At 69.9% G+C, this 57671-nt stretch carries 38 protein-coding genes (2 of these 38 running past the window's edge); 27 read left to right on the top strand and 11 right to left on the bottom strand.

Going from position 1 to position 57671, the window contains the following annotated elements; genetic code table 11:
- The 6 genes from ACFXK0_RS05665 to ACFXK0_RS05640 all read left to right on the top strand — a co-directional run.
- Nucleotides 1-3296, top strand: the 3' portion of a protein-coding gene (locus tag ACFXK0_RS05665) for an amino acid adenylation domain-containing protein (RefSeq protein WP_379408794.1). The gene continues 2908 nt to the left of window position 1, outside the view; only the last 3296 of its 6204 coding nucleotides appear in the window; its start codon lies off the left edge, out of view; its stop codon occupies nucleotides 3294-3296.
- A gap of 160 nt (nucleotides 3297-3456) precedes the next feature.
- The gene (locus ACFXK0_RS05660) at nucleotides 3457-10785 is read left to right on the top strand and encodes an amino acid adenylation domain-containing protein (protein ID WP_379408626.1); all 7329 of its coding nucleotides are present in this window, start codon (nucleotides 3457-3459) and stop codon (nucleotides 10783-10785) included.
- A 58-nt stretch (nucleotides 10786-10843) separates the two neighbouring features.
- Nucleotides 10844-27961, top strand: coding sequence for an amino acid adenylation domain-containing protein (locus tag ACFXK0_RS05655; RefSeq protein ID WP_379408624.1), 17118 nt, complete (start codon nucleotides 10844-10846; stop codon nucleotides 27959-27961).
- 169 nt (nucleotides 27962-28130) lie between these two features.
- A complete protein-coding gene (locus ACFXK0_RS05650) occupies nucleotides 28131-29153 on the top strand; it encodes an alpha/beta hydrolase (RefSeq protein ID WP_379408793.1) in 1023 nt (340 codons plus the stop codon).
- 168 nt (nucleotides 29154-29321) lie between these two features.
- Nucleotides 29322-30554 carry a TetR/AcrR family transcriptional regulator gene (locus ACFXK0_RS05645; RefSeq protein WP_379408623.1) on the top strand — a complete coding sequence of 411 codons (1233 nt, stop codon included), beginning with the start codon at nucleotides 29322-29324 and terminating at the stop codon, nucleotides 30552-30554.
- Between the two features lie 47 nt (nucleotides 30555-30601).
- Entirely contained in the window at nucleotides 30602-31051 is a 450-nt protein-coding gene (locus tag ACFXK0_RS05640) for a MarR family winged helix-turn-helix transcriptional regulator (RefSeq protein WP_379408622.1), read from the top strand.
- On the opposite strand, the gene ACFXK0_RS05635 is transcribed toward ACFXK0_RS05640, so the two are convergent.
- Nucleotides 31048-32556, bottom strand: a complete 1509-nt coding sequence (locus ACFXK0_RS05635; RefSeq protein ID WP_379408621.1) for an aldehyde dehydrogenase family protein — start codon at nucleotides 32554-32556, stop codon at nucleotides 31048-31050. The genes ACFXK0_RS05640 and ACFXK0_RS05635 overlap by 4 nt on opposite strands.
- A gap of 305 nt (nucleotides 32557-32861) precedes the next feature.
- Here ACFXK0_RS05635 and ACFXK0_RS05630 point away from each other — a divergent pair, with 305 nt between their 5' ends.
- From ACFXK0_RS05630 to ACFXK0_RS05620, 3 genes are read left to right on the top strand one after another with little or no spacing between them, the layout of a single operon-like run.
- Nucleotides 32862-33863: an ATP-binding cassette domain-containing protein gene (locus tag ACFXK0_RS05630; protein ID WP_379408619.1), complete on the top strand. Its 1002-nt coding sequence runs from the start codon at nucleotides 32862-32864 to the stop codon at nucleotides 33861-33863.
- Entirely contained in the window at nucleotides 33863-34672 is an 810-nt protein-coding gene (locus ACFXK0_RS05625) for an ABC transporter permease (protein ID WP_379408618.1), read from the top strand. The genes ACFXK0_RS05630 and ACFXK0_RS05625 overlap by 1 nt, the downstream gene beginning before the upstream one ends.
- Nucleotides 34669-35496 carry an ABC transporter permease gene (locus tag ACFXK0_RS05620; RefSeq protein ID WP_379408617.1) on the top strand — a complete coding sequence of 276 codons (828 nt, stop codon included), beginning with the start codon at nucleotides 34669-34671 and terminating at the stop codon, nucleotides 35494-35496. The genes ACFXK0_RS05625 and ACFXK0_RS05620 overlap by 4 nt, the downstream gene beginning before the upstream one ends.
- Nucleotides 35497-35567: 71 nt before the next feature.
- Here the strand turns inward: ACFXK0_RS05620 and ACFXK0_RS05615 are convergent, their stop codons facing one another.
- The 4 genes from ACFXK0_RS05615 to ACFXK0_RS05600 all read right to left on the bottom strand — a co-directional run bounded on the left by ACFXK0_RS05615 (nucleotide 35568) and on the right by ACFXK0_RS05600 (nucleotide 39439).
- On the bottom strand, nucleotides 35568-36734 hold the full coding sequence (locus ACFXK0_RS05615) for a lycopene cyclase family protein (protein ID WP_379408616.1): 1167 nt from the start codon (nucleotides 36732-36734) through the stop codon (nucleotides 35568-35570).
- Nucleotides 36735-36798: 64 nt separating this feature from the next.
- Nucleotides 36799-37965: an ABC transporter permease gene (locus tag ACFXK0_RS05610; RefSeq protein ID WP_379408615.1), complete on the bottom strand. Its 1167-nt coding sequence runs from the start codon at nucleotides 37963-37965 to the stop codon at nucleotides 36799-36801.
- A 52-nt stretch (nucleotides 37966-38017) separates the two neighbouring features.
- A complete protein-coding gene (locus ACFXK0_RS05605) occupies nucleotides 38018-38896 on the bottom strand; it encodes an ABC transporter ATP-binding protein (protein WP_379408613.1) in 879 nt (292 codons plus the stop codon).
- A 66-nt stretch (nucleotides 38897-38962) separates the two neighbouring features.
- Entirely contained in the window at nucleotides 38963-39439 is a 477-nt protein-coding gene (locus ACFXK0_RS05600; RefSeq protein WP_379408612.1) for a hotdog fold domain-containing protein, read from the bottom strand.
- Nucleotides 39440-39985: 546 nt separating this feature from the next.
- On the opposite strand from ACFXK0_RS05600, the gene rpsJ reads away from it, so the two are divergent.
- The 13 genes from rpsJ to ACFXK0_RS05535 all read left to right on the top strand — a co-directional run bounded on the left by rpsJ (nucleotide 39986) and on the right by ACFXK0_RS05535 (nucleotide 45915).
- Complete coding sequence (rpsJ, locus tag ACFXK0_RS05595; protein WP_003938093.1) at nucleotides 39986-40291, top strand: 30S ribosomal protein S10; 306 nt, start codon at nucleotides 39986-39988, stop codon at nucleotides 40289-40291.
- A gap of 14 nt (nucleotides 40292-40305) precedes the next feature.
- Complete coding sequence (gene rplC, locus ACFXK0_RS05590) at nucleotides 40306-40971, top strand: 50S ribosomal protein L3 (protein WP_019045016.1); 666 nt, start codon at nucleotides 40306-40308, stop codon at nucleotides 40969-40971.
- Complete coding sequence (gene rplD, locus ACFXK0_RS05585; RefSeq protein ID WP_379408611.1) at nucleotides 40968-41642, top strand: 50S ribosomal protein L4; 675 nt, start codon at nucleotides 40968-40970, stop codon at nucleotides 41640-41642. The genes rplC and rplD overlap by 4 nt, the downstream gene beginning before the upstream one ends.
- Nucleotides 41639-41944, top strand: a complete 306-nt coding sequence (gene rplW, locus ACFXK0_RS05580; RefSeq protein ID WP_019045018.1) for a 50S ribosomal protein L23 — start codon at nucleotides 41639-41641, stop codon at nucleotides 41942-41944. Before rplD ends, rplW begins: the two co-directional genes overlap by 4 nt.
- Before the next feature lie 33 nt (nucleotides 41945-41977).
- Nucleotides 41978-42814 carry a 50S ribosomal protein L2 gene (gene rplB, locus ACFXK0_RS05575; protein ID WP_019045019.1) on the top strand — a complete coding sequence of 279 codons (837 nt, stop codon included), beginning with the start codon at nucleotides 41978-41980 and terminating at the stop codon, nucleotides 42812-42814.
- Nucleotides 42815-42828: 14 nt separating this feature from the next.
- The gene (gene rpsS / locus ACFXK0_RS05570; RefSeq protein ID WP_056818481.1) at nucleotides 42829-43110 is read left to right on the top strand and encodes a 30S ribosomal protein S19; all 282 of its coding nucleotides are present in this window, start codon (nucleotides 42829-42831) and stop codon (nucleotides 43108-43110) included.
- Nucleotides 43107-43520, top strand: coding sequence for a 50S ribosomal protein L22 (gene rplV, locus ACFXK0_RS05565; RefSeq protein WP_379408609.1), 414 nt, complete (start codon nucleotides 43107-43109; stop codon nucleotides 43518-43520). Before rpsS ends, rplV begins: the two co-directional genes overlap by 4 nt.
- Nucleotides 43521-44315 carry a 30S ribosomal protein S3 gene (gene rpsC, locus ACFXK0_RS05560; protein ID WP_302871706.1) on the top strand — a complete coding sequence of 265 codons (795 nt, stop codon included), beginning with the start codon at nucleotides 43521-43523 and terminating at the stop codon, nucleotides 44313-44315.
- 3 nt (nucleotides 44316-44318) lie between these two features.
- Nucleotides 44319-44735: a 50S ribosomal protein L16 gene (gene rplP / locus ACFXK0_RS05555; protein ID WP_266296839.1), complete on the top strand. Its 417-nt coding sequence runs from the start codon at nucleotides 44319-44321 to the stop codon at nucleotides 44733-44735.
- Nucleotides 44735-44974, top strand: coding sequence for a 50S ribosomal protein L29 (rpmC, locus tag ACFXK0_RS05550; protein WP_040686552.1), 240 nt, complete (start codon nucleotides 44735-44737; stop codon nucleotides 44972-44974). The genes rplP and rpmC overlap by 1 nt, the downstream gene beginning before the upstream one ends.
- Complete coding sequence (rpsQ, locus tag ACFXK0_RS05545) at nucleotides 44971-45240, top strand: 30S ribosomal protein S17 (RefSeq protein ID WP_379408608.1); 270 nt, start codon at nucleotides 44971-44973, stop codon at nucleotides 45238-45240. Before rpmC ends, rpsQ begins: the two co-directional genes overlap by 4 nt.
- Before the next feature lie 109 nt (nucleotides 45241-45349).
- On the top strand, nucleotides 45350-45544 hold the full coding sequence (locus ACFXK0_RS05540; protein ID WP_232996604.1) for a ribbon-helix-helix protein, CopG family: 195 nt from the start codon (nucleotides 45350-45352) through the stop codon (nucleotides 45542-45544).
- Entirely contained in the window at nucleotides 45541-45915 is a 375-nt protein-coding gene (locus ACFXK0_RS05535) for a type II toxin-antitoxin system death-on-curing family toxin (protein WP_379408607.1), read from the top strand. Before ACFXK0_RS05540 ends, ACFXK0_RS05535 begins: the two co-directional genes overlap by 4 nt.
- 4 nt (nucleotides 45916-45919) lie before the next feature.
- Here ACFXK0_RS05535 and ACFXK0_RS05530 read toward each other — a convergent pair whose 3' ends face one another.
- On the bottom strand, nucleotides 45920-47491 hold the full coding sequence (locus tag ACFXK0_RS05530) for a hypothetical protein (protein ID WP_379408605.1): 1572 nt from the start codon (nucleotides 47489-47491) through the stop codon (nucleotides 45920-45922).
- Nucleotides 47492-47727: 236 nt separating this feature from the next.
- Nucleotides 47728-48564 carry an SDR family oxidoreductase gene (locus ACFXK0_RS05525; RefSeq protein ID WP_379408604.1) on the bottom strand — a complete coding sequence of 279 codons (837 nt, stop codon included), beginning with the start codon at nucleotides 48562-48564 and terminating at the stop codon, nucleotides 47728-47730.
- A 105-nt stretch (nucleotides 48565-48669) separates the two neighbouring features.
- Between ACFXK0_RS05525 and ACFXK0_RS05520 the strand changes: the two genes are divergently transcribed.
- The 3 genes from ACFXK0_RS05520 (at nucleotide 48670) to ACFXK0_RS05510 (ending at nucleotide 51300) form a co-directional block, all read left to right on the top strand.
- A complete protein-coding gene (locus ACFXK0_RS05520) occupies nucleotides 48670-49338 on the top strand; it encodes a TetR/AcrR family transcriptional regulator (protein ID WP_379408603.1) in 669 nt (222 codons plus the stop codon).
- Between the two features lie 71 nt (nucleotides 49339-49409).
- Nucleotides 49410-50486, top strand: coding sequence for a hypothetical protein (locus tag ACFXK0_RS05515; RefSeq protein ID WP_379408602.1), 1077 nt, complete (start codon nucleotides 49410-49412; stop codon nucleotides 50484-50486).
- On the top strand, nucleotides 50446-51300 hold the full coding sequence (locus ACFXK0_RS05510) for a GSU2403 family nucleotidyltransferase fold protein (RefSeq protein WP_379408601.1): 855 nt from the start codon (nucleotides 50446-50448) through the stop codon (nucleotides 51298-51300). Before ACFXK0_RS05515 ends, ACFXK0_RS05510 begins: the two co-directional genes overlap by 41 nt.
- Nucleotides 51301-51302: 2 nt before the next feature.
- Here the strand turns inward: ACFXK0_RS05510 and ACFXK0_RS05505 are convergent, their stop codons facing one another.
- The 4 genes from ACFXK0_RS05505 to ACFXK0_RS05490 form a co-directional block, all read right to left on the bottom strand.
- Nucleotides 51303-52040: a type II CAAX prenyl endopeptidase Rce1 family protein gene (locus tag ACFXK0_RS05505; protein WP_379408600.1), complete on the bottom strand. Its 738-nt coding sequence runs from the start codon at nucleotides 52038-52040 to the stop codon at nucleotides 51303-51305.
- Between the two features lie 128 nt (nucleotides 52041-52168).
- Nucleotides 52169-53110, bottom strand: coding sequence for an RluA family pseudouridine synthase (locus tag ACFXK0_RS05500; RefSeq protein WP_379408599.1), 942 nt, complete (start codon nucleotides 53108-53110; stop codon nucleotides 52169-52171).
- A gap of 24 nt (nucleotides 53111-53134) precedes the next feature.
- Nucleotides 53135-53710 (bottom strand): putative glycolipid-binding domain-containing protein, encoded by a 576-nt coding sequence (locus tag ACFXK0_RS05495; protein ID WP_379408598.1) that lies wholly within the window; start codon nucleotides 53708-53710, stop codon nucleotides 53135-53137.
- Nucleotides 53710-54129 carry a TIGR03667 family PPOX class F420-dependent oxidoreductase gene (locus tag ACFXK0_RS05490; protein WP_379408596.1) on the bottom strand — a complete coding sequence of 140 codons (420 nt, stop codon included), beginning with the start codon at nucleotides 54127-54129 and terminating at the stop codon, nucleotides 53710-53712. Before ACFXK0_RS05490 ends, ACFXK0_RS05495 begins: the two co-directional genes overlap by 1 nt.
- A gap of 460 nt (nucleotides 54130-54589) precedes the next feature.
- Between ACFXK0_RS05490 and ACFXK0_RS05485 the strand changes: the two genes are divergently transcribed.
- Together ACFXK0_RS05485 and ACFXK0_RS05480 are read left to right on the top strand one after the other, a co-directional pair.
- On the top strand, nucleotides 54590-56431 hold the full coding sequence (locus ACFXK0_RS05485) for an ABC transporter ATP-binding protein (protein WP_379408595.1): 1842 nt from the start codon (nucleotides 54590-54592) through the stop codon (nucleotides 56429-56431).
- On the top strand, nucleotides 56428-57671 hold the 5' portion of the coding sequence (locus ACFXK0_RS05480) for an ABC transporter ATP-binding protein (protein WP_379408594.1). 493 nt of this gene lie beyond the right edge of the window; only the first 1244 of its 1737 coding nucleotides appear in the window; the start codon lies at nucleotides 56428-56430; its stop codon lies off the right edge, out of view. Before ACFXK0_RS05485 ends, ACFXK0_RS05480 begins: the two co-directional genes overlap by 4 nt.

The raw sequence follows: 57671 nt of genomic DNA, 5'->3' as shown, positions 1-57671 counted from the left end.
ACCTCACCCGCACCGGCCTCGAACTCGGTCAGGCCGCCGTCGAGGCGGTCGACGTGGACCTGGCCGTCTCGCAGTTCGACCTGCACGCCGTGGTCGCCGACACCTACGACGCCGACGGCATCGCCCAGGGCATCAGCGGCGTATTCACCTATGCCACCGACCTTTTCGACGCATCGACCGCACAGGACTACGCCGACCGGTTCGCGCGGGTCCTGCGGGCGGTCGCCACCGCCCCCGAACTGCCCGTCGACGCGATCGACCTGCTCTCCGCCGCCGAACGCGACCGAATCCTGCACGGCTGGAACGCCACCGGCCATCCCGTCCCGCCCACCACCCTCGCCGCCCTGTTCACGCAGACGGCCACCGCCCACCCCGGCGGCGTCGCGCTGGTCGCCCCGGACGGCGCGGAACTCACCTACAGTGCCTTCGCCGACCGGGTGAACCGCCTGGCCCGCCACCTGATCGCCCAGGGTGTCGGCGTGGAAGACCGTGTCGCCCTGGCCATTCGCCGCTCGGTCGACCTGGTCGTCGCCATGTACGCGGTCACCCAAGCCGGCGCCGCCTACGTCCCGATCGACCCCGACCAGCCCGCCGACCGCGTCGGCCACATCATCGACACCGCCGCCCCGGTCTGTGTACTGACCACTTCGCGCGAGGGATTCCAGCTGCCCGCCGATTCAGCGGCAACGGCGGCGCGGCTGGGCTTCTCGCCGGAGATGGCCACCGCAGCGGCAACGCCCGCGGCAGTCCACCCGGACGCCAGTGGTGCCGCCGATGCCGAACTCGGTCGGCAATCGCTGGTAGCTGGGTACGGCGCCGCGATGGACGACCGCGTGAATGCTGTTGGGCCAGGGGCAGACGTGTCGATGGACCACCGTGCGAATGGCGCTGGGCCAGAGGCGAACGTGTCGATGGGTGACCGTGCGGACGTCGCCGGGCGTGGCATCACATCGGTGATCGCGATCGATACGCTCGACCTGTCCACCGCTTCGGGTGCGCCGATCTTGGTGAACGAACGCCGCGGTGTCCTGCGGCCCGAGAACACCGCGTACGTGATCTTCACCTCTGGATCGACCGGTAAACCGAAGGGTGTGGCGGTCTCCCACGGCGCGATCGTCAACCAATTGCTGTGGAAGACCGAACGTTTCGGGCTCGGGCGCGCGGACTCGGTGCTGTTGAAGACCGCCGCGACCTTCGACCTCTCGGTGTGGGAGTTCTGGTCGGCGGCGGTGTGCGGGGGCCGGTTGGTCATCGCCACGGCGGATGGTCATCGGGATCCGGCCTACCTGCTCGGGATGCTGACCAGGCAGGCAGTCAGCACGCTGCACGTCGTGCCCTCGATGCTCGACGCCTTGCTCACCGAAGCCGGTGGGACACTCCCGGATTCGCTGCGCCGCGTCCTCGCCATCGGTGAGGCGCTCCCCGCCGCGACCGCGCAGCGTTTCCTCGCCGACAACACCGCCGCCCTGCACAACCTGTACGGCCCCACCGAAGCCGCGGTCTCCATCACCGACCACCGCGTCACCACCGCCGACCGCACGACGGTGCCGATCGGCGCCCCCGAATGGAACAGCCACGCCTACGTCCTGGACTCGCGCCTGCGCCCCGTCCCGGTCGGCGTCACGGGCGAGCTCTACCTCGCCGGCGCCCAGCTGGCCCGAGGCTACTTCGCCCGCCCCGACTTGACCGCCGACCGCTTCGTCGCCGACCCCTTCGCGGCTTCGGCGGAGTCGGTCGCTGTGGGGCCGTTCGCGGCGGCGGCCACTGACCGTGATCCGGCTTCGGCGGAGTCGACCGCTGCGGAGCTGTCTGCCGACCGGTTCGCGGCGCCTGCACGGTCCGCTGAGGATCACCGCCGGGGTGGCGCGCGGATGTATCGCACCGGTGACCTGGTCGCCTGGACCGCCGACGGCGAACTCGAATACCGTGGCCGGACCGACTTCCAGGTGAAGATCCGTGGCTTCCGGATCGAGCTCGGCGAGATCGAGGCCGCGCTGCTGGCCGCCCCGCAGGTCGCGCAGGCGGCGGTCCTCGCCCACCAGGATGCGCGGCTCGGTGACCGCCTGGTCGCCTATGTGGTGCCCGCGTCCGGGACCGAGCTGACCCCGGCCGGGGCGAGGGCCGCGGTGGCGCAGGTGCTGCCCTCCTACATGGTGCCCGCCGCCTTCGTCGTCCTCGACGCGCTGCCGTTGAACGCCAACGGCAAACTCGACCGCGCTGCGCTGCCCGCGCCGGTGCTCGAACCGCGCGTCTACCGGGCACCGGAGAGCGCGCACGAAATCGCCGTGGCCGAGGTGTTCGCCGACGTGCTCGGCGCGCAGCGTCCCGGCCTCGACGACGACTTCTTCGCCCTCGGCGGCAATTCCCTGCTGGCCACCCGTGTGGTCCATCACCTGCGCGAGCGCACCGGCGCCGAACTCACCGTCGCCGCCTTCTTCGCCGACCCGACCGTGGCCGGTCTGGCCGCCCGGCTCGGTGACGAGCACGCAGGCGCCGCCGACCTGGCCGCCGCGCTGTCGGTGGTCCTGCCGATCCAGCCGCACGGCACCCGCGCACCGCTGCTGTGCCTGCACCCGGTCTCCGGCCTGGCCTGGGCGTACGCGGGCCTGAAGCCGTATCTGCCCGATGACCAGCCGATCATCGGCATCCAGTCCCCGGCGCTGAGCGAACCGGATTTCCGGCCCGCCTCGCCCGCCGAGCTCATCGACCGCTATGTCGCCGAGATCCGCGCGGTCCAGCCGCACGGCCCCTACCAGCTGCTCGGCTGGTCGCTCGGTGGCGTGCTGGCCCAGGCGGTCGCCACCCGGCTGCAGGCCGCGGGGGAGACGGTGGCCTCGCTGACCATGCTCGACAGCGTGCCCGGCGCCGACCTGGCCGACTTCACCACCGAACTGCGGCACGCGCTGGTCGAGCTGGGTATCCCGGAGCACCTGCTGCCCGCCGCCGACCGGCTGACCGAGCTGAACGACGAGGCCGTGGCCGCCCTGCACACCGCGCTGGCCGGCGAGGTCCCGATCTCGCGGGCCCAGTTCGTCGGCATGTATCGCGGCGCGCTGCACGCGGTGGCCGCGGTGACGGCGTTGATACCGGATCGGTTCGAAGGTGATCTCACCTACTTCACCGCCCTGCGCACCCCGGAATCCCTGCGTGCGGGGGCCTCGCGATGGCGTCGGCACATCAGCGGCGTGATCGTCGATCACCCGGTCGACGCCGCCCATCACGACCTGCTCGGCCCGGCCGCGTCGGCCATGGTCGGACCGGTAACCGCGCAGGTCGTCGCACTTTCCGCGAGGTAGTCCGATAGCACCCCGTAACAGGCGGTCCGGGGATTACGATTTCGTTTCGAGAGAGTAGGTGTGTCGTGGCGCACACCGCGGCGACGGTCGGCGGTAGCAGGGTAGGTGTGGCTATGCTGTGTCCGAATCGGTCCGCCGGACGCGAGAGGTGTATTGGTCTGTGGAAAACTCCCGCCGCTCTGGCCGTGCCGGCAGGCGAAGGCCAACCGGCACATTGTTCGGCCAGTTGCTCACGGCCGCCGTCGAATCCGCGGCCGAGTCGATAGCTGTCCGCTACAACCCGACTGGGACCCCGGGCGGCGAGTGTGACCTGACCTATCGCGAGCTCGACGAGGAGTCTTCCCGGCTGGCGCGCGAGCTCATCGACCGCGGGGTCGGCGCGGGCGACGTGGTCGCCGTCGCGATCGCCCGCTCGGTCGAATCGGTGCTCGCGATCTGGGCCGTCGCCAAGGCGGGCGCGGCCTACGTGCCGGTCGATCCCAGCTATCCGAGCGAGCGGATCGACCACATCGTCGCCGATTCCGGCGCGATCGTCGGCCTGACCGCGGCCGTGCACCGGTCACTGCTCGGCACCGGCACGTACTGGATCGAACTCGACGACCCGGTGGTCGCCGAACGCATCGCGGCCCGGCCGTCGCACTCGGTGAGCTACGCCGACCGGGTCCGCCCGATCGACGAGCGGCACCCGGCCTATGTCATCTACACCTCGGGATCCACCGGCAAGCCCAAGGGCGTGGTGGTGACCCATGCCGGTCTCGCCGCGCTGGCCGCGGCCGAGCGGGAGCACTACGGTGTCGAGCCGGATTCGCGTGTGCTGCATGTGTGCTCGCCGAACTTCGACGTCTCGGTACTGGAGCTGCTGCTGGCCTTCACCAGCGGCGCCACCCTGGTCGTCTCGCCGCCGCGGGTCTTCGGCGGCTTCGAGCTCTCGGATCTGCTGCGCCGCGAACGCATCACGCACCTGCTGATCACGCCGGGCGCGCTGGAATCGGTCGACCCGGGCGGGCTGCCCGAGCTGCGCACGGTCGTGGTGGCCGGTGACCGGTTCGGGCCGGAGTTGATGGGTCGCTGGGCCACCGGCGAGCGGCGCTTCTACAACGGCTACGGACCGACCGAGGCCACCATCCTGGCCACCAGCACCGGCGCGCTGCGGGCCGGCGACCCGATCACCATCGGCGCCGCGGTGCCCGGCATGGGCCTGTACGTGCTCGACGCGCGGTTGCGGCCGGTGCCGGCGGGCGTCGTCGGCGAACTGTATCTGTCGGGTCCGGCGCTGGCGCAGGGCTATCTGGGCAAGCCGGGACTCACCGCGGAACGCTTCGTGGCCTCGCCGTTCGGTGCGGGCAGGCTCTACCGCACCGGCGATCTGGTGCGCAGGCTCGACCACGACGGCACCCTGGAATACCTGGGCCGCACCGACTTCCAGGTGAAGGTGCGCGGCTTCCGGATCGAACTGGGCGAGATCGACAACGCGCTCACCGCGCATCCCGACCTCGACTACGCGGTGACACTCGGCAAGGCCATGCCGTCGGGCGCGACCGGGCTGGTGTCCTATGTGCTGCCGCGGGTGGGTCGCACGGTCGACACCGGCGCGCTCGCGGAGTTCCTCGCCGAATCGCTGCCCGCGTACATGGTTCCGGCCGTCATCATGGTGCTCGACGCGCTGCCGCTGACCCCGGTGGGCAAGCTCGACCGGGCGGCGCTGCCGACGCCGGTTTTCACTGTGCGCGGTTTCCGCGCGCCCGCGACACCTGCCGAACAGGTGGTCGCCGATGTGTTCGCCGCACTGTTGCTGCGCGACGGCGCGGGCCGGGTCGGCGCGGACGACGACTTCTTCGATCTGGGTGGCGACTCGCTGCTGGCGGCCCAGGCGGTCGCCCGGATCGGCGCCGCGCTGGACGTGCGGGTGCCGGTGCAGGCGGTATTCGAGGCACCGACGGTCGCCGGCCTGGCGAACAAGGCTGAGCAGCACCGGGTTTCGGCCCGCGCGCTGGCGTTGACAGCGCGGCCGCGCCCCGAGGTGGTCCCGCTGTCCTACGCCCAGCAGCGGATGTGGTTCCTCAACCGCTTCGACCCGGACTCGGCCGTGGACAACATCCCCGTCGCCGTTCGCCTGTCCGGCCGCATCGACCTGCCCGCTCTGCGGGCCGCCGTCGCCGACCTGGTGACCCGGCACGAAGTGCTGCGCACGGTGTACCCGGTATTCGGTGGGCCGGCGACCACCGGACGTGACGCGGTGCTCGACGGCGAAGGCCACCAGGTGGTGCTCGCGGCCGGAGATCCTTCCGCCGCACCGGAATTCGAGGTCGTCGAGGTCGCCGAGAGCGAGCTCACCGAGGCGATCGCGGCGGCCGCGCTGACCGGTTTCGACGTCACTGTGACGCCACCGGTGCGGGTGCGGGTGCTGGTCTTGTCGGAGAACGAACATGTCGTCGTCTGCGTGGTGCACCACATCGCGGCCGACGGCTTCTCCTTCGCCCCGCTCACCCGGGATCTGCTCACGGCCTACGCCGAGCGCCGGGGCGGTGGCGCACCGCAGTGGACGCCGCTGCCGGTGCAGTACGCCGACTACACGCTGTGGCAGCGCGAACTGCTCGGCACCGAGGACGACCCGCACTCGCTGCTGGCCGCCCAGGTCGCGTTCTGGCGGTCGACCCTGTCCGGCCTGCCCGAACAACTCGAGCTGCCCGCCGACCGGCCGCGTCCCGCCGTGGCCAGCAGGCGCGGCGCCAGCATGAGCATCCAGATCCCCGCCTCGGTGCACGCCGGTCTGGCCGCGCTGGCGCGGGAGCACAACGCGACGCTGTTCATGGTGGTGCACACCGCGCTGGCGCTGCTGCTGGCCCGGCTCTCCGGCACCCGCGACATCGCCATCGGTACCCCGGTGGCCGGTCGTGGCGAGCAGGCGCTCGACGAGCTGATCGGCATGTTCGTCAACACCCTGGTCCTGCGGACCGAGGTGCACCCCGGTACCCGCTTCACCGACCTGCTCACCGAGGTCAGGGCGGGTGACCTGGCTGCCTTCGGGCACGCCGACGTGCCCTTCGAGCGGCTGGTCGAACTGCTCGAGCCGGTGCGTTCGACCTCCCGGCATCCGCTGTTCCAGGTGATGCTGACCTTCCAGAACCTGGCCCGCGCCGATCTGGCGCTGCCCGGCCTGGCCGTGTCCGGTGCCGACTTCACCGTGCCGCTGGCCAAATTCGATCTACAGGTGGAGCTGGCCGAGCACGTCGGCGCCGACGGCGCGCCGCAGGGGCTGGCGGTCTCGTTCGTCTACGCGACCGATCTGTTCGACCGGGCCACCGTCGTCGACTTCGCCGATCGCTGGTCGCGGGTGCTCGCCGCGGTGGTCGCCGATCCGGCCGTCCCGGTCGGCGACATCGACGTGCTCGCTCCCGGTGAGCGTGAACTCGTGCTGCGCGAAGGGAATTCGGCCGGTTTCGCCGTGCCCGAGGTGACGCTGGCCGACCTGATCACCGCGCAGGCGCAGCAGCGGCCCGAGGCGATCGCGGTACGCGCGGGGGAGCGGTCGCTGACCTTCGCCGAGCTGCTCGGCCGTGCCTCGGCGCTGGCCAGGGCGTTGATCGCGCACGGGGCCGGCCCGGAAACACTGGTGGCCGTAGCGGTTCCGCGTACCGAGGAGCTGCCGGTCGCCCTGCTGGCCGTGCTGCTGTCGGGGGCGGGATACCTGCCGATCGACTCCGGCTACCCGGCCCAGCGCCTGGACTACATTCTCGCCGACGCGAAACCGGCTGTGCTGCTGACGACTTCGGCCGAACGCGGACTGGTGCCCGCGCCGGGCCTGCCGGTGGTGCTGGCCGACGAGCAGTCCGCGTACGCCACCGCGCCGCTAAGCCCGGCCGAACGGCGCACGCCGCTGCGGCCCGATCACCTCGCCTACGTCATCTACACCTCGGGCTCCACCGGGCTGCCCAAGGGCGTCGGCGTCAGCCATCGCAATGTGCTGGAACTGTTCGCCAATACCCAGCTGCTGTTCGCCTTCGACGAAACCGACGTGTGGACGGTGTTCCACTCCTTCGCCTTCGACTTCTCGATCTGGGAACTGTGGTGCGCGCTGGCGGGCGGCTCCGCGGTGGTGGTCGTCGACCATCTCACCTCGCGCTCGCCGATCGAATTCCGCGAACTCCTGGACCGCGAACAGGTGACGGTGCTGAGCCAGACCCCCACCGCCTTCGCCCAGCTCGACGAGGCCGACCGGGCCGCCCAAGCCGCGGGTGCCGCGCCGCTGTCGCTGCGCTATGTGGTCTTCGGTGGCGAGGCACTCGACCCGCGCAAGCTGCACCGCTGGTACGACCGGTACGGAACCGGCCCGGACGCACCGCAATTGGTGAACATGTACGGCATCACCGAGACCACGGTGCACGTCTCGCACCTCGGTCTCGACATCGCCGCCGCCGAGCTGCCCGGCAGCCTGATCGGCCGAGCGCTGCCGGGTCTGTCGGTGGCCGTGCTCGACGACCGGCTGCGGCCGGTGCCGTTCGGCGTCGCCGGTGAGCTCTACATCGCGGGCAACCAGGTCTCGCGCGGCTACCTCGGCAAGCCGGGGCTGACCGCCACCCGCTTCGTCGCCGACCCGTTCGGTCCGCCCGGTGCCCGCCGCTACCGCTCCGGTGACCTCGGCCGCTGGATCGGTTTCCGCGGCACCCCGACACTGGAATACGGCGGGCGCGGCGACCAGCAGGTGCAGCTGCGCGGTTTCCGGATCGAGCCCGGCGAGATCGAGGCCGCGCTGCTCGGCGTGCCGGGAGTGGGGCAGGCCGCGGTCGTGGTGCGGGCCGACGAGCACGCCGGCGACCGGCTGATCGGCTATGTCGTCCCGGCCGCGGGCGCCGCCCTCGACCCCGTCGCGGTGCGCTCTGCCGTCGCCGAATTCCTCACCGGCTACATGGTTCCCGATGCCGTCGTACTGATCGACGACCTCCCGCTCACCGCCAACGGCAAGCTCGACCGGGCCGCCCTGCCCGCACCCGAGTTCACCGCCGCCGCGGTGTTCCGCGCGCCGTCCACGCCGATCCAGCTGAGCATCGCCGAGGTGTTCGCGACCCTGCTCGGTATCCCCGAGATCGGCCTGGACGACAACTTCTTCGACCGCGGCGGCAACTCGCTGCTGGCCACCAGGGCCATCGCCCGCATCGACCAGGCGCTCGGCGCCGACCTGGTGGTGCGCGACCTGTTCGAATCACCGACGGTGGCCACGCTGGCGAGCCGGGTGCGTCCCGGCGCGCTGGCCGCACCGCGCCCGCCGCTGATCCCGGCGCAGGAGCGCGGCATCATCCCGCTCTCGCCCGCCCAGCAGCGGATGTGGCTGCTCAACCGGATCGACCCCGATTCCCCGGCCTACAACATCCCCCTGGTACTGCGCCTGCGCGGCGCGCTGGACACCTCGGCGCTGCGCTACGCGGTCGCCGATGTGCTCGAGCGGCACGAGGCGCTGCGCACCAGGTTCCCCGCCGACGGTCCCGGCGCCGTGCCGTACCAGGACATCCTGCCGGTCAGCGCGGTGCTGCCGACCGGGCTGGTGGTCGAGGAGTGCGACGATCCGCGCGAACGCGTGATGCGGCTGCTGGCAGGCGGTTTCGATGTCGCCGAACGGGTTCCGTTGCGCGCGGGGCTGTTCACCGTCCCCGACGACGATCCGCTGGCCGAGGAAGAGCACGTGCTCGCGGTGGTGGTGCAGCACATCATCGCCGACGGCGGCTCGCTCGCGCCGCTGGCCCGCGACCTGGTGATCGCCTACCGGGCCAGGGTGGAAGGCCGCTCACCCAGCTGGGCGCCGCTGCCGGTGCAGTACGCCGACTACGCGCTCTGGCAGCGCGCGGTCCTCGGCGAGGAGACCGACGAGAACTCCACCGCCGCAAGGCAACTGGACTTCTGGCGGCACACGCTGGCCGGGCACGCGGGCACCGTCGACCTGCCGCACGATCACCCGCGCCCGCCGCACGCCTCGCTGCGCGGCGCCGATGTCACCACCTCGCTACCCGCCGACGTGCACGTGCGGCTCACCGAGATCGCCCGCGCGCACAATGCCTCGCTGTTCATGGTGGTGCACGCGGCGCTGGCGGTGCTGCTGGCGCGCGTCTGCGGCAGCGACGACGTCACCATCGGCACCCCGATCGCGGGGCGCGGTGAGCCCGAACTCGACGACCTGGTCGGCATGTTCGTCAACACGCTGCCGCTGCGCACCGAGGTGGCGCCGCAGCGCGGCTTCGACGAATTGGTCGCGGCTGCACGCGAAGTCGACCTGTCCGCGTTCGCCCACGCCGACCTGCCGTTCGAGCGGATCGTCGAGGAGGTGGCCCCCACCGGCACCGTCTCGCACAACCCGCTGTTCCAGGTGGTGCTCTCCTTCCACAACAACGAGGCGCCGGTGCTGCGGCTGCCCGGGCTGACCATCGAGGCGATGGACCTGGCCGCCCGGCCCGCCAAGTTCGACCTGCAGGTCAATGTCGAACCACGGCTCACCGCCGCCGGTGAGCCCGACGAGGTGGGCATCGTCTTCACCTACGCCACCGACCTTTTCGACGAGCACACCGTCGCGATGTTCGTCCGCGGGCTCACCGAGATCATCACCGCTGTGGCCGCCGACCCGGCCGTGCGCATCGGCGACATCGACCTGCGCGATGCCAGGGAACGCGAACGCGAGCTCACCGCCGCGGCCTACGCGCCCGCGCCCTCGGCCAACGGCGCCGCCCTGGCCCAGGAACTGGCCTCGGCGGTCGAGGAAGACCCCGAGGCGCCCGCCATCGAGCTGGGTGACACGGAGCTGACCTATCACGAATTCGACGCCCGCTCCTCGCAATTGGCGCGCTCGCTGATCGCGCGCGGCGCCGGCCCCGGCAACGGTGTCGCGGTGCGGCTCGACCGTGGCGTGCAGGCGGCGATCGCGACCTGGGCGGTGCTCAAGGCAGGCGCCGCGGTGGTGCCGCTGGCCCAGCTCGACGCCGAACTGCCCGACGGGCTCGAGGTGAAACTCGGACTGACCCTGGACATCTTCGACGTGCCCGACGGTCTGGACTGGTACGACCTGGCCGACCCGGCGCTCGAGGCCGAGCTGGCCGCCGAATCGCCGCGCCCGATCGGCTACGCGCACCGCACCAGGGCCCTGCGCGGCGACGATGTGGCCTTCGTCGGCGCGGGCCGCGCGCTCAGCTACGACGAGCTGGCCGGCGCGGGCCAGCGGGTGGCCGAACGGACCGGGCTGACCTTCGAATCGCGCACCCGCGCCGCGGGCCGACCCGATTCGGTGGCCGCGGTGCTCGAGATCGTCGCGGCCGGGATCGCGGGGGCGACCCTGGTGCTGGCACCCGAGGACGGCTCGGACGAGGTCAGCCACGTGTTCACCGAGTCGGCGGTCGCGGTGGCGGCACCGGGCGACGGAGCCGGCGCGACGATCGTGGCGATGAGTGAGATGATCGGCAGCGCCGGGGTGCCGCAGCAGCGGCGCGCGGTGATCGGGATGGATGGATAGGTGGAACGCGCATGACCGGGCAGCGACTTGACCTCAGCGTCGATCGGAGGGAACTGGCGTGACCCGGGCGTCTCGGGCCTCCGGCGCCCGTGCCCGGCAGCGCGGAAAGTCGCTGCCGCAACTGCTGTCCGTCGCGGTGGAGTCCAACCCGGGCGGTCTCGCCCTGACCTGGGACGACGGGATGTCCGCGCCGGTGCGCTGGACCTACGCCGAACTCGACGAGCGCGCCAACCGGCTGGCCAGGGTGCTGATCGCGCGCGGGATCGGCCCCGAGGACGTGGTCGCCATCGGGCTGGGCCGCTCCCCGGTCTCGGTGCTGGCCATGTGGGCGGTCACCAAGGCGGGCGCCGCCTTCCTGCCCGTCGACCCGAACTATCCGCCCGCCCGGGTGAGCCACATGCTCGCCGATTCCGGCGCGGTCGCCGGCCTGTCGCTGATCGGTGACGTCGACCGGCTGCCCACCGGCCTGGACTGGCTGTGCCTGGACGACCCGGCCGTGCGCCGCGCCACCGAGGAACAGTCCGGCGACCCGGTGACCTTCGCCGACCGGGTGCGCCCGCTGCGCCTGACCCATCCCGCCTACGTCGTCTACACCTCCGGGTCCACCGGCCTGCCCAAGGGCGTCGCGGTGACCCATGCCGGGCTGGCCGGCTACTGCGCCGAGCAGCGCGCCCACTACGGCATCGAGCCGGCCTCGCGCACCCTGCACTTCGCCTCACCGTCCTTCGACGGCGCCGTCCTGGAACTGCTGATGGCCGTCGGCGCCGCCGCCACCATGGTGATCGTGCCCGCGGGCATCCTCGGCGGCGCGGAACTGGCCGAGGTGCTGCGCCGTGACGCGGTGACCCACATGTTCATCACCACCGCCGCGCTCGCCTCGCTGGACCCGGCCGGACTGGACGAACTCGCCGTGGTCACCACCGGCGGCGAGGCCTGCCCGCCGGACCTGATCCGGCGCTGGGCCACCGGCACCCGGCGCTTCCACGACTGTTACGGCCCGACCGAGACCACCATCGTCACCAATATCAGCGCCCCGCTGACCGTCGGCGACACCATGAACTTCGGCGCGCCGCTGCGCGGGGTCACCGAGTACGTACTCGACGAGCGCCTGGTTCCGGTGCCCGACGGCATGATCGGCGAGCTCTACATCGCGGGCAACGGCCTGGCCCGCGGCTACTACCACCAGCCCGCGCTGACCGCCGCCCGCTTCGTCACCGACCCCTTCGACCCGGCCGGCGGGCGGATGTATCGCACCGGCGACCTGGTGCGCCGTCGCCCCGACGGTGCGGTGGAGTTCGTGGGCCGCAACGACTTCCAGGTGAAGGTCCGGGGTTTCCGGATCGAGCTCGGCGAGATCGACACCGTGCTCACCGCGCACGAGAGCGTCGACTTCGCCGTCACCGTCGGCCACGAACTCGACAACGGCACCACCATTCTCGCCGCCTACGTGCACGCCGCCACCGGCGCGCGGATCGACACCGAGCAGCTGCTCGCGCACGCCAGGACCGGGCTGCCCGCGCACATGGTGCCGACCGCGCTGACCGTGCTCGACACCATCCCGCTGACCCCGGTCGGCAAACTCGACCGCGCCGCCCTGCCCGCACCGACCTTGCGCGCCAACGAATTCCGCGCGCCGTCGGGTGCGATGGAGGAGCTGGTCGCGCGCGTGTTCACCGAGCTGCTCGCGCCCGCGGACCGCATCGGCGCCGACGACGACTTCTTCGCCCTCGGCGGCAATTCGCTGCTGGCCACCCAGGCGGCGGCGCGCCTCGGCGCGGAAGTCGCCGCCCGGGTGCCCGCCGGCCATGTCTTCGAAAGCCCCACCGTCGCCGGGCTGGCCGCGCTGCTGGAGCCGATGAAGGGCGCGGGCGGGCACACCCCGCCGACCCGCCGCGAACGCCCCGAACTGATCCCGCTCTCGCCCGCCCAGCAGCGGATGTGGTTCCTCAACCAGTTCGACCCGGAATCCACCGCCGAGACCATCCCGTTCGCGCTGCGCCTGGCCGGACCGTTCGACGCGCGGGCACTGCACGCCGCCCTGTCGGATCTGGTGCAGCGCCACGAATCGCTGCGCACCTGGTATCCGGTGTTCGACGGCGGCGTGACCGAGGGCGCGGTCGTCGACGGCGTCGGCCACCAAGTGGTGCTGCCTCCGGCCGAGGCCGTGCCCGATGTGCTCGTCGACACGCTCACCGAAGACGAATTGCCGCTCTGGCTGGGCGAATTCGCGGCCACCGGGTTCGATGTCGCCGCCGGGGTGCCGCTGCGGGTGGCGCTGGCCGAACTCGGCGACCGCGATCACGTGCTCGCCATCGCGCTGCACCACATCACCGCCGACGGCGCCTCGGTCGCCCCGCTGCTGCGCGACCTGCTCGGCGCCTACCTCGCCCGCCGCAACCGCTCGCGGCCCAGCTGGCAGCCGCTGCCGGTGCAGTACGCCGACTACACGCTCTGGCACCGGGAACTGCTCGGCGCCGAGGACGACCCCGATTCGCTGGCCGCCACGCAGATCGCGCACTGGCGTACGGCGCTGGCCGGGCTGCCGGACCGCATCGACCTGCCCACCGACCGCCCGCGCCCGCCGGTGTTCTCCGGGCGTGGCGCCGAATACGGGTTCTCGATCCCCGCCGAAGTCCACGCCGCGCTGGCCGGATCGGCCCAGCGCAGTGGCACGTCGGAGTTCATGGTCGTGCACGCGGCCTTCGCGGTGCTGCTGAGCAGGCTCGCGCACACCGACGACATCGCCATCGGCACCCCGGTCGCCGGTCGCGGCGCCCGCGAACTCGACGACCTGATCGGCATGTTCGTCAACACGCTGGTGCTGCGGTCCCAGCTCGACCAGCGGGGCAGTTTCACCGAGCTGCTGCGCGCGACCAAACGCGCCGACCTCGCCGCCTTCGCCAATGCCGACCTGCCCTTCGAGCGGCTCGTCGAACTGCTCGACCCGGTCCGCTCCCAGGCGCACCACCCGCTGTTCCAGGTGGCGTTGTTCTTCCAGAACCTGGACCTGCCCAACCTGCGCCTGCCCGGCCTGGACGCGACGCCGGTCGAATTCAGCGGCACCGTGGCACGTTTCGACCTGCAACTGACCATCGTGCCCGGTGCCGAGGCGACCGCGCCGATGGCCGCCTCGTTCACCTACGCCACCGACCTGTTCGACGCCGAGACCATCGCGACGATGGCGGCGCGCTTCACCCACCTGCTCGGCGCGGTCACCGCGGCGCCGGACACCGCGATCGCCGACATCGGCCTGACCACCGCGAGCGAGCGCGAACTGACGCTGGTGGCCTGGAACGGCACCGGTCATCCGGTGACACCGGAACCGCTGCTCGACGCGTATCGCCGTGCGGTGAAGGCACATCCGGACGCCGTCGCGCTCGTCTACGAAGGCACCCAGCTGTCCTACCGGCAGTTCGACGCGCGGGTCAACGCGCTCGCCCGGCTGCTGATCGATGCCGGTGTCGGACCGGAATCGCTTGTCGGGCTTGCCATCCGGCGCTCGCCGGACCTGGTGATCGGCATGTACGCGGTCCTGGCCGCCGGTGGCGCCTACGTGCCGCTCGACCCCGACCATCCGGCCGAGCGCATCGCCTACATTCTCGACACCGCCCGTCCCGCAGCGGTATTGAGCATGCGGGCCGACGCGGTGGCCGTGCCGGCAGGCACCGAACTGCTGCTGCTCGACGAACTCGACACCACGGCGGTGCCCGCCGACGCGGTGCGCCCCGAGGAACTGCGCGCCCCGCTGCGCCCGGAACACCCGGCCTACGTCATCTTCACCTCCGGTTCCACCGGAAAGCCCAAGGGCGTGGTGATCTCGCACGCCGCCATCCACAACCAGATGGTGTGGATGCTGGCCAAGTACCCCCTTGTTCTGGGTGATGTGTACCTGCAGAAGACCGCGACCACCTTCGATGTGTCGCTGTGGGGGTACTTCCTGCCGCTGCGCGTCGGCGCGACGCTGCTGCTGGCCACCCCCGACGGGCACCGCGACCCGGCATACCTGATCGAGCTGATCGAGCGGCACAAGGTCACCGTCACCGATTTCGTGCCCTCCATGCTGACCGTGTTCGCGGCGCAGGCCAGCTCGCTCGGCGCGGGCGGTCTCGCTTCGCTGCGCGAGGTGTTCGTCATCGGTGAGGCGCTGCCGCCGGAGACCGTCGACGCCATGGCCGAGGTCGGCTCGGCGCGGCTGCACAATCTCTACGGCCCCACCGAGGCCGCGGTCTCGGTGACCTACTGGCCCGCCCGCGCGGGGCAGCGGTCGGTGCCGATCGGCCTGCCGCAGTGGAATACCCGTGTCTACGTGCTGGATTCGCGCCTGCGGCCGGTGCCGCCCGGGGTCGCCGGTGAGCTCTATCTCGCGGGTGACCAGCTCGCGCGCGGCTATGTCGCGCGGCCGGGGCTGACCGCGGACCGGTTCGTGGCCGACCCCTTCGACAGCGGCGAACGCATGTACCGCACGGGCGATCTGGTGGTGTGGCGCAAGCCCACCGCGACTGCGCCGCATCGGCTGGACTACCTGGGCCGCATCGACTTCCAGGTGAAGTTCCGTGGCCAGCGCATCGAGCTCGGCGAGATCGAGACCGCGCTGCTGACACACGAATCCGTCAGCCAGGCGGTCGCGCTGGTCGCGCCGACGGAGCTGGGCGATCAACTCGTCGCCTATGTCGTGCCTGCGCCCGATCAGGCCGCCGACCCCGACCGGTTGCAGTCCGTGGTGTCGAAAACCCTGCCCGCCTATATGATTCCGGCCTCGATCACGGTGCTCGACGCGCTGCCGCTCAATGCCAGCGGCAAACTCGACCGGAAAGCGCTGCCCGCGCCGCACTTCCACGCCCGCGCCTTCCGCGCGCCCGCCACCACGCCGGAACACCTGGTCGCCGAACTGTTCGGGGAAGTGCTGGGCCGCACCGGGATCGGCGCTGACGACGACTTCTTCGCCCTCGGCGGCAACTCGCTGATCGCCACCCGGCTCGTCGCGCGCCTCGGCGCGGCCACCGGCGAGCGCGTCCCCGTGCGCACCCTGTTCGAGCACCCGACGGTCGCCGGACTGGCCGCCGTCCTCGACCCCACCGCCGAGACGGTCGCCCCCAGTGGCCTCGGCGCCATCGCGCGTCCCGAGCGGCTGCCACTCTCGCCCGCGCAGCGGCGCATGTGGTTCCTCAACCGCTTCGACCAGGGCATGGGCGGTGACGGCGCCGCGGCCTACAACCTGCCGTTCGCGCTGCGCCTGACCGGCGGTCTCGACGTGGCCGCCCTCGGCGCGGCCCTGCGCGATGTGCTGGCCCGCCACGAGGTGCTGCGCACGATCTACCCCGAGACCGACGACGGCCCGATCCAGCGGGTACTGCCCGCCGACGAGGTCGACCTCGATGTGACACCGCACCGAGGCGAGCCGGCCGAGCAGGTCGGCGCGCTGGCGGCCACCGCCTTCGACGTGACCACCGAGGTCCCGCTGCGGGTGCGGCTGCTCGACCTCACCGAGCCGGGCCCCGACGCGCCCACCGAGTACGTGCTCGCCGTGGTCGTGCACCACATCGCCGCCGACGCGTCCTCCATGCCGCCGCTGGTGCGCGACCTGACCACCGCCTACCTGGCCCGGGCCGCGGGCCGGGCGCCCGGCTGGGCCGCACTGCCGGTGCAATACGCCGACTACGCGCTGTGGCAGCTCGATCACCTCGGCGCCGAAGACGACGCCGATTCGGTTGCCGCCCAGCAGATCTCGTTCTGGCGTGGCGAGCTGGCCGGGCTGCCCGACCTGCTGGAGCTGCCCGCCGACCGGCCACGCCCCGCGGTGGCCTCGCTGGCGGGTGCCCGGGTGCCGGTGCGCATCGACGCCGCCACCCACGCCGGGCTGGCCCGCATCGCGCAGGACAGTGGCGCGACGGTGTTCATGGTGCTGCACACCGCCTTCGCCGTGCTGCTGGCCCGCCTGGCCGGCACCGCCGATGTCGCCGTCGGGACGCCGGTCGCCGGTCGTGGTGAGCGCGAGCTCGATGATCTGATCGGCATGTTCGTCAATACGGTCGTGCTGCGCTCCCGCTACGACGGCGGGTCGGCCTTCACCGAACTGGTCGCGGCCCAGCGCGCCGGCGACCTGGCCGCGTTCGCCGCCGCCGACGTCCCGTTCGAGCGCCTGGTCGAGGTGCTGGATCCGCCACGGTCCACCGCGCGGCATCCGCTGTTCCAGGTGGGGCTGTCGTTCCAGAACGTCGACCGGGCCACGCTGGAACTGCCCGGGCTGCGGATCGCGCCCGTCGCGGCGGAACTGGCTGTGTCGCAGTTCGATCTGCACCTGATCGTCGGGGACAGTTACGCCGCCGACGGCACGCCGACCGGTATCGAAGGCTTCTTCACCTACGCCACCGACCTGTTCGACGCTGCCACCGTGGCGGCCTTCGCCGAGCGGCTGAGCCTGCTGCTCGCCGCCGTGGTGGCCGATCCCACGGTGGTCGTCGGCACCGTGGAGTTGCGGACACCGGCCGAGCTGGCGGGCGAGAGTGTCAGCGGCGCAGCCGATCTCGCAATGCCCGGCGGCACGCTGGCCGATCTGCCCGCGCACGCGAGGCCCTCGGCGATCGCCCTGGTCGCCGATCTGCCCGAGGGCAGGCTGGAACTCAGCTACGCGGAGTTCGACGCGCGCGTGAACCGGCTTGCCCGGCACCTGATCTCGCTGGGCGTCGGACCGGAGTCGCTGGTCGCGCTGGCCCTGCCGCGTTCGATCGACCTGCTCGTCGCCATGTACGCGGTGACCAGGTCCGGTGGTGCCTATGTGCCGATCGACCCGGATCAGCCCGCCGACCGGACCGACTACATTCTCGGCACCGCGGCACCGATCTGTGTGCTCACCAACGGCTTCCGCACCGATGCCGCACCCGTGGTCCGGGTGGACCATCCGGTCATCGCGTCCCAGGATCCGGGGCCGATCACCGATGCCGACCGGCGCGCGCCGCTGCGCCCGGAGAACACGGCCTATGTCATCTTCACCTCCGGATCGACCGGTCGGCCCAAGGGCGTCGCGGTGCCGCACGGTGCGGTGGTCAACCAGTTGCAGTGGCTGCGTGGGGAATTCGGCACCACCGAAGCCGATGTGTTCCTGCTGAAGACACCTGCCACCTTCGACCTGTCGGTGTGGGAGTTCTGGTCGGCGGCGGTGTGCGGCGGCAAGCTCGTGCTCGCCGCCCCCGACGGGCACCGTGATCCCGCCTACCTGGACGGGCTCATCAGCGACGCGGGCGTCACCACTGTCACCGCCGTGCCGTCGCTGCTGGATGCGCTGGCCGGATACTGGGAGGCGAGCCCGCCGCCGCTGGCCCGGATTCTCGCCATCGGCGAGACCCTGCCCGCCGCGCTCGCGCAGCGGCTGCTGACCGCCCTGCCCGACACCAGGATCGACAACCTGTACGGGCCCACCGAGGCCGCGGTGTCGATCACCGATCACCGGGTGACCCCGGCCGACGTGCTCACCGTGCCGATCGGCGCACCCGAATGGAACAGCCGCGTCTACGTCCTCGACGAGCGCCTGCGGCCGGTGCCGCCCGGGGTGCGGGGCGAGCTGTATCTCGGAGGCGTGCAGCTGGCCCGCGGATACCTGCGCAAGGCCGCGCTGACCGCCGAACGATTCCTCGCCGACCCGTTCGAGCCCGGTGCGCGGATGTACCGCACCGGCGACCTGGTCGCCCGTACCGCCGTCACGCCGGATCGGCCCGGCGAGCTGATCTACCTGGGCCGCACCGACTTCCAGGTGAAGGTGCGGGGATTCCGGGTGGAGCCCGGCGAGGTGGAGGCCGCGCTGCTGGCACTGCCCGGCGTCGACGCGGCGGCGGTGCTCGCACGCACCGACGCGCACTTCGGTGACCGGCTGGTCGCCTATGTGACCGGGGCGGAACCGGATGTGGCGCAACTGAAGTCGGCATTGCGCGCGAAGCTTCCCACCTATCTGGTGCCCGAGGCGTTCGTCGTCCTCGACGCGCTACCGCGCACGGTCAACGGCAAACTCGACCGGAACGCCCTGCCCGCACCGGTTTTCGAGGCAGCCGCGTTCCGCGCGCCCGCCACCCCCACCGAGCAGCTGATCGCCGGGGTGTACGGCGAGATCCTCGACGTGCCCGAGGTCGGCGCCGACGACGACTTCTTCGCCCTCGGCGGCAACTCGCTGCTCGCCACCCGCGCCGCCGCCCGGATCGGCACCGCGCTGAACCGCACGGTCGGCGTCCGGCTGCTCTTCGAAGCACCCACCGTCGCCGAACTGGCGTCGCGCGTCCACCGCTCCGCCGCCCTCGCGACCCTCCCACCGGTCGCGGCCCCCCGCCCCGACCGGCTGCCCCTGTCACTGGCCCAGCAGCGCATGTGGCTGCTCAACCGCCTCGACCCCGACGCCACCGTCTACAACATCCCCGCCGCGATCCGCCTCACCGGCACCCTCGACCTCCCAGCCCTCTCGCTGGCCGTCGCCGACCTGCTCGCCCGGCACGAGGTACTCCGCACGCGCTACCCGATGGTCGACGGTGCGTCCGCTCCGACCGGTCCGGGAATCTCCGCTGGTCGCGGGGATGCCGCCGCGCCAGCTGCTCGCGGTGACCACGGTGCCGCGTCCGCTGGGCGTGGCGTTGCTGATGGTCGTGGGGATGCTGCTGCGTCGGCCGGTCGGAGTGACCTTGGGGCCGCTTCGGCTGGGCGTGGTGATGTCGGCCGTGGCGCGATAACAGGCCAGGGCTCCGTTGCCGATGGTTCGGGCGAGATGCCGGTGCAGCAGGTGCTCGCGCCGGGTGCGGTGCTGGTCGATCTCACGCCGGTGCCGGTGACCGCCGAGGAGCTGGCGGCGGAGGTGCGCAGCATTGTCGCGGTCGGGTTCGATGTGACCGCCGCGCCGCCGGTGCGGATGCGGTTGCTGCGGCTGGGCCCGGACGAGCACGTGCTGGTGCTGGTGATCCACCACATCAGCGCGGACGGGTTTTCGATGGGTCCGCTGACCCGTGACCTGGTGCTGGCCTACACCGCGCGTACCGCCGGTGCGGCGCCGGTATGGTCGCCACTGCCGTTGCAGTACGCGGATTACGCCGTGTGGCAACGGGATTCGCTCGGCGACGAGAACGATCCGGCGTCGACGGCGGCCGCGCAGCTGGGTTACTGGACCACCGAGCTGGCTGGGCTGCCCGAGGAGATCGCGCTGCCCGCCGACCGGCCGCGTCCGCCGGTGCAGTCCTTCGCCGGCGCGACCAGCGAGTTCAGCATCGACGCCGAGCTGCACGCGGAGATCTCCCGGCTCGCGCGAGCGCAGGGCGTCACCGTGTTCATGGTCGTGCAGGCCGCGCTCGCGGTGCTGCTGGCCCGGCTCGGCGATACCGACGATGTGGCCATCGGTACGCCGATCGCCGGGCGCGGAGCCAGGGAACTCGACGATCTGGTCGGCATGTTCGTCAATACGCTGGTGCTGCGCAGCCACCTCGACGAGGCCATGCCGTTCACCGCGCTGCTCACTCAGACCCGCGAGACCGACCTGCGTGCCTTCGCGCACGCCGATATCCCGTTCGAGCGGGTCGTCGACGCGGTCCAGCCCGTGCGGTCGGCGGGCAGGCATCCGCTGTTCCAGGTGGCGCTGTCGTTCGAGAACCTCGCCCCGGTCGCGGTCGAACTGCCCGGTATCGCGGTCGGTGCCCTCGACGCGCGCACCGCCGAGGCGAAGTTCGACCTGCTGCTCACCCTGCGTGAACTGCCCGAACTCGGTGGCCTCCAGGCCGAATTCACCTATGCCACCGATCTTTTCGACGCCGCGACCGTGCGGTCTTTCGGCGTGCGTTTCCAGCGGCTGCTCACCGGGCTCGTCGCCGCACCGGCCACCGCGATCGGCGATGTCGACCTGCTCGACCCGGCCGAATTCGCGGCCCAGACCAGCTTCACCGGCCTGCCCGCCGAACCGGCCGCCACCCTCGCCCAGCTGATGGACGACGCGGTCCGCGCCAACCCCACCGGGCAGGCCCTGCGGGACGGCGGACGCGGCTTCACCTACACCGATCTCGACGCCGCGGCCAATCAGCTCGCCCGCGGCCTGATCGCCCGGGGCGCAGGCCCGGAAGTCGCTGTCGCCGTGGCCATCCGGCGCTCCGCGGAATCGGTGCTCGCGGTGTGGGCAATCGCCCGGACCGGCGCGGTGATCGTGCCGATCGACCCCGGGTACCCGGCCGAGCGGATCAGCCACATGATCGCCGACTCCGGCGTCGTGCTCGGCGTCACCCTCGCCGCCGAACGCGCCGAACTGCCCGACCTGCCGGGCGACGGCGTCTGGATCGCGCTCGACGACCGGACGTTCACCGCCGAGATCGCCGGATACCCCGGTGTCGGCCTGCGCGAGATCGAGCTGCGGGCACAGCCGCATCCCGGCAATGCCGCGTACATGATCTACACCTCGGGCTCCACCGGACTGCCCAAGGGCGTCGTGGTGACCCATGCCGGCCTGGCCAACTTCTGCGCCGAGCAGAAGGCTCGCTACCAGCTCGACACCGCCTCGCGCGCACTGGCTTTCGCCTCACCCTCGTTCGACGCCTCGATGCTCGAACTGCTGCTCGCCCTCGGTGGCGCGGGCACACTGGTGGTCGCGCCCGCCGGCTCGGTGGGTGGCACCGAACTCGCCGAACTGATCCGCGAGGAACGGGTGACCCACGCCTTCCTCACCCCGACAGTGCTGGCGACCCTCGACCCCGAGGGCGTGCCCGGCCTGCGCGCGCTGATCGTCGGCGGCGAACACGTCCCCGCCGAGCTGGCCGCACGCTGGAACACCGTGCCGCAGCGCCACTTCCACAATGGCTACGGCCCCACCGAGACCACCATCATGACCGCCATCAGCGACCCGCTGCGCCCCGGCGAACCGGTCCACATGGGCGGCCCGATCCGTGGCGTCCGCGCCCTGGTGCTGGACGCGCGCCTGCGCCCGGTCCCCGAAGGCGTCACCGGCGAGCTCTACCTCGGCGGCATCCAGCTGGCCCGCGGCTACCACGACCGCCCCGGCCTGACAGCGAGCCGCTTCATCGCCGATCCCTACGCCGACAGTGCTGACTCGCGCTCGGCTGTCGGCGCCGATGCCGAGGGCTCCGAAATTGCCGGGGCGAGTCGCTTCGTCGCCGATCCCGACAGCGTCGACTTGCGTCCGGCTGACGGCGCCGATGCCGCGGGCTCCGCGAGTGCTGGGGCTGTCGCTGGTGGGGTGGCTTCGGTTGGTGCTGTTGGTCGTGGCGTCGCCGGCGCGCGGCTCTATCGCACCGGTGACCTGGTGCGCCGTCGCGGTGACGTGCTGGAATTCGTGGGCCGCAACGACTTCCAGGTCAAGATTCGCGGTCTGCGGATCGAGCTGGGCGAGATCGACGCGGTACTGGCCGGCGCGCCCGGTGTCACCTGGGCGGCGACGCTGGGCCGGGACAACGGCAGCGGTTCGACCATGCTGGTCTCCTATGTCCTGCTCGACCCGGACAACCGTCCCGCCGACGACGCCGAGATCACCGCCGAACTCACCCGCCAGGCGGCGAAGGTCCTGCCCGACTACATGGTGCCCGCGGCGATCGTCGTGCTCGACGAACTGCCGCTGACCCCGGTCGGCAAGCTGGACCGGCGCGCGCTGCCCGATCCGATTGTCACCCGCGGCGAGTACCGACCCCCGCGCACCGCCGCCGAACGCGCTGTCGCGCGGGTGATCGGCGAGGTGCTCGGGCACGAGCGGGTCGGCCTCGACGACGACTTCTTCGCCCTCGGCGGCGACAGCATCACCGCCATCCAGATGGTGTCGCGAGCCGGCGCCGCCGGTGTGGTGCTGCGGCCGCGTGACCTGTTCGACGCGCGCACCGTCGGCGCGCTCGCCGGCCGGGCCGAGGTCACCGCGGCCGGCGCCCTGCGCGGCGCGCTGCCGCTGACCGCCACCGCCGCCCAGCTGATCGAGGCGGGCGAACGCGCCGTGGAACCACGAGCCGTGCTGCTCACGGTGCCCGCGGACTGCCCCGACGACGCCGTCGCCGAGGCCGCCACCGCGGTGATGAACCAGCATCCGATGCTGTGGGCGCTGCTCGATCGCAGCACCGACACCCCCGTGCTGCGCATCCCGCCGCACGAGGAGCGCATCGGCGGCGCCTTCCGCCGGCTCGACGCCGAGGACGGCGAATCCTCGCTGCCCGTCGACGACATCGTCACCGCGGCCGCCGCCGCCCTCGACCCCGACGAGGGCCGCAATATCCACTTCATCCTCACCGGCGACAGCGACGGCCCAGGCACGCTGGTCGTCGTCGCCAATTCGCTGGTGCTGGACGAGAATTCGTGGCGCACCGTGGTCGACCAGCTCACCTCGGCCTGGAGCCGGGGCCGCCACGCCGCCCCCGCGGCCCCCGACGCGGGCCTCGACGACCTGGTCCGCCGGCTCGCCGAATACCCGTCCACCCTCCCGGCCCGCGCCGAACGCGAGTACTGGCATCGGGCGATCCGGTCCAGGGCCGACGAAGCCGCCGACCTGGGCCCACGCAACCGGGTCTCGCTGAGCATCACCGGCGAAGGCACCGCCGCGGTCAGCGGTGTCGCCGAGGCCTACCGCGCGACCGTCGACGAGGTGCTGCTCACCGCGGCCGCGCTGGCCCTGCACACCGCGGCCGACACCCCCGCGGTCCGGGCGATCGGCACCGTGGTCCGGCTGCGCGCCGACCAGCGCCTGCTCGGGCGCGCCGACGCGGAGAACGTAGTCGGCGGTTTCACCACCGACTACCCGCTGCCGCTCCGTCTGGACGGCATCGATATCGCCGACGCCCTGGTCGGCGGCCCGGCCGCGGGCGCCGCCCTGGCTCAGATCAAGGAACTGCGCCGCACCGTGCCCGGCCACGGCGCCGGCTTCGGCCTGCTGCGCTACCTCGACATCGAGGCCGCCGACAGCGTGCGCGCCCTGGACCGCGGCCGCTTCGCGGTGCGCCTGCGCGACCTGCGCCCGGCCACCGTGCACTCCGATGTCGCCGCCGACGACCTGGCCCTGGTACTCACCGTCGACGCCACCGCCGACGGCCTTGTCGCCCGCTTCGACTACGCCACGACGGTGCTCACCGGTGACGCGGTCAAGAACTTCGCCGAACACTGGATCCGCGCGCTCGGCGGCCTCGCCGAACACGGATTGCGCCCTGGCGCAGGCGGATTCACCCCCTCGGACTTCCCGCTGGTGCGGCTGGGCCAGACCGAACTGGGCCGCCTGGTCCGGCGTTATCCGCGGCTCGGCGACATCTGGCCGGTGACCCCGTTGCAGTCCGGGATGCTGTTCCACGCGCTGCTCGCGGAGAACTCGGTCGACCCCTACATCACCCAGTTCGTGCTCGACCTGGACCCGGCGGTGGACGACGACCGGCTGCACGAGGCCGCCCAGATCGTGCTCGACCGGCACGACAACCTGCGCGTCGCCTTCGCCACCGACGCGGCCGGCACCCCGGTGCAGATCGTGCTCGACGACCTCGACGTGCCGTGGCGGGTCATCGACGCCGACGAGACCGCCTACCAGCGGATCAAGGCCGCCGACCTGGCCACCCACTTCGACATGGGCGCCGCGCCGCTGCTGCGCTTCACCCTCGTACGCACCGGCACCGGCGCACACCTGCTGGTCACCAGCCATCACATCCTGATCGACGGCTGGTCGACCCCGCTGCTGCTCCAGGAGATGCTCACCGCCTATGCGGTCGGCAGCCGCAGCAGGCGCCTGACCAAGGTTGCCCCCTACCGCGACTACCTGGCCTGGCTCGCCGGCCAGGACCTCGACGCCGCCCGCCAGGCCTGGCGCACCGCGCTGACCGGCCTGGCCGAACCGACCCCGCTGGCCCCGGTCGACCAGGGCCGCGAAATCGCCTCCGGCAGCGGCGAAACCGGCTTCGCGCTCACCCCCGCCGACACCGCCGCGCTCGGTGCCCTCGCCGCCGGTCTCGGCGTCACGCTGAACACCGTCGTGCAGGCGGCCTGGGGTCTGCTCATCGCCCGGCTGGTCGATCGCGACGATGTGGTGTTCGGCGCCACCGTCTCCGGCAGGCCCGCCGCGCTCGACGGCGTGGAACGCATGGTCGGGCTGTTCCTCAACGCCATCCCGGTCCGGGTGCGGCTGCGGCCCGGCGACACCGTCGCCGAACTGCTGCGCGCACTCCAAGCCGAACAGGCCGACCTGTTCGACCACCACTACCTCGGCCTGGGCGAAATCCAGGAGATCGCCGGTATCGAAGCGCTGTTCGATTCGCTGGTGGTCTTCGAATCGTTCCCGGTCGACCGCGCGGCGCTGGCCGAGGCGTCGTCGGAGTCGGCCGCCGTCACCGGCATGGACGCCGCCAACGGCACCCACTACCCGCTTACCGTGCAGGTCGTCGCCGACGGGCAGCTGCGCGTCTCGGTGAAGTACCTGCGCGATGTCTTCGGCGAGGACACCGCCACCGCCCTGGCCCAGCGGCTTTCGATGCTGCTGGCCCGGTTCGTGGCCGAACCGCAGGCCCGGCTCGCCGAGATCGACGTCCTGCTGGCCGAGGAGCGCGCGACCCTGTCGGCGGCCAACGCCACCGACGCGCCCGAACTGCTCGACGAGGCGACCCTGCTGACCCTGTTCGACGCGCAGCTCGCCCGCACCCCGCAGGCCATCGCCCTGATCGACGGTGAACAGACCTGCACCTACGCCGAATTCGACGAGCGGGCCCGCGCCATGGCCACCGCCCTGCGGGCACGCGGCGCCGCCCCGGAGCAGCTGGTCGCGGTCGCCATGCGCCGTGGCATCGACCTGGTGACCGCCATCTACGCGGTACTGCGCACCGGCGCGGCCTACGTCCCGGTCGATCCGGATCATCCGGCCGAGCGCACCGACGGAGTACTGACCGCGGCCGCCCCGCTCTGCGTGCTCACCACCACCGCGACCGGATTCACCACCGGCGCACCGGTTCCCGTCGTCGAGGTCGACACCCTCACCCCGGAAAACCCGGCGGACGAGTTCGCCGCCGCCTTGCCGGACACCCTGGCCTATGTCATCCACACCTCCGGTTCCACCGGCAAGCCCAAGGGCGTCATGCTGACCCACCGGCAGCTGGTCAACCAGTTCCGCTGGGCCCAGCGCGCCTACCCGCACGGTCCGGGCGATGTGGTGCTGCACAAGACGCCGGTCACTTTCGACATCTCCACCTGGGAACTGCTGTGGCCCTTGCAGACCGGCGCGACCGTGGTGATCGCCGAGCCCGACGGGCATCGTGACCCGGCGTACCTGGCACGGGTGATGGCCGAACGGTCGGTCACCACAGTGCATTTCGTGCCGTCGATGCTCGACGCCTTCCTGGCCGATCGCGGTATCGCCGAACTGCCCGCGCTGCGCCGGGTGTTCGCCGCCGGTGAGGCGCTCTCGGCCTCGACCGCGCGCCGGTTCGCCCGCGTGCTGCCCGGCGTCGACCTGATCAATTGGTACGGCCCCGCCGAGGCGACCGTTGTCACCGCCGCCGACGTCGAAGACGGTGCGGGCGTGAGTATTCCGATCGGCGTCCCGGTCGCCAACACCCGCGTGCACGTGCTCGACCGGCATCTGCGCCCGGTCCCGCCCGGCACCGCGGGCGAGCTGTACCTGGAAGGTGTGCAGCTCGCGCGCGGCTACCTCGGCGCACCCGCGCTCACCGGCGAACGCTTCGTCGCCCAGCCGGGCGGCGGACGGCTCTACCGCACCGGCGACATGGTCCGCTGGAACACCGAGCAGGAGCTGGAATACCTGGGGCGCAGTGACTTCCAGGTCAAGTTGCGCGGGCAGCGGATCGAGCTCGGCGAGGTCGAGGCGGTGCTGCGCGATCATCCGTCGGTCCGCCACGCCGCCGTCGCGCTCGTGCACGGGCCGACCGGAGACCGGCTGGTCGGCTATGTCGTGCCCGCCACGACCGGGCAGCCCGCGGCGAACCCGCCGGTCGGCTACGCGCTCGAGCCCGGCGCCGTCATCGACGAGGCCGCGCTGCTGGCGCACACCAGGGCCGCGCTGCCCTCCTATATGGTGCCCGCCACCCTCATGGTGCTGAAGTCGCTGCCGCTCAACGCCAGCGGCAAGCTCGACCGCAAGGCCCTGCCCGCACCCGCCTTCACCACCCGCCCCTACCGGCCGCCGACGACCCCGCTGCAACGCGCGGTCGCCGAGGTCTACGCGGAGGTGCTCGGCGCGGGCAAGGTCGGTCTCGACGACGACTTCTTCGAACTCGGCGGCAACTCCCTGATCGCCACCAAGGCCATCAGCCGGTTGCGGACCAGGGTCGGCGCCGAAGTCCGCGTGCAGTGGTTCTTCACCGACGCCACCGTCGCCGCGCTGGCCGGCCGCATCGACGCCACCCAATCCGGCAACGGCGACTACGACCTGGAATCCGACGACGCGCTCGGCGTGCTGCTGCCCATCCGCAACCGGGTACCGCACGGCACCGAGGCCGGTGGCCCGCTGTTCTGCGTGCACCCGATGTACGGCCTGTCCTGGTGCTATGCCGGACTCGCCCAATACATCCCGGCCCGGCGGCCGATCTTCGGGTTGCAGTCACCGGCGCTGAGCGAGGCCGGCTACCTGCCCGGCACGCTGGCCGAGATGGCCCGCCGCTACGTCGCCGAGATCCGCGCCCAACAGCCGCACGGGCCCTACCGGCTGATGGGCTGGTCGCTGGGCGGTGTGCTCGCACACGCCGTCGCCACCGAACTGCAGGCGGTGGGGGAGCGGGTGTCGCTGCTGGCGATGCTGGACTCACACCCCGACATCGACGTGCCCGATTTCCACACTGCGGTCCGCGACGCGCTCGCCGAACTCGGCGTCGACATCAGCGCGGCCCTGCCCGCCTCGGGCGTGCGGGAGCTGAGCGAGGAGGCCCTCGCTGCCCTGCACGCGGTCATCCCGGCCAATATGGCTGTGCTCACCCCCGAACGGGTGCGCCGGATCTATCGCAGCGCGGTCCGTTCGGCCGAGCTGATCGCCGAACACCGGCCCGCGGTGTTCCGGGGCAGGCTCGAATACTTCAGCGCGCTCGGTCACGAGACGGCAGCACGCAATTGGGCACCGTATGTCGACGGCGAGATCCGTGATCGGCCGGTCGGTGTGGTGCATGATCAGATGACCTCGCCCCAGGCGCTGACCGATATCGGCCCGCGCCTGGCCGAGCTGCTCGACGCGGGTGACCGGGAGGCCGGGTCGCGATGACACCGGTGGTGCCGGTGAGGCATGATGTGACCGCACTGTTGTAGCGGTTACCACTGTTGTATCGAATGCATAACCCGTATCTTGGGCACGCAAACAGAATTCGAGACGAAGCGAAGGTGCGAAATTGATGCGTCGGCAGACCCGGCGTCGTGGCTCCCGCGCCGCGGCGATGATCGCGGCAACGGCAGTGGTAGCCGGACTGTTGTCCGGCCTCGGCGCAAGCCCCGCATCGGCTGACCCGATCATCGATTCCCAGAGCCTGCTGGCCAACCCGGTCGCCCCCGACGGCTCCAAGATCGTCAAAGCCGAGGTGAAGGATTCGCGCAACCTGCGGTTGCACGTCTACTCCGCCGCCATGGACCAGAACATCATCGTCGACGTGCAGCGCCCGGCCGACGCCTCGGTCCCGCGCCCCACCCTGTACCTGCTCAACGGTGCGGGTGGCGGCGAGGATTCGGCGTCCTGGGTCGCCAAGACCGACGCGCTCGAGTTCCTCGGTGACAAGAACGTCAACGTCATCCAGCCCATCGGTGGCGCGTGGAGCTACTACACCGACTGGATCGCCGACGACCCGGTCCTCGGCCGCAACAAGTGGAAGACCTTCTTCACCGAGGAACTGCCCCCGCTGGTCGACGGCGCGCTGGGCACCAACGGCGTGAACGCCATCGCCGGCCTGTCCACCTCGGGCACCACCGTGCTCGCGCTGCCGATCGCCAAGCCCGGCCTGTACCAGGCGGCCGCGGCCTACAGCGGGTGCGCGCAGACCTCCGACCCGGTCGGCTCGGAATTCGTCAAGCTCACCGTCGAGACCTGGGGCGGCGGCGACACCATGAACATGTGGGGTCCGCAGGGCTCTGAGGAGTGGGTCAAGAATGACCCGTACGTCAATGCCGAGGGGTTGCGCGGGCTCGATCTGTACATCTCCACCGGCAACGGCCTGCCCGGCCCGTACGACACCCTCAACGGTCCCTACGCCCTGCCCGGCCCCTACGGTCTGGCCAATCAGATCGTGATCGGCGGCGTCATCGAGGCGGGCACCAACTATTGCACGCACAACCTGGCCAACCGGCTCAACGAGCTGGGCATCCCGGCGACCTTCAACTTCCGGCCCAACGGCACCCACTCGTGGGGCTACTGGAAAGACGAGCTGAAGCTGTCCTGGCCGACCCTGGCCCGCGGCCTGGGCCTGTAGCCCCGTAGTTCGCCGAACCGCCCCGGTCGTCGCCGGGGCGGTTTTCGTTTCGCCGACCTGCCTCTCGATGTTTGCGAATTGTGGTTAACTTAGGTTGACTGGTCCAGCGCTGCCCCAGCGGCGCGGTACCAGCCGATGAACCCGGTACGCGGAACGGAAAGTGAGTGCATGGTCGCCGATCGCAGTGAGGCCGAACGCGCCTGCGAGCCGACCACCGCACCGGCGCGGGTCGTGCGCCGCAGGCCCAAGGACCGCAAGATGCAGATCATGCGGGCCGCCGCCCGCGCGTTCAGCGCCCGCGGCTACCACCCGGTCGGCGTCGACGAGATCGCCGCCGAAGTCGGCATCTCCGGACCGGCCCTCTACCGCCACTTCGCCAACAAATACGCGCTGCTCGTCGCGGCCGCCGAGGAAGGCGCGCGCGGCCTGCGCGATGTCGCCGCCGCCGCCGACGACCCGGCACTGAGCCCGGAAGCACGGCTCGACGCGCTGCTCACCGCCGTCGCCGAGCGCAATATCGACATCCGCCGCGAGGCCGGGCTCTACCGCTGGGAACGCCGCTTCCTCGAACGCGAGGACCGGGTGCGCATCCGCGCGTTCTACCGGGAACTGGAGGCGATGGTCGCCGCGCCGATCGCCGAACTACGGCCCGAAGCGACCCCAGAGGACGTCACCCTGCTGGCCGTCGCCGCGCTGAGCGCGCTGGCCAGCATCGCCGCGCACCGCACCACCCTCGCGCACGGGCGGATGCTGGCCGTACAGCTCGACATGGCCTGGGCGATCGTGCGCGCCGACCTGCCGCCCGCCCCCGCCGAACCCGAGCCGAGCACCCAGAACCGTGGCCTGCCGATCACCTCGAAACGTGAACAGCTGCTCACCGAGGCGATCCGCATCTTCGGCCGCAACGGCTACCACGAATCCGGGATCGAGGAGATCGGCGCCGCCGTCGGCATCAACGCCTCCAGCGTCTACCGGCACTTCGACAGCAAAGCCGACCTGCTCGCCGCCGCCTTCCACCGCACCGGCGACCGCCTCGCCATCGCCATCGGCGAAGCACTGGCCGAGGCCGACAACGGCGCCGAAGCGGCCCGCCAGATCGCCGACCGCTACGCCCGGCTCACCTTCGCGACCCCGGAGATCATGCCGGTCTACTACGCGGAGTTCAGCAATCTCCCACAGGCCGAACAGCACCGCCTGCGCGCGATCCAGCGCCAGAACATCCTCGAATGGGCCAACCTGCTCGACGGCGACCCAGTGGAGGCGCGATTCCGGGTGCACGCGGCGATCGGGCAGATCATCGATGTCGGCCGGCTGCTGCGCTTCGACTCCCGGTCCGCCCAGCTGGACCGGCTCGGCGCGTTGACCAGCGCGGTCATGCTGGGCAGCGGCAACCGGGTCTGAGCCGTTTCCCCGACACCCGCAATTAAGGGTGACCTACACTGTCCGGCGTGGAACCCCGGACCGCACCGGCGCGCCTGCGTTCGATGCCGACCTGGCTGCTGACACAGGTCAGTACGCAGGGCGGCAGGTTCGTCGGCGACCTGATCCGCGCGCGTTCGGCCGCCCACCGCTACCACTACGCGCTACTGGCCGCACTGGCCGAATTCGGTCCGGCCAGCCAGGCCGAGCTGGGCAGACGCGTCGGGCTCGACCGCAGCGATGTCACCACCACGATCGCCGATCTCGAACGCGGCGGCTACGCGCAGCGGGTCCCCGATCCGGTGGACCGGCGCCGCAATCTGGTCACCATCACCGACACCGGTGGACGCCACCTCGAACACCTCGACACCGCGGTACGCCAGGCCCAGGACGAACTACTCGCGGCCCTGAGCCCGGCCGAACGCGCGGAACTGGTCCGGATGCTCCAGGCGGTCATGGACCACCACGCCCCCGCCTAACCGCGACGCAACCGGAACAGCGCCTTGGCCGTGCGCAGGTGGCGCGGATGACGATCGAAGGTGGACAGCCGCACCGGTGCCCGGTACAGCCGCCGCGCGATCGACATCGTCCTGCTGTACTCGCGCAGCCCCTGCTGGCCATGACTGTGGCCCTGGCCGTACTCGCCGACCCCGCCGAACGGCAGCGCCGGGATACCGGTGAACGCGGTCGACGAATTCACCGTCACCACACCGACTCTCAACTGCTCGGCGATGAACTCCGCACTCGGGATGTCGAGGGTGAACACGGTGACGGCGATACCGTTGCCCGCCGCATTCACCCTGGTTACAGCGTCGGCCAGGTCGGTGACCCGGTTGACCACCAGCACCGGGCCGATGCCCTCGCCGGTGATGGCGATGCTCTCCTCGGGCACCTCGGCCAGCACGATCGGCTCCACATACGGATCGCGGAAGGAATCGAGGCCGCCGAGTACCGCGTGCCCGCCGCGGGCGATGGCGTCGCGGACCTGCCTGCGCACCACATCGACCTGGGTGGCGTTGATCATCGGTCCGTAGGCGGCGCGATTGTCCGCGCCCGGCCGCAGCCGGGCCGCGCGCTCGGCCACCCTGGCCAGGAAATCGTCGAACACCGAATCGGCGACATAACAGCGCTGGATACCGGTGGCGTTCTGGCCCGCATTGGCCATCGCGCCGAACACCGCGGCCTCGGCGGCGGCGTCGAGAACGGCGTCGACGTGCACGATCATGCTGCCCTTGCCGCTGTTCTCCACCACGACCGGGGTCAGCGACTGCGCGCACAGCGCGATCACCTCGCGCCCGGCCGCCTCGGGACCGGCGTAGGCGATCTTGTCGACCTCGGCCAGGCACAGGGCGGTCGCGGTGCGATTGTCACCGGTGACGGCCTGCAGCACCGGATGGTCGGGGGCCACCGCCGCCCAGCTCTCGGCCAGCCAGGTGCCGACGCCGGTGGTGAGTTCGTGCGGATGGAACACCACCGTATTGCCCGCGGCCATGGCGTAGGCGATCGCGCCCATCGGCGTGAACACCGGGTTGTTCCACGCGCCCAGCACGCCGATCACCCCGAGCGGCAGATAGCCCACCGAGGCCTGCTGATTACGGGTGAGCCAGCCCGAGGACAGCCGCTTGCGGCCCAGCGTGCGCTCGGCGTTGCGGGCGGCCCAATCCAGATTCTCGACCGCGAGCATCACCTCGAGCGCGGCATCGGCCTCCGGTTTGCCGGTCTCGTCGCGCAGCAGTTCCACCAGGGCGCCCGCGTTGCGCGCGAGATATCGGCGCCACGCCAGCAGCAGGCGCTTGCGTCCGGCGAAACCCAGTTCCCCCCACCAGTTCTGGGTCGCGCGGGCGGTGCGCACGGCGCGGGTGACCTCGGCGGAGCTGTGCACGGAATACTGCGCGAGCTGTTCGCCGGTGCGCGGGTCGTAGGACGTCAGCACATAGGGACGCCCCACCGGCGCCGCGGTGCCGGCTGGTGCTGACTCGTTCATCGTCACCTCTCACAACAGGTCGAACACGCCCGAGGAGACGGGCCGGTGAGACGAGTGTTTCCCCGACCGTCAGCGTATGGCCGGGCGAGCGGCCCGACAAGGTCATCCCACTGCCCTTGCGCTGCCCTGGTGACCAAGACCACATCGGTCCGCCGAGTGGGACCGGCTCGCACGAGAGCGACCCGGAAAACCGCCGGACCGGTAACATCGCGCCGAACGGTATGGATCACCTACCGAGAAGATAATTTTCCGTGCGCGCATGCCCCTTGACGAGCGGAACGCGCCCGGCCGATGGTGGAGAGTTGATGCCGAGTTCGATCTCAGTGGAGTCGCCCGTGGGTGGCGTCGCGACAGGCGGCGGTGAACCCGCGGTCCTGGTGTCCGACGTGCGCAAGTCCTTCGGCGACGTGCACGCCCTGCAAGGCATCAGTTTCCAGGCCGAACGAGCCAGCGTGCTCGGCATTCTCGGTCCCAACGGCGCGGGCAAGACCACCACGGTCAAGATCCTCTCGACCCTGCTGCGCCCCGACTCCGGCTCCGCCGTGGTCGCCGGGCACGACGTGCGCACCGACGCCGCGGGCGTGCGCCGCGCGATCATGATGACCGGCCAGTACGCCGCCCTCGACGAGAACCTGACCGGCCGCGAGAACCTCGAACTGTTCGGCAGGCTGATGGGCCTGACCAAGTCGGCCGCCCGCAAGCGCGCCGAGGTGCTGCTCGAGGAATTCGACCTGGTCGGCGCGGGCAAGCGGGCAGTGCGCAACTACTCCGGAGGCATGCGCCGTCGCGTCGACATCGCCTGCGGGCTGGTGGTGCGCCCCGAGGTGGTCTTCCTCGACGAGCCGACCACCGGCCTGGACCCGCGCAGCCGCCAGGGCGTGTGGGACCTGGTCACCGCTCTGAAGAACCAGGGCATCACGGTGCTGCTCACCACGCAGTACCTCGAAGAGGCCGACGTGCTCAGCGACAACATCATCGTCATCGACAAGGGCACCGTCATCGCCGAGGGCACCGCCGACCAGCTCAAAGCCAAGACCGGCGGCAGCTACTGCGAGATCGTCCCGCTCGACCCGAGCAAGCTGGCCGCGACCGTGCAGGCGCTGGGCGATCTGGTCCCGGCCGCCGTCGCCGCCGACATCGCCGGCGCCGACAAGCTCTCGGTGCCCGCCCCCGACGGCGCCGCCACCCTCGCCGAGGCCCTGCGCAGGCTCGACAGCGCCGGCATCGACCTGGCCGACATCGCATTGCGCAGGCCCTCGCTCGACGACGTGTTCCTGTCGATCACCGGTCACACGGGCGGGCACTAGTGAGCGCTCCGACTGTCGCGGGGACCACCCTGTTCGACGATCTGCCCGCCGCGCATCCGAGCAGCTTCGCGCAGTGGCGCGCGCTGACCGGGCGCATCGTGCACACCATGGTCACCAAGGGTGAGCTGATCGTGGCGGTGCTGTTCCCGCTGGTCATCACCGTCGCCTTCTACCTGCCGCTGCGGTATGTGATGAAGGTCCAGGGCATCGACTACGCGCAGTACGTCATGCCGATCATCGTGTTGCAGACCATGGCCATGACCATGATGTCCAATGCGCAGCTGGCCGCGTTCGAGGCGCTGACCGGCCTGAGCACCCGGTTGCAGACCATGCCCATCGGGTCGCTGGTGCCGTTGCTCTCGCGCATCTGCGCCGGGCTGGTTCGCTCGGTGATCTCGCTGATCGCCACCGTCGGCTACGGCTACCTGATCGGTTTCCGGTTCACCGGCGGCTGGCTACAGGCCATGGCCTTCTGTGGCTTCGCGCTGGGCATCGGTGTGGTGCTGACGCTGGGCGCCGACGCGCTGGGCAGCCTCACCAAGAATCCCGAGGCACTGAGCCAGGCGCTCACCCTGCCCATCCTGATCTTCGGCATGCTCTCGACCGGCTTCGTACCCGAGGCCGCGTTCCCGAGCTGGGCGCGCGGATTCGCGCGCAACCAGCCGATCTCCCAGGCCGCGCAGACCCTCAGCGACATGGCCGCCGGCGACCTGAGCTGGGCGGGCACCTGGGTGTCGCTGGTGTGGCTGGGCGGGCTGGCCATCTTCTTCCTCCCACTGGCTGTGTGGGCGAGTGTGAGGCGATCATGACCACGACGTTGACCGCGGCGCAGCTGCCGGAGGTGGACGCCAAGCCCGAGGGCTCGGTGTCGTTGTGGATAACCCACAGCCTCATCCAGTGCAAACGCCTGCTGATGGTCTGGCTGCGCGACCCGTCCACGACCATCCAGACCATCGTCTACCCGGCGGTGACCCTGCTGATGTTCCGCATCGTGCTGGGCGACTACATCACCGCCTACGGCGGCATGCCCGCCATCTACGGCCAGGCCGCGCTGCTGACCCTGGTCGCGGCCATGACCGGCGCGGTCGTCAGCGCGCTCGGCTTCAAACGCGAGAAAGCCGCCGGACTGCTGAGCCGGTTCTACACGATGCCGCTGAACAAGGCGTCGCTGCTGACCGGCCGCCTGCTCGCCGAGGTGGTCCGCATCCTGATCACCACGGTGATCGTGCTGCTGGTCGCGGTGCCGCTCGGGTTCCTGTTCATGGAGAACCCGCTGACCAATATCGCGCTGGTCAGTGTGCCGGTGCTGTTCGGTCTCGGTTTCGCGGTGATGGTCACGGCGCTGGCCACGATCACCGAGGGCGTGATGCTGATCAGCCTGATCGGCATCGTCAACACCTTGCTGATGTTCTTCAACACCGGCTTCGTACCGATCGTCGCCTACCCGACCTGGCTGCAGACCATTGTCGCCAACCAGCCGATGAGCTGCGCGATCGACGCGATGATCGGGCTGTCCTACGGCGGTCCCGTCGCCGAGCCGCTGATCAAGACGCTGGCCTGGACGATCGGCATGGTCGCGGTGTTCGCTTACCCGGCTATCGCTGGGTACAAGAAGGCCGCGCAGACTGCCTAGGCCACCGGCGTAATCGTGCAATTCGCCGTTCCGCAGTCGTTATTCCGACTGGCGGGACGAGAATTGCACGATTACGCCGGTTCGGCGAACGGGAAATCCACCCAGCGGTCCCGGTTGGTCCAGCCGACCAGGTCGTAGCGCCAGCCGAACGGCCAGGTGTGCGCGACGGTGTTGAACAGCACCGCGCCGAGGGCGGTGTAGTCGTCGTGGGCCGAGAGCAACGCGTGCTGACCGCGGTCGGATTCGGTGAAGAAGGCCTCGAACATGGCGATCGACTGGTCGGTGGTGAGCCGGCCCAGGCCGAACAGACCGCGCATCCGCATCCAGTAGACCGCGCGCGCCCGCCACGGCCAGAGCGCCGCGATCGGGTCGGTGCCCTGCTGGACCGCGGTCACCGCGGTATCGATCAGCGCCAGCGAATCGGCCACGCTGTAGCCCGTGCACGGGTGCATCATGCCGCCGCGCGAACCGAACGGGACCGCGACCGCCGTGCCCTTCTTCGGCGGCGCCTGGTCGAGCGGATAGTGCGCGGCCTCGCTCGATTCGTCCCCGCGCAGCACGATGCCGTGGGCGGCGAGCCTGCTGAGCGTGCGTTTGCGCAGCTCGTGCTGGGGCATACCGCCGCGCAGACCGAGACTGGTCTCCTCGAAGATCACCGTGCCGTCCCCGAGCGGCACCGCGTAGAGGAACGACGGCGGCTCGTCCGGGCCCGCGCCGTTCTCAGGCCGCCAGTCCAGCAGCAGGCCCTCGCCGTCGCCGACCATGGGCGCCGCGGTCTCGGCGGCGACGAAGATGCCGTGCGCCGAGGCAGCCCGGCGTTTGCCCAGCGTGGGCAGGCCGCGGGTATCGAACACCGTGGCGGCCTTGATCACCGTGCCGTCGGCGAGCTCCACCTCGTGCTGGTCCACCCGGCGGGCCCGGTCGGCGAAAACTGTCGCGTCGTCGAGGGCCAGCGCCGCGTGCAAACCAGCCTTGGACAGCACGCAGTACTCGCGGGGAATCCGGTGCTCGGTCTTGGTCCACACCGTCGGCTTCGCGATGCGCTGGGCGATCACACTGTCCGGGAGCCAGCCCGGCAGCTCGTCGACCCAGCACGAGAATGTCGGCGGGAACAACCGATCCGGCCGTGGATCCACCGCCGCCACCCGCAGCCCGGCCACCGCCGCCCGATGCGCCAGCCCCCGCCCGGTCGGCCCCAGCCCGACCACACACACATCGAATTCCCGCACACTACTCACGCCCGCATTCAATCCCGCCCCCACATCGCGACGCAAGCACCCCGCTCACGGCGACGGACGGTGGTCAGTCCTCGAGTGCCAGGGCCTGACGCATGGTCAGGCGGCCCTGGGTCTGCATGAGCGAGCGGCGGTAGATGCGTTCGGCGACCAGCACGATGCCGTAGGTGGCCACGGCCATCAGTCCCAATGCCACGAGCGGTTCCCACCAGGCGGCGGTGCCCTCGGCCAGGCGGCCCGGCATGGCGACGATGGACATGATCGGCACATACGAGGCCACCACCCGGGGGGTGCCGGTGAGGAAGATGCCGGCGAACAGCACGATCATGATCAGCATCGACAGGGGAGTGGCGGTGGACTGGAGGTCCTCGCTGCGGGTCGCCAGCGCACCGGCCACCGCCCACAGACTGGCCAGCGCGATGAACCCGACCACGAAGAACACGATGAACCAGCCCGCGGCCCCGGCGATCTGGCCCAGCTGATCGGCCCGATCGGTCGCCACCAGCCCGAGCAACCCGGCCCCGACGAACAGCGCCAGCTGCGCGAAGGCCAGCACGGTATTGCCGACGACCTTGCCGATCAGCAACTGCCGCAACGGCATCGCGCTGGCCAGGATCTCCACGATCCGGTTCTGCTTCTCCTCCACCACACTCTGCGCGATCGACATGCCGAACAGCACCGAAGCCAGATAGAACAGGAACGCGAAGACCAGCGCCACGATCTTGCTCAGCCCCGGGTCGACCGCGCCCTTGTCCAGCAGGTCGTAACTCACCACCGCGCCGCGCCCCAGCTCCTCGAGCGAGACACCCGCGGCCGCGGCATTGCGCTGTAGGGCCAGTTGCTGGGCGGCGGCGGTGATGTAGGTGGTGGCCTCGTCGTCCTCGGCGGTTTTGCCGACCAGCAGCCAGCCCGAATCTGCGGGCACCAGACCCACATCGACGACCTCGTCCCGCACCTGCTGTTCGACGGCCGCACGGTCGGCGACCTCGTGCGCGATGAAGGTGGTGTCGCTGTCGGCGGCGGTGGCCAGGCCGTTCGCGGTCTCCACCACGGCCGCGGTCGCAGGCCCGGTGATCGCCACGTCGATCTTGTCCGGCCTGCTGCCGAGGAATCCGCTGACCGCCAGCGACGCGACGATCGCCACGATCGTCACCACCGTCGAGACGACGAAGTTGCGATCCCGCAGCTTCACCACGATCTCGCGGACCGCGACGATCCGCCACACCCCGCTCATGCGCGGTCGCCTTCCGTGGTCACGCAGGCTGCCGCCGCCAGGCGCTGAGCTCTCATGCCGTCACCTCCCGGTAGATCTCGGCCACGGTCGGTCGCGCCTCGGCGAACTCCCGCACCGATCCGCGCACCAGCGCTTCCTGCAACACCTCGTCGGTCCCCGCGCCGGCCAGTTCCAGCACCGCCGCCGACCCGTCGAGCGAGATCACCCGCACCCCGGCGAACTCCCGCAACCACCCCGGATCACTGTCGAGGACCAGCCGGTACCGTGCCGCGCTCCCCGCGCGCAGCGACTCGACCGAGCCCTGCCCGACCACCCGTCCGCGCGACAGGATGACCAGCTGGTCGCAGAGCCGCTCCACCAGATCCAGCTGATGCGAGGAGAACAGCACCGGCACACCCTGATCGGCGTACTCGCGCAGCAACTCCACCATCGAATCCACCGCGGCCGGGTCGAGCCCGGAGAACGGCTCGTCCAGGATCAGCGCGGTGGGCTGGGCGATCACCGCGGCCGCGATCTGCACCCGCTGCTGATTGCCCAGCGACAGCGACTCGAGTTTGTCCTTGCCCCGCTCGGCCAGCCCGAAGCGCGCCAGCAGTTCCCCGGCCCGCTGCTTGGCCCCGGACGCGCTCATACCGCGCAGCCGGGCCAGATAGACCAGCTGATCGAGCACCGGCTGCTTCGGATATAGCCCGCGTTCTTCGGGCATATAACCGAAGGAGCGCCGATCCTGCGCGGTCACCGGCCTGCCGTCCCAGCGGATCTCGCCGGACTGCACGGCCAGCACCCCCATGATCATCCGCATGGTGGTGGTCTTGCCCGCCCCGTTGCCGCCGACGAACCCCGTCAGCGCGCCGGGTGGCACACCGAAGGACACTCCGTCGACCGCCACGTGCTCGCCGAACCGGCGCACCAGCTGCGCGACTTCCAGCATCGAGTCCTCCCCGTCTGTCGTCCCGATCACAACCGTACCGATTCAACGACTTTCGGGGGGTGGCACTCAGCGCGGGGTGACCCAGGTGGTGATGTCGGCGTGCACGACCTCGATGCCGTCCTTGTCGTAGATCGACACCGGCACCGTCAGCTCGGTGCCCTCGGTGATCGCGGCGAAGTCGGGCACCTCGGCCAGCTTCGCGACCGCGCGCAGCCCGCTCTCGGCCTTGGTCAGGTACTGCACGTTCATCGCCTTGGGAATCCAGCGGTGCGTGGTCGGGACGGTGGCCTCGCTGAGCATCCCCATCGCCACCTCGGCCAGATTGCAGGCCGCGATCGCGTGGAAGGTGCCGAGGTGGTTGTGGATGCCGAACCACTTGGGCGAGGTCACCTCGCAGATGCCCGGCTCGAGCCGGACCACCTGGGGCAGCACGGTGCCGAAGTAGGGGACCCGGGCGACCATGCCCAGGGAGAACAGCGTGTGGCCGAGGCGGTTGTCCGGCAGCTTCTTCCAGCCGCGGTAGGTCGCGGTTTCCTGTGTCATGCGCGCTATCTTACTCAAAAGTAAGATAGCGCGGAACCCTCGATCGCCGAGGCCGGCATCGTGCCAGCTACCATGAGCGAGCACAGCCCGTTCCGGCGATACGGTCCAGGTAGACGCCCCCGAGGGGCGTGATCGATACCTCATGACCCCCGATTTGAAGAGCGTTGTCGGGATGGTGCATACTGTTCGGGTTGCCTTGCACAGGATCGTGCCCTCTCCTTGGAGAAGGCAGATCGAGTCAGGCGAGCAGAAGTTTGTATTCCCCCGGTTCGCCGGGTGCGGATACGTCCGGGACCACGTTCCAGGCCGATGATGAGTAAGTGATCAGGGCTGAAGAATGAGCGAAAAGGCGACACGCCCGACCGCGTGGACCGGAGCACCATGACAGATGAACAGCGGCGAGGATCGGGCGGTGCCCGGTCACGGTCTTCAACTTGTTCCTCGCGCGAGCGGGGATGAGCCCGTGTGTTCGGACTGTGCAAATGAGGGTGGTGCGGGAGCTTGCTCCTGTGACCACGAAGGAAAGCGGAGAAAAGGACACTTAGCGTGGCGGGACAAAAGATCCGCATCAGGCTCAAGGCCTATGACCACGAGGCGATCGACGCGTCTGCGCGCAAGATCGTGGAGACGGTGACCCGCACTGGCGCCCGTGTGGTCGGGCCTGTGCCGTTGCCCACCGAGAAGAACGTGTACTGCGTCATCCGTTCGCCGCACAAGTACAAGGACTCGCGCGAACACTTCGAGATGCGTACGCACAAGCGCCTCATCGACATCCTCGACCCGACGCCGAAGACGGTCGACGCGCTCATGCGCATCGACCTGCCGGCCAGCGTCGACGTCAACATTCAGTGACGGGGACTCGAGATATGACTGACAACAAGAACCGGCCCGCAGCCGGCATCCTGGGCACCAAGCTCGGCATGACCCAGGTCTTCGACGAGAAGAACCGCGTCGTCCCGGTCACCGTCATCAAGGCGGGCCCGAACGTGGTCACCCAGATCCGCACCGTGGAGCGCGACGGCTACTCGGCCGTGCAGATCGCTTTCGGCGCCATCGACCCGCGCAAGGTGAACAAGCCGACTTCCGGCCAGTTCGCCAAGGCCGGTGTCACCCCGCGCCGCCACGTCACCGAGATCCGCGTCGCGGATGCCTCCACCTTCGAGGTCGGCCAGGAGCTCTCCGCCGACGTCTTCGAAGAGGGCACCTACGTCGACGTGACCGGTATCAGCAAGGGCAAGGGCTTCGCCGGCACCATGAAGCGTCACGGCTTCAAGGGCCAGGGCGCCTCGCACGGTGCGCAGGCTGTGCACCGTCGCCCGGGTTCCATCGGTGGCTGCGCCACCCCCGGCCGCGTGTTCAAGGGCATGCGCATGTCGGGCCGTATGGGTAACGACCGCGTCACCACGCAGAACCTCTCGGTTCACAAGGTCGACGCCGAGAACGGCCTGCTCCTGGTCAAGGGTGCCATCCCCGGCCGCAAGGGCAACGTCGTGATCGTCAAGAGCGCCGTGAAGGGTGGTGCGCACGCATGACCAGCCTCGACAAGAAGGCCAACCTGACGCTGACCGTTAAGGCCGCAGGCGGCAAGACCGAAGGCACCGTCGACCTCCCCGCGGAGATCTTCGACGTGACCGCCAACGTCGCGCTGATGCACCAGGTCGTCATCGCGCAGCTGGCCGCCGCTCGCCAGGGCACCCACTCCACGAAGACTCGTGGTGAGGTCTCCGGTGGTGGCAAGAAGCCGTACCGCCAGAAGGGCACCGGCCGCGCCCGCCAGGGTTCGACCCGTGCGCCGCAGTTCGCCGGCGGTGGCACCGTCCACGGCCCGCAGCCGCGTGACTACAGCCAGCGGACCCCCAAGAAGATGAAGGCCGCCGCCCTGCGTGGCGCCCTGTCCGACCGGGCCCGCAACGAGCGCATCCACGTGATCACCGAACTGGTCGCGGGTCAGACCCCGTCGACCAAGCTCGCCAAGAGCTTCCTGTCCGAGCTGTCGGACCGCAAGAAGTTCCTGGTCGTCGTCGGTCGCGAGGACGTCGCCGCGTGGAAGAGCGTGGCGAACCTGCAGAACGTGCTGCCGATCGCCCCGGATCAGCTCAACACCTACGACGTGCTCAACAGCGACGACGTGGTGTTCAGCGTCGAGGCCCTGAACGCCTTCGTTCACGGTCCCGCCGAGGCGGCCCAGGAGGAGAGCAAGTGAGCACCATCGCCGACCCCCGCGACATCCTGCTCGCACCGGTCATCTCGGAGAAGTCCTACGGACTGATCGAGGAAGGCACCTACACCTTCCTGGTGCACCCGGATTCGAACAAGACGCAGATCAAGATCGCCGTCGAGAAGGTTTTCGGCGTCAAGGTCACCAGCGTCAACACCGCCAACCGTCAGGGCAAGCGCAAGCGGACCCGCTTCGGTTACGGCAAGCGCAAGGACACCAAGCGCGCGCTCGTGACCATCTCGGCCGACAGCAAGCCCATCGAGATCTTCGGAGGCCCGGTCGCGTAAGCGGCTGGTCATCCAGAAAGTAGAGAAGAACTCATGGCAATCCGTAAGTACAAGCCGACAACGCCGGGCCGTCGTGGCTCCAGCGTCTCGGACTTCGCCGAGATCACCCGGTCGACGCCGGAGAAGTCGCTGCTGCGCCCGCTCACCAAGTCCGGTGGCCGTAACGCGCACGGTCGCATCACCACGCGTCACCGCGGTGGCGGTCACAAGCGTGCCTACCGTGTCATCGACTTCCGTCGCCTGGACAAGGACGGCATCCCGGCCAAGGTCGCGCACATCGAGTACGACCCGAACCGCACCGCCAACATCGCACTGCTGCACTTCGCCGACGGCGAGAAGCGCTACATCATCGCGCCGAAGGGCATCCAGCAGGGCAGCCCGATCGAGTCCGGCCCCACGGCCGACATCAAGCCGGGCAACAACCTGCCGCTGCGCAACATCCCGACCGGTACCACGATCCACAACGTGGAGCTGCGTCCGGGCGGCGGCGCCAAGATGGCCCGTGCCGCAGGCATGAGCATCCAGCTGCTGGGCAAGGAAGGGCCGTACGCGACCCTGCGTATGCCCTCCGGTGAAATCCGCCGTGTCGACGTGCGCTGCCGCGCCACCGTCGGCGAGGTCGGCAACGCCGAGCAGTCGAACATCAACTGGGGCAAGGCCGGCCGTATGCGCTGGAAGGGCCGCCGTCCTACCGTCCGTGGTGTCGTCATGAACCCGGTCGACCACCCGCACGGTGGTGGTGAGGGTAAGACCTCCGGTGGTCGCCACCCGGTCTCCCCGTGGGGCCAGCCGGAAGGCCGTACCCGCAAGCCCAACCGTCCGAGTGACAAGCTCATCGTTCGCCGCCGCAAGACCGGCAAGAAGCGCTAAGGAGGAGGTAAGAAATGCCACGCAGCCTCAAGAAGGGCCCGTTCGTCGACGACCACCTCCTCGCGAAGGTGGACGTGCAGAACGAGAAGGGCACGAAGCAGGTCATCAAGACCTGGTCGCGTCGCTCGACCATCATCCCCGATTTCATCGGCCACACTTTCGCCGTCCACGACGGTCGCAAGCATGTCCCGGTGTTCATCTCGGACAACATGGTCGGCCACAAGCTCGGTGAGTTCGCGCCGACCAGGACGTTCAAGAGCCACGTCAAGGACGACCGGAAGAGCAAGCGGCGATGACTGAAACCAACACCGAAACGGTTCAGAACCCGACTGCCCGCGCCACCGCTAAGCACGTGCGGGTCACCCCGATGAAGGCGCGTCGCGTCGTGGACCTGGTCCGCGGACAGCGCGTCGAGGACGCCCTGGCGATCCTGAAGTTCGCGCCGCAGGCCGCGAGCGAGCCGGTCGCCAAGGTCGTGGCCAGTGCCGCGGCGAACGCCGAGAACAACCTCGGCCTCAACCCGGCCACCCTGGTCATCTCGACGGCCTACGTCGACGAGGGCGCCACCATGAAGCGTTTCCAGCCGCGGGCCCAGGGCCGCGCGTTCCGGATCCGCAAGCGCACCAGCCACATCACCATCGAGGTCGAGAGCGTGCCCACTGCCGGCGCTGCCACTCGTAGCCGCCGGAAGGGAGGGGCAAAGTAAATGGGACAGAAAATCAACCCCCATGGCTTCCGCCTCGGTATCACCACCGACTGGAAGTCGCGTTGGTACGCGGACAAGCAGTACGCGGAATACGTGAAGGAAGACGTTCAGATCCGCAAGCTCCTCGCCACTGGCATGGAGCGGGCCGGTATCTCGAAGGTCGAGATCGAGCGCACCCGTGATCGCGTCCGTGTGGATATCCACACCGCGCGTCCCGGCATCGTGATCGGTCGCCGTGGCGCGGAGGCCGACCGCATCCGCGCCGAGCTGGAGAAGCTCACCAAGAAGCAGGTTCAGCTGAACATCCTCGAGGTCAAGAACCCCGAGTCGGATGCGCAGCTGGTCGCTCAGGGTGTCGCCGAGCAGCTCAGCAACCGTGTGGCGTTCCGTCGCGCGATGCGTAAGGCCATCCAGTCGGCCATGCGTTCGCCGAACGTCAAGGGCATCCGCGTGCAGTGCTCGGGCCGCCTCGGTGGCGCCGAAATGTCGCGCTCGGAGTTCTACCGTGAGGGTCGCGTCCCGCTGCACACGCTGCGCGCGGACATCGACTACGGCCTCTACGAGGCCAAGACCACCTTCGGTCGCATCGGCGTGAAGGTCTGGATCTACAAGGGTGACATCGTCGGTGGTCGTCGTGAGCTGACCGCTGCCGCTGCTGCTCCGGAGCGCCCGCGCCGCGAGCGTCCGAGCCGCCCGCGTCGTTCCGGTTCCGCCGGCACCACCGCGACCAGCACCGAGGTCGGGCGCGCCGCCACCGCAGTGGCGGAGGCTCCGGCAGAGAGTCAGGAGGGCTGACGCATGCTGATGCCCCGTAGGGTCAAGCACCGCAAGCAGCACCACCCCGGTCGCTCCGGCATGTCCAAGGGCGGCACCGCGGTGGCGTTCGGTGAGTACGGCATCCAGGCTCTCGAGCCCGCCTACGTCACCAACCGTCAGATCGAGTCGGCGCGTATCGCGATGACCCGCCACATCAAGCGTGGCGGCAAGATCTGGATCAACATCTACCCCGACCGCCCGCTCACCAAGAAGCCGGCCGAAACCCGCATGGGTTCCGGTAAGGGTTCGCCGGAGTGGTGGGTCGCGAACGTGAAGCCCGGTCGGGTCATGTTCGAGATGTCTTACCCCAACGAGGAGACCGCTCGTGAGGCCCTGCGCCGCGCGATGCACAAGCTCCCCATGAAGTGCAGGATCGTGACCAGGGAGGAGCAGTTCTGATGGCTACCGGAACACCGGCCGCAGAGCTCCGCGAGCTCAACGAAGAAGAGCTCGTGGCCCGCCTGCGTGAGTCGAAGGAAGAACTCTTCAACCTCCGCTTCCAGATGGCGACGGGTCAGCTCGACAACAACCGTCGTCTGCGCGTCGTCCGTCACGAGATCGCGCGCATCTACACGGTCATGCGTGAGCGCGAGCTCGGCCTGGCCTCGGCACCCGCTGGCAAGGGAGATGCGGCATGAGCGAGAACACCGAAGAGCGCAACAGCCGCAAGGTTCGTACCGGCTACGTTGTCTCGGACAAGATGAACAAGACGATCGTCGTCGAGCTGGAAGACCGTCACCGGCACAAGCTCTACGGCAAGATCATTCGCACCACCTCCAAGGTGAAGGCGCATGACGAGAACGAGACCGCCGGTGTCGGCGACCGCGTTCAGCTGATGGAGACCCGCCCGCTGTCGGCCACCAAGCGCTGGCGTCTGGTCGAGGTCCTGGAGAAGGCCAAGTAGCCTCCCTCCTCGATCCATCGAGATCGTTGCCACGAAGGCCCGTTTCCCCAGGGAAGCGGGCCTTCGTCGTGCCGTCGGCAGATTGATACCTTGCTGGTATCATCGAGCGATGGCGATGACTCTACGGCTCAATGGGGACGACGACCGGCGGCTGACCGAGCTGGCCGAGCGGCTCGGCCGGAGCAAACAGGACCTGGCCCAGGAAGCGATTCACATGTACGTCACTCGGCAGGCGGAGGCGTTCGGGTCCATGATCGACTCGATCATGGATGAGCATGCCGAACTGATGCGCCGCCTCGCGTGATCTATCTCGATCTCGCTGAGGTCGTCGCCATTGCCCGCGCGGTGAACAAGACGCCGCACGCCGTAGGCGACATCGGTCTGCTGGCCAGCGCCGTCGAGCGGCCGAAGGCAACAGTATTCGGCCAGGAAGCGTACCCGGGGTTGTTGCTCAAGGCCGCCGCTCTCCTGCATTCGATCGCGCGAAACCATGCCCTGATCGATGGGAACAAGCGAACGGCGTTCGTCGCGAGTGTCGCCATGCTCCGGCTGAACGGATATCGTGTTCGCCCGCTCCCCGACGAGCAGGAGGAGCTGATGAACCGGATCGCGACGGGCGACGTGGATGTCGCCGAGATAGCGAAGAGCCTGGAGCTGTGGTCCGCGCGGACCTGAGGTCTCAACCAGTGAAAGCGTAGGGCTGGCGGATCTTTCGGGCGAAGTCGACGACATTGGTGACGGTGCTGCCGGAGACGCCGACCTCGGCGCCGATGCTGCGGGCGGTCCAGGACTGATCGGTGAGTTCTAGAATCTCCTCGATCTGATCGAGGGTCAGGCGCAGCGGGCTGCGGTGGGCGATCTGGCGGGCCAGGGCGCGGACCTCGGTGTCGTCGTCGAAGTCGTGGGGGTCGAGGTCCTCGTCCGGCTCGTCGATGGTGAGGTCTTCGGCCGGCTCGGGCAGCGGCTGCTCGGCGGCCGGCTGAGGCGCGGCCTCCGGCTCGTTCGTGAGGGTCAGCTGTTCGGGTAGGCCGACCTGGGGCTGTGGATCGGTGTGCATCGTCGCCGATTCGGCGGATGCCGTGTCGCCGTTGTGGTCACGGGCGACGGTGCCGGCGTGCGCCGTCGCCTCGGGAACCGGGTCGGTACCGGTCGCGTCGCCCGCTGTGCTCTGCGCGGCGGCGGTCACCGGTATTCGCCGCGTGCCGGCCACGGCCGGACGAGCCGCGTGTTCGTTCCCAATGGGCCGATGGTCGGCGGCGGCCTTGTGGATCAATTCGAGGGTGCCGGGGGCAGTCGGTTTCTCGGTCGCGACCCGGCGGGCATCGCGCGGAACGTGTGCGCGCTCGGCCGGCGCAGTGACAACCACCTGGGCGTCGGCTTCGGTATCTGTGGCACCAGCGGCGATCGCTTCGGCGGTCGGATAGCTCGGCTGAGCCAGCCGCTCGGCCGGGGTGTATCCCGGTTGATCGCCCGGCAGTTCCACCGATGCGCTTTCGATGAGCAGCGCGTACCGGGCCGACACCCACGCGTGCAACCAGATCACCACGCCTACCATCACCGGGGCGATCGCGTATTCGGCTGCGCGGCCGAAGGATCCGGCGGCCAGGTGGGGGCCGGCGTTGAGGGCGACGGTGGTGCCGAGCAGGGCGAGTTCGAACAGCAGGACCTTGCCGCGTTCGAGTTCGCGGCCCCAGCGGGCGGCGGTGGTGGCGGCGACCATGATGGTGATGATCGGGATGGAGATCATCGCTTCGATGCCGTAGCTGAGCCAGTAGAGCGGGTCGCTCATGTCGCCGCTGGGTACCAGGTTGCGCTGGACGTTCACCCCCGCCCAGACCATGCCGAGCACGACAACACCGATCAGTGCCCGCGATGACCATTCCGAACGGCGATAGAGCTGGGCGAGCCGGGCATCGGCGCTCGACACCCGGCGCCGCGCGGCCAGCGCCTTGCGATGCCAGCGGGCGTCGGCCTCGTCGGCGCGGCGGATGAGTGCACCGGTGCGCCGATCGCGCTGGTCGGCGGCGAGTTCGTCGGCGACGGCGCGGCGGCGTTGTTTGCGGCGCTGGGCCCTGATCCATTCGGCGAGTTCACGTTCGGCGCGGATCTCCTCGGCCGAGAGCGCCTCGTAGAGCGCGGCGTCGTGCTGCAGCCCGATCTTGCCCCGCGCGGTCGCGACCTGCTGGGCCAGCGCCGTGATCTCGGTGTCCGGTGTGCGCAGGGCATTCTCGATCGACCGATCGTCGGACATCTCGCGCCTTCCGCGTCACTCGAACATATGGACTATCGAACATATGTGTGATTGCCAGAGAGCGTAAACGTCGCGCGCGTGTGGGTCAACGGTGCACGAGATCGGCGCCGCGTCGATCGGTCCGTAAACCTCGCGCGTGCGGTCGATGACAAGCGGCGAATCAGGCGAGCGGGGCGTACCGGGCAGCGCCGACGAGCCGGCCGCGGTCCGGGACGACGTGGCGACCACCCTGGGAATCAGCTGTCGGGCTCGCCCAGCACGCGGCGGCCTTCGTAGGCGTCGCGGGCCGCCGAACCACGTACCGCCGCCACCTGATTCGGGACCGCGCGCCGCAGCAGGGGGTCGCGCAGACGCTGGGGGAGCAGCCCGGCCAGGTGGACCAGCGGGCTGACGTATCCCGGGATCGACACCTCGAACCGTGGCCGCTCGACCACATCGAGCACCGCGCGCGCGACATCGCCGGGCTGGAGCAGTTTCGCGGCGCCCGTGGCGGTGCCGACCGCGAGCTCGGTGTCGACCACACCCGGCATGACGACCGAGACCCGCACGCCGGTACCGCGCAGTTCCTCGCGCACGCCGGTCAGGTAGCCGAGCACGCCGTGTTTGGTCGCGGCGTAGGTGGATTCCCCGGGCGGGGAGACCTTGGCCGCCGCCGAGGCGATGGTGACGATGTGCCCGCGCCGCCGCGTCCGCATGCCCGGCGCGACCAACCGCACGCCCCGGATGACACCGTGCAGGTTCACCGCGATCATCCGGGCCGTCGCGGTGTCGGGTTCGGCGTCGAAGGAGCCGACCCACATCACGCCCGCGTTGTTGACGAGCACATCGATCGGCCCGAGCAGCGCTTCGGTGGTCGCGAGGAAGCTGTGGAACGAACGCTCGTCGGTGACGTCGAGTTCGCAGCCGTGCACTGTCCCGGGCAGTTGCCGCGCGACCACCCTGGCATCGTGGCCGGACAGGTCGCCGATGCAGACCCGCGCCCCCGCCTCGGCGAACTGGTGCGCGATCTCGCGGCCGATGCCCGCTGCGCCGCCGGTGATCGCGACGACTAGACCAGCATGGGTGCGTTTCATCGACAAGAGCCTTTCGGATCAGCGGTAACGGCGCTACTGACATGGCATCATGTCAGTAGTCGGGGCTCAGTATTCCATGTCGATCGGAGCGAAGGACAGAGTCTGATGACGGATCACGATGCCGATCGCCCGACAGGCAGGCGCTATCTGGGACAGTCGCAGGCGCAGCGGGCGCACCACCGCAGGCAGATGCTGCTGGACGCGGCACTGGAGGTGTTCGGCACCCAGGGCTACCCCGCCGGTTCGGTGAAGAATCTGTGCGGCGCCGCCGGTCTCACCGAACGCTATTTCTACGAGTCCTTCCGCGACCGCGAAGCCTGCCTGGCCGCCCTCTACGCCGAACTCACCGCCCAGCTGCAGGACCGCACCCTGCGCGCGATCGACGCGGCCGCCGCCCTGGAAACCATGATCGACGCCGGCCTGACCGCCTTCGTCGGCTACCTGACCGACGACCCCCGCCGGGCCAAGGTGGTGCTGATCGAGGTGGTCGGCGTCTCGGCACAGATGGAACAGCGCAGACACGCCGTGCTACGCGAATACGCCGAACTCATCGCCAGCATCTGGGCCACCGCCCGATCCCAACCACTGTCCCTGCATGAACGCCTGACCTGCGTCGCCGTAGTAGGCGGCATCAACCACTTACTGGTCGACTGGCTCCTGGACGGCCGAACCGACGCCCCAGCCGAACTGGTAAAAGTCTGCGCCGCCCTCTTCGCCGCAGTCCGCGCCACCGACCCCGCGCTGGCTGGGGAGTTGCCGCCACATGTTCAGTAAATAAGCAGTTTCCGTCATCGGTGGAATCCTGCTATTGTCTGAACATGGTCGGGTTATCCGAGGATCGTGCCATGGCGAACCTGCTCCAGGCCGCCGTTGAGGCCATTCGTTCGCGGTTGCCGTCGACCTGGTCGGTCACGGTGACGTGGCAGCCGAAACCGCTCAGGGGAATGGGACGGGTCGACGCTTCGCTGATCCTGCGGTCTCCCGCTGGGGCGGAGGTCGAATTCGTCGTCGAGGTCAAAACCTCGGTTACCACCCGTGAGGTTTCTTCCGTGAAGGAGCAGCTGGGTCGATACATGCAGGACACGCCCGGCGTGATCGGCATGGTTGTCGCTTCCTATCTGTCGGAACCGACTCGGGAACGATTATCGGAAGCGGGACTGTCCTATGTGGACATAACCGGCAATATGCTTGTCCGGGGAGATGCTGTCGGCCTGTTCCTCTCGGATCGTGGTGCGCGATCGGATCCCAGACGGGGGCCTGGACGGCCGAAGGAAGGCCTCAACGGCGGACCGGCGGCCAAAGTGGTCCGCGCGCTCGTCGACATTCGAGGACCATGGCGGGTTCGGAATCTGATCACCGAATCCGGTGCATCCACCGGATCGGTGTATCGGGTCCTCGAGTACCTCGAGCAGGAAGAGCTCATCGCCCGGCAGGGCGGCGAGATCGACGTCTTGGATTGGCAGGGGATCCTGCGCCGTTGGAGCACGAGTTATCAATTCCTCCATGCCAACCAGGTGACGCGGTGGATAGCGCCGCGCGGATTGCCGTCGCTGCTGGATCGACTACGAGCGACAGAGGTCGACTACGCGATCACGGGTTCGGTCGCGGCGAGCGCATGGGCGCAGTACGCGCCCGTACGCTCGGCGATGCTCTACACCGCCGATCCGGTCGCCGCCGCGCAGCGATGGGGTCTCCACGCCGCTGAGACCGGTGCCAACGTGCTGATTGCGGAACCGGTGTACCCGGTTGTGCAGCGTCGATCCGTTCGGGCACTGGATGGTTTGGTTATGGCCGCCCCAGCTCAGGTCGTTGTCGACCTGATGACTGGCCCAGGGCGCGCCCCGTCAGAAGCTGAAGAACTCCTCGACTGGATGGGACAAAATGAGTCGGTCTGGCGTAGACGACAGTTTCAGTCCGTTTGATCTTCAATTCCGAACGCGCACGGCTCTGCTCGACGCGCTCGATGCGCTGGCTGAGCATCGGGCCGCTGTCATCGTTGTCGGAGCCCAAGCTGTGTACATGCACACCGGAGATCTCACCATTGCTCTACCGGAGATGACGAAGGACAGCGATGTTGCGATCAATCCCCTTGTCCTCCGGGATGATCCGCGGCTGGAAGTGGCGATGACCGCGGCAGGCTTCGTTCCCAATCTCAATCAGCAGCCAGGCTCGTGGGTGAACCCTCACGGCATCCCGGTGGACCTGATGGTCCCCGAGTATCTGGCCGGACCGGGCGGTCGACAGGCGCGATCAGCGCGTATTCCACCCCATGGAAAGAGAGCGGCCCGTCGAGCGCGTGGACTCGAAGCTGCCCTGATAGATCACCGTGAGGTGGTCGACCGTGAGTTCGTTGATGGTGACACCCGCGCGCTCGTCGCGAATGTGGCTGGACCAGCCGCACTGATCGTTGCGAAGTGCCACAAGATCGCGGAGCGAATCCAGCAGCCCAGCCGACTGAACGACAAGGACGCGCATGACGTCTATCGGCTTCTTGCTGCCTGCGATCCCACGCGCGTAGCGGAGTCGTTCGCAGTGCTGCTCGGCGAGGAAATCAGCCGGGATGTCACCACGGAGGCGGTGACGCATCTGTCGCAACTGTTCGCTGCTGAGGTTGATGCTGTCGGCGCCGCAATGGCTGGACGGGCAGAGGAGGGCTTTGGTGAGCCCGAGTATGTCTCCCGGGCGGTCTGCCTGCTCGCTCGCGAGCTTCTAGCCGCGATCGAGGGGGACGTCTGAACTCAGCTCAGGGCGGTGTGCCAGACGACGGCTGCGGCGAGGGCGCCTGCGCCGTTGAGGGACCAGTGCAGGGCGATGGGGGCGAGCAGGCTGCCGCTGCGCCTGCGTAGCCAGGTGAATACCACGCCGGCGGCGGCGGTGGCCGCGACGGCGAGGGTGATGCCGATGATCTGGCCGGCCAGGCCGCCGCCGACGATGCCGGACAGGCCCTTGTTTCCGCTGGTCAGGCCCAGGGAGGAGGCGATGTGCCAGAAGCCGAACAGCAGTGAGCCCGCCGCGAAGAGTCCGCGGACGCCGAGTACGCGGTCCAGCGTGCCGTGCAGGACGCCGCGGAAGGCGAGTTCTTCGGGGATCACCGTCTGCAACGGGATGACGATCATCGAGGCGATCAGCGCGCCGGAGATCGTCGCGTAGCGGTCGGCGAGGAAGAACGGCCGGGTGATCGGCAGGATCGCGCCGATCGCGACGGCGGTGAGCACGATGCCGACCGCGCCGAGCGCGTAGATCGTGCCGCGCCGCCAGTGCCGGGGGGACAGGCCGAGTTCGGCCCAGCCGAGTCCGCGTCGGCGCATCAGCGCCAAGAGCGCGACGGCCGCGAGCGGCACGATGACGATATTGGCCCACGCGGTGGTGAAGTGCGCGATCAGATTGGTACCGGCCAGGACGACGACGACCACGGCGATATCGATGTAGGCGTGCAGCTTGGGCCGGGGCGCGGCGACGGTGGCGGGTACAGGCACCCGACCGAGTGTACGGAAATATCACGACAAGGAAACGGTGCGCGGAAACGCAGGTCAGCGGCCGATTCCGGGTTCGACCGGCCCGATGGACGGTCATCAAGATCGAACAATGCGCCCCGGCCTGTGAGCTACTCGACAGCCGATCCGGACCATCCGGGCAGATCCGTCCACGCCCGCAGGCTGCGTGCCGTCTCGAACCGCCGCGGTTGTCCGCTGATCGGGTCGGTGAAGGCGAGCGTCGCGGCCAGTAATTGCAGCGGCCGGGTGTAGTCGTCGACGGATTTGTCGGTGAGCACCGGATAGAAGTCGTCGCCCAGGATCGGCACGCCGAGGCTGTTCATGTGCAATCGCAGCTGATGGGTGCGGCCGGTGTGCGGGCGCAGGCGGTAGCGGCCGAGTCCGTCGCGGTGTTCGAGGAGTTCCACCTCGGTCTCGGCGTTCGGCTCGCCCTCGACCTCCTGGGCGGCGATCACCTGCTTCTCCTTGACGATCCGGCTGCGTACGGTGCGCGGCAGCTCGAGCGCCGGATCGTAGGGCGCGATGGCCTCGTATTCCTTGCGCACGGTCCGGTGGTGGAACATCGTCTGGTAGGCCCCGCGCGCGGCCGGGTTCACCACGAACAGGATCAGTCCGGCGGTCACCCGGTCGAGGCGGTGGGCGGGGACGAGATCAGGCAGGTCCAGGTCGCGGCGCAGGCGGACCAGGGCGGTTTGCAGGATGTGCTGGCCGCGCGGGATGGTCGCCAGGAAATGCGGCTTGTCGATGACGAGGATGTCGTCGTCGCGGTGCACGATCCCGATCTCGAAGGGCACCTCGGTCTCCACCGGCAGATCACGGTGGAACCAGACCGCGCCGCCCGGCACGAACGGGGCGTCAGGGGTCAGCGGGCCGGTCAGGTCGACGATCTCGCCCGCCGCCAGCATCTCGTCGATCCTGGCCGGATCCACCCTGGGGAGCCGCTCGACCAGGTGATCGCGCGCGCTCGCCCAGTGCCCCTGCTCCGGGAATCGGAGCCGGGCCGGGTCGAGTCCATGCCGCTTCGGCAGTGGCGGCCGCTGCCTACGTCGCATGGGGAAAGCGTATCGGCGTGCTGGTCAGGCGGTGCGTTCGGCCAGTCCGGGGTAGGTGGTGATCAGGCCGTGCTCGTCGTAGTCGAGGGTGGCGTGGAAGTCGAGGGTGGGTGCGCGGTAGTCGTAGCGCTGGCCGGGGCCGTCGGTGATCCGGCGATAGTGCTGGGGCAGGCGCGTGGTGGCGAGGTCACCGGCGCGCACGTAGACGGCGGGGGCGTCGGCGGCGTCGCCGACCGGGAGGGCGAGGCGATGCACCGGGAACGCGTTGGTCAGCGCCGACGCCTCCAGATCGATGTCGAGACAGCCGTCGAACTCGGGTGCGGCGGCACCGTCGACCTGCCAGCGCCCGAGGCCGTCGGAGTGCACCGTCACCGTGCGCCGCGCGTCGCGATAGCGCCCGGTGATGTGCGCCGAGCGGGTGTGCCAGCTGCCGTCGAGGCGCAGCCGATAGTCGATCGCCCACGGCTGCCCGTCCTCGACCGCGGTTGCGCAGCCCTCGATCAGCACGCCCCGATCATCGCCGCGGAAATACGCCACTTCGAATCCGGTGCGTGCTTCGCGATGCAACCATGCGGCCGCGGCGGGCAGCGGGGCGAACATCAGAAACCGCGAAGGCGGTCGGGAGTGATGTGCACGGGTACCGAATAGTCGGCGAAGAATTCCGCCTCGGTCATCTTGATGTCCACGAATCCCTGCGTGTATTTGCGCACATACGCGGCGGTTTCCTCGGGATCCGCCGCCGCGCCCACCTGTGCGGTGCCGGTGAAGACCGCGACATCGCCGCCGCTCGCTGTGCTGTTGAGATTCAGCGAGACCCGCGGGTTGGCGGCGATATTCCGCAATTTCGGGGTGCCCGGCTGGGTGAAGAGCAGGAACTCGCCAGCCCGCCACAGGAACCACACCGGATTGGGTTGGGGCGTGCCGCTCGGCGCGATCGTGGTCAGCCAGATGACGTGGTCATCGGCCAGTCGCCGCGCGACCGTGGCGCCGAAGGGAGTGCTTTCGTCGAGAACGGACATGGTGTGCTCCTCGCGATGGACCGGTCGGCTCGTTCGTGCGCAACATCCCCCACTCGATCACCATTCCCGGAATTCGGCGGGCGAATCGCTATCCGGCTCGTTGATCGAGCACCATCAGTTTCGCTTCCACGAGTGTGTGCCTGGCGCGCCGCCGGGCCCGGCACAGGTCCACACTGCATTCGAGATGGATTTGCATGGCTCGGTGCGCCTGCTCTGGGGTGAGCGTGCCCGGGTCGGTGTGGCAATCAGCGATTGTCGAAATTATTGACGTGACAAACATTTTCGTTCTCCCACCGCGTCGTTGTGCTCAGGGTGGAGAGGAAATTACGCGCGCCGCGTCACGGTGCCGAGGGGGTTGACGAGCAGTTCATACAAGCTTCCCCACCCGGCCACGCCGGATCAATTTAGGCTAACCTATGTTCGGCGAGTTGCCGCGAACAGGTCGAGAGGCGAGAAAGTCATGACGGTGCAGGTAGCGCCGCCGCCGGGGGCGGAGTCGGGCAACCGGCCGCCGAAGGCGGTCGCGAAGGCGAAGAAACAGCAGGAAGCGCAGGCGCGCAAGGAGATCCTCGCGCCGGTGTCGGGGATGCTGACCGTGGCGAGCGTGATCGTCGCGATCGCCTCGGTCTGCGCGGTGGTGCCGTTCATCCTGATCGTGCAGGCCTGTCGCGAACTGCTCGCCTCCCCGGTCGACACCGACCGCGTGTGGTGGCTGTTCGGCGCCGCCGTCGCGGTGCTGCTGGTGCGCGCGTTGCTGCAGGTCGTGGTGCTGATCTGGTCGCACTCGGTGGACGCCGGCTATCAGCTGACCTTGCGCAGGGCCCTCGCCGCCAAGCTGACCCGGGTGCCGCTGGGCTGGTTCGGTGAGCGCAGTTCCGGTGAGGTCAAGACCCACCTGCGCGACGACGTCGAAGCCCTGCACTACCTGGTGGCGCACGCGCGGCTCGAGTTCGTCGGCGCGCTGGTGATCCCGGTCGTCACCCTGGGCTACCTGTGCACCGTCGACTGGCGGCTCACCCTGGTCCTGCTGATCCCGCTGCTCATCTATGTGCGCCTGTTCGGCCGGATCATGGACCGCGACGGCCGCGACCGCGTCGCCGTCTACACCCGCTGGGAACAGCGCACCTCGCAGGCCGCGATCGAGTTCGTCGACGGTATCCAGGTGGTGCGCGCGTTCGGTCAGGCGGGCAAGGCGCACCGCGAATTCCAGGATTCCGTCGACGGTCTGGTCGGCGCGACCAAGCGGATGAAGCTGCCGATCATCCGGGTGCAGGCCGCTTCCGACATCGTGGTCGCCCCGGTGTTCGTGATGCTGTTCGTCGTCGTCGGCGGGCTCGCCGGGGTTGGCCTCGGCTGGGTCGAGCCGCTGGACATGGTGCCGTTCGTGCTGGTCGGCCTGGGTATCGGTAGTTCGCTGATGGGCCTCGGCTACGGCTCGCAGGCCCTGCGTGCCGGTGGCGCCGCCGCGCTGCGGCTGCACGAGCTGCAAGGGACCGCCGAACTCGAGCAGGCCCCGGACACCGCGTCGGCTACCACGGACGAGGCCGGTGTGGTCCGCTTCGAGGACGTGCGGTTCGGCTACCGCGACGACCACGACGTGCTGCGCGGGGTCGACCTCGAACTGCGCCCCGGCACCCTCACCGCACTGGTCGGCCCGAGCGGTTCGGGCAAGTCGACGCTGGCCAAGCTGCTGCCCCGCTTCTACGACGTGAGCGCGGGCCGGATCACCATCGGCGGCCGCGACATCCGCGAGTACGGCAGCGAAGAGCTGTATCGCACGGTCGGTTTCGTCTTCCAGGATGTGCGCCTGATCCGCGGTTCGATCCGCGAGAACCTGGTGCTCGCCCGCTCCGGCGCCGACGACGCCGCCATCGAACGCGCCGCGCGTGCCGCCCAGATCCACGACCGGATCATGGCGCTGCCGCGCGGCTACGACTCCGAGATCGGCGTCGACGCCACCCTCTCCGGTGGTGAGGCCCAGCGCCTGTCGATCGCGCGGGCGCTGCTCGCCGACACCCCGGTCCTCGTCCTGGACGAGGCCACTGCCTTCGCCGATCCGGAGTCGGAAGCGGCCGTGCAGGACGCGCTGGCCGCGCTGGTCGCCGGGCGCACCGTGCTGGTGATCGCGCACCGGCTGCACACCATCACCGGCGTCGACCGGATCCTGGTGCTGGACAACGGTTCCCTCGTCGAACAGGGCAGCCACGCCGAACTGGTCGGCGCGGGCGGGCTCTATCAGCGGCTGTGGGAGATCAACGAGGCCGCGCTCGGCACGCTCGCCCTGGTGGAGGACGCACGATGATTCGCAAGGTATTCCGGCTGGTTCCCGCCGAATTCGGGCCGCTGGTGCCCAAGCTGCTCGCCGCGATCGTGCTGCAGGCGCTGTGCCAGGCCGCCGCCTATCTGCTGCTGGTCCCGGTGCTGGAGTCGCTGATCGACGACGATCTCGGCCAGGCCTGGCTGTGGGCGCTCGGCATGGCCGTCGCCGTCGGCGGGCTGATCGTGTTCGGCTACCTGCAGGCCATACTCGGCCTGCGCATCGGTATCGGTATGCAGGCGGGCTTGCAGACCAGCCTCGGTGACAAACTCAACGCGCTGCCACTGGGCTGGTTCGAGGGCCGCGACGCCGGACCGCTCTCGCGCGTGGTCGTCGAGCAGGTGCGGGAGATGCAGGGCCTGATCGCCTACCTGCTCACCAAGGTGCTCACCGGCATCATCGTGCCGGTGGCCGTCGCGCTGGGCATGCTGTTCATCGACTGGCGGGTCGGCCTTGCCATGCTGCTGGCCGCGCCCGTGCTGTATCTGGTGAACAACCTGGCCAATCGCGCCTATGCGGGTGCCGACGCGCGCCTGCACGACGCGGCGGCCGAAGCCGATTCGCGGGTGGTCGAATTCGCGCAGGCCCAGCCGGTGCTGCGGGCCTTCGGCGCGGTCGGCGCCAGCAACAAGAAGCTCGATGCCGCACTGGTGAGCCACAAGTCGGCGAGCCTGCGGATGATGGTCGCGACGGTGCCCGGTCTGGTCGTGTTCGCGGTGTTCGTGCAGGCGGTGTTCCTGGTGCTGGTCTACATCGCGGTGGTGCAGGTGACCGACGGCGCCGTCTCGGCCGCCGTCGCCATCGCGCTGATCGCGGTGAGCTCGCGCTTCATCGAACCGGTGAACCAGGCCGCCCAGCTGGGCGGCGCGCTGCGCTCGGCCGCCGCGGCCGCCGACCGCATCACCGGCCTGCTCGACGAGCCGACCCTGCCCGAGGCCGCCGAGCCGGTCACCCCCGGTGCGCCCGCCGTGGTGTTCGACGAGGTCAGCTTCGGTTACCGGCCCGGTGAACCGGTGTTGTCCGACCTGTCGTTCACCGTCCCCGCCGGCACCACCACGGCCATTGTCGGCCCGAGCGGTTCGGGTAAGACCACCCTGCTGCGTCTGGCCGCGCGCTTCTATGACGTGGAGTCCGGCGCGGTGTCCGTCGGCGAGCACGATGTGCGCGCCCAGCCCTCGGAGACCCTGCTCGGTCAGCTGTCGCTGGTGTTCCAGAACGTCTACCT

This window comes from Nocardia sp. NPDC059177, assembly GCF_042755165.1.
Taxonomy (GTDB): Bacteria; Actinomycetota; Actinomycetes; order Mycobacteriales; family Mycobacteriaceae; genus Nocardia.
The sequence above is the reverse complement of the archived record's forward strand: the minus strand, read 5'-3'. Positions and strand labels throughout refer to the sequence as shown.

What these genes read in the sequence shown, in the direction of transcription:
- ACFXK0_RS05645 (WP_379408623.1), top strand. Translation starts at nt 29,322, where the DNA reads ATGGTCGCCGATCGCAGTGAGGCCGAACGCGCCTGCGAGCCGACCACC.
- rplD (WP_379408611.1), top strand. Translation starts at nt 40,968, where the DNA reads ATGACCAGCCTCGACAAGAAGGCCAACCTGACGCTGACCGTTAAGGCC.
- ACFXK0_RS05525 (WP_379408604.1), bottom strand. Translation starts at nt 48,564, where the DNA reads ATGAAACGCACCCATGCTGGTCTAGTCGTCGCGATCACCGGCGGCGCA.
- ACFXK0_RS05515 (WP_379408602.1), top strand. Translation starts at nt 49,410, where the DNA reads ATGGCGAACCTGCTCCAGGCCGCCGTTGAGGCCATTCGTTCGCGGTTG.
- ACFXK0_RS05635 (WP_379408621.1), bottom strand. Translation starts at nt 32,556, where the DNA reads ATGAACGAGTCAGCACCAGCCGGCACCGCGGCGCCGGTGGGGCGTCCC.
- rplB (WP_019045019.1), top strand. Translation starts at nt 41,978, where the DNA reads ATGGCAATCCGTAAGTACAAGCCGACAACGCCGGGCCGTCGTGGCTCC.
- ACFXK0_RS05540 (WP_232996604.1), top strand. Translation starts at nt 45,350, where the DNA reads ATGGCGATGACTCTACGGCTCAATGGGGACGACGACCGGCGGCTGACC.
- ACFXK0_RS05485 (WP_379408595.1), top strand. Translation starts at nt 54,590, where the DNA reads ATGACGGTGCAGGTAGCGCCGCCGCCGGGGGCGGAGTCGGGCAACCGG.
- rpsQ (WP_379408608.1), top strand. Translation starts at nt 44,971, where the DNA reads ATGAGCGAGAACACCGAAGAGCGCAACAGCCGCAAGGTTCGTACCGGC.
- rplV (WP_379408609.1), top strand. Translation starts at nt 43,107, where the DNA reads ATGACTGAAACCAACACCGAAACGGTTCAGAACCCGACTGCCCGCGCC.
- ACFXK0_RS05520 (WP_379408603.1), top strand. Translation starts at nt 48,670, where the DNA reads ATGACGGATCACGATGCCGATCGCCCGACAGGCAGGCGCTATCTGGGA.
- rpsC (WP_302871706.1), top strand. Translation starts at nt 43,521, where the DNA reads ATGGGACAGAAAATCAACCCCCATGGCTTCCGCCTCGGTATCACCACC.
- ACFXK0_RS05495 (WP_379408598.1), bottom strand. Translation starts at nt 53,710, where the DNA reads ATGTTCGCCCCGCTGCCCGCCGCGGCCGCATGGTTGCATCGCGAAGCA.
- ACFXK0_RS05530 (WP_379408605.1), bottom strand. Translation starts at nt 47,491, where the DNA reads ATGTCCGACGATCGGTCGATCGAGAATGCCCTGCGCACACCGGACACC.
- ACFXK0_RS05605 (WP_379408613.1), bottom strand. Translation starts at nt 38,896, where the DNA reads ATGCTGGAAGTCGCGCAGCTGGTGCGCCGGTTCGGCGAGCACGTGGCG.
- ACFXK0_RS05610 (WP_379408615.1), bottom strand. Translation starts at nt 37,965, where the DNA reads ATGAGCGGGGTGTGGCGGATCGTCGCGGTCCGCGAGATCGTGGTGAAG.
- rplC (WP_019045016.1), top strand. Translation starts at nt 40,306, where the DNA reads ATGACTGACAACAAGAACCGGCCCGCAGCCGGCATCCTGGGCACCAAG.
- ACFXK0_RS05490 (WP_379408596.1), bottom strand. Translation starts at nt 54,129, where the DNA reads ATGTCCGTTCTCGACGAAAGCACTCCCTTCGGCGCCACGGTCGCGCGG.
- ACFXK0_RS05630 (WP_379408619.1), top strand. Translation starts at nt 32,862, where the DNA reads ATGCCGAGTTCGATCTCAGTGGAGTCGCCCGTGGGTGGCGTCGCGACA.
- rplP (WP_266296839.1), top strand. Translation starts at nt 44,319, where the DNA reads ATGCTGATGCCCCGTAGGGTCAAGCACCGCAAGCAGCACCACCCCGGT.
- ACFXK0_RS05510 (WP_379408601.1), top strand. Translation starts at nt 50,446, where the DNA reads ATGAGTCGGTCTGGCGTAGACGACAGTTTCAGTCCGTTTGATCTTCAA.
- ACFXK0_RS05650 (WP_379408793.1), top strand. Translation starts at nt 28,131, where the DNA reads ATGATCGCGGCAACGGCAGTGGTAGCCGGACTGTTGTCCGGCCTCGGC.
- ACFXK0_RS05500 (WP_379408599.1), bottom strand. Translation starts at nt 53,110, where the DNA reads ATGCGACGTAGGCAGCGGCCGCCACTGCCGAAGCGGCATGGACTCGAC.
- rpmC (WP_040686552.1), top strand. Translation starts at nt 44,735, where the DNA reads ATGGCTACCGGAACACCGGCCGCAGAGCTCCGCGAGCTCAACGAAGAA.
- ACFXK0_RS05600 (WP_379408612.1), bottom strand. Translation starts at nt 39,439, where the DNA reads ATGACACAGGAAACCGCGACCTACCGCGGCTGGAAGAAGCTGCCGGAC.
- rpsS (WP_056818481.1), top strand. Translation starts at nt 42,829, where the DNA reads ATGCCACGCAGCCTCAAGAAGGGCCCGTTCGTCGACGACCACCTCCTC.
- ACFXK0_RS05620 (WP_379408617.1), top strand. Translation starts at nt 34,669, where the DNA reads ATGACCACGACGTTGACCGCGGCGCAGCTGCCGGAGGTGGACGCCAAG.